General features: G+C 47.4%; 50 protein-coding genes and 2 riboswitches (2 of these 52 only partly in view). Of the genes, 39 read left to right on the top strand and 11 right to left on the bottom strand.

Features of this window, described 5'->3' with window-relative positions; genetic code table 11:
- Positions 1-185 carry the beginning of a PepSY domain-containing protein gene (locus tag SPSPH_RS13730; protein WP_075756626.1) on the bottom strand. The gene continues 304 nt to the left of window position 1, outside the view, so only the first 185 of its 489 coding nucleotides appear in the window; it begins with the start codon at positions 183-185; the stop codon falls past the left edge of the window.
- A 138-nt stretch (positions 186-323) separates the two neighbouring features.
- Between SPSPH_RS13730 and SPSPH_RS13725 the strand changes: the two genes are divergently transcribed.
- The 8 genes from SPSPH_RS13725 to SPSPH_RS13690 all read left to right on the top strand — a co-directional run bounded on the left by SPSPH_RS13725 (position 324) and on the right by SPSPH_RS13690 (position 9,763).
- Complete coding sequence (locus SPSPH_RS13725) at positions 324-998, top strand: response regulator transcription factor (protein WP_075756627.1); 675 nt, start codon at positions 324-326, stop codon at positions 996-998.
- Positions 995-2,365, top strand: coding sequence for a sensor histidine kinase (locus SPSPH_RS13720; protein WP_075756628.1), 1,371 nt, complete (start codon positions 995-997; stop codon positions 2,363-2,365). The genes SPSPH_RS13725 and SPSPH_RS13720 overlap by 4 nt, the downstream gene beginning before the upstream one ends.
- Positions 2,366-2,580: 215 nt before the next feature.
- Positions 2,581-4,548, top strand: coding sequence for a methyl-accepting chemotaxis protein (locus SPSPH_RS13715; protein ID WP_075756629.1), 1,968 nt, complete (start codon positions 2,581-2,583; stop codon positions 4,546-4,548).
- 185 nt (positions 4,549-4,733) lie between these two features.
- On the top strand, positions 4,734-6,446 hold the full coding sequence (locus SPSPH_RS13710) for a glutamine--tRNA ligase/YqeY domain fusion protein (protein WP_109298183.1): 1,713 nt from the start codon (positions 4,734-4,736) through the stop codon (positions 6,444-6,446).
- Between the two features lie 78 nt (positions 6,447-6,524).
- Entirely contained in the window at positions 6,525-7,277 is a 753-nt protein-coding gene (locus tag SPSPH_RS13705; protein WP_075756630.1) for a YdcF family protein, read from the top strand.
- A 26-nt stretch (positions 7,278-7,303) separates the two neighbouring features.
- Positions 7,304-8,575, top strand: coding sequence for a phosphoribosylamine--glycine ligase (gene purD / locus SPSPH_RS13700; protein ID WP_075756631.1), 1,272 nt, complete (start codon positions 7,304-7,306; stop codon positions 8,573-8,575).
- 68 nt (positions 8,576-8,643) lie between these two features.
- Entirely contained in the window at positions 8,644-9,156 is a 513-nt protein-coding gene (locus SPSPH_RS13695) for a DUF456 domain-containing protein (protein WP_075756632.1), read from the top strand.
- A 16-nt stretch (positions 9,157-9,172) separates the two neighbouring features.
- Complete coding sequence (locus tag SPSPH_RS13690) at positions 9,173-9,763, top strand: TetR/AcrR family transcriptional regulator (protein ID WP_075756633.1); 591 nt, start codon at positions 9,173-9,175, stop codon at positions 9,761-9,763.
- Between the two features lie 46 nt (positions 9,764-9,809).
- Here SPSPH_RS13690 and SPSPH_RS13685 read toward each other — a convergent pair whose 3' ends face one another.
- The gene (locus SPSPH_RS13685) at positions 9,810-10,631 is read right to left on the bottom strand and encodes a MetQ/NlpA family ABC transporter substrate-binding protein (protein WP_075756634.1); all 822 of its coding nucleotides are present in this window, start codon (positions 10,629-10,631) and stop codon (positions 9,810-9,812) included.
- A gap of 138 nt (positions 10,632-10,769) precedes the next feature.
- Positions 10,770-10,874, bottom strand: a riboswitch (SAM riboswitch).
- Between the two features lie 189 nt (positions 10,875-11,063).
- Here SPSPH_RS13685 and SPSPH_RS13680 point away from each other — a divergent pair.
- From SPSPH_RS13680 to SPSPH_RS13670, 3 genes are read left to right on the top strand one after another with little or no spacing between them, the layout of a single operon-like run.
- The gene (locus SPSPH_RS13680; RefSeq protein WP_075756635.1) at positions 11,064-11,360 is read left to right on the top strand and encodes a YerC/YecD family TrpR-related protein; all 297 of its coding nucleotides are present in this window, start codon (positions 11,064-11,066) and stop codon (positions 11,358-11,360) included.
- A 24-nt stretch (positions 11,361-11,384) separates the two neighbouring features.
- A complete protein-coding gene (hisZ, locus tag SPSPH_RS13675) occupies positions 11,385-12,566 on the top strand; it encodes an ATP phosphoribosyltransferase regulatory subunit (RefSeq protein WP_075756636.1) in 1,182 nt (393 codons plus the stop codon).
- Positions 12,559-13,086, top strand: a complete 528-nt coding sequence (locus SPSPH_RS13670; RefSeq protein ID WP_075756637.1) for an HDOD domain-containing protein — start codon at positions 12,559-12,561, stop codon at positions 13,084-13,086. The genes hisZ and SPSPH_RS13670 overlap by 8 nt, the downstream gene beginning before the upstream one ends.
- 12 nt (positions 13,087-13,098) lie before the next feature.
- Here the strand turns inward: SPSPH_RS13670 and SPSPH_RS13665 are convergent, their stop codons facing one another.
- Positions 13,099-14,055: a D-2-hydroxyacid dehydrogenase gene (locus SPSPH_RS13665; protein ID WP_075756638.1), complete on the bottom strand. Its 957-nt coding sequence runs from the start codon at positions 14,053-14,055 to the stop codon at positions 13,099-13,101.
- A 209-nt stretch (positions 14,056-14,264) separates the two neighbouring features.
- On the opposite strand from SPSPH_RS13665, the gene hisG reads away from it, so the two are divergent.
- From hisG to SPSPH_RS13605, 12 genes are all read left to right on the top strand, one after another.
- The gene (hisG, locus tag SPSPH_RS13660; RefSeq protein WP_075756639.1) at positions 14,265-14,930 is read left to right on the top strand and encodes an ATP phosphoribosyltransferase; all 666 of its coding nucleotides are present in this window, start codon (positions 14,265-14,267) and stop codon (positions 14,928-14,930) included.
- Positions 14,927-16,267, top strand: coding sequence for a histidinol dehydrogenase (gene hisD / locus SPSPH_RS13655; RefSeq protein WP_075756640.1), 1,341 nt, complete (start codon positions 14,927-14,929; stop codon positions 16,265-16,267). Before hisG ends, hisD begins: the two co-directional genes overlap by 4 nt.
- 1 nt (position 16,268) lies before the next feature.
- Positions 16,269-17,312: a histidinol-phosphate transaminase gene (gene hisC, locus SPSPH_RS13650; RefSeq protein WP_075756641.1), complete on the top strand. Its 1,044-nt coding sequence runs from the start codon at positions 16,269-16,271 to the stop codon at positions 17,310-17,312.
- Positions 17,309-17,896 (top strand): imidazoleglycerol-phosphate dehydratase HisB, encoded by a 588-nt coding sequence (gene hisB / locus SPSPH_RS13645; RefSeq protein ID WP_075756642.1) that lies wholly within the window; start codon positions 17,309-17,311, stop codon positions 17,894-17,896. The genes hisC and hisB overlap by 4 nt, the downstream gene beginning before the upstream one ends.
- Before the next feature lie 14 nt (positions 17,897-17,910).
- Positions 17,911-18,543: an imidazole glycerol phosphate synthase subunit HisH gene (gene hisH / locus SPSPH_RS13640; RefSeq protein WP_075756643.1), complete on the top strand. Its 633-nt coding sequence runs from the start codon at positions 17,911-17,913 to the stop codon at positions 18,541-18,543.
- A gap of 4 nt (positions 18,544-18,547) precedes the next feature.
- Positions 18,548-19,285 carry a 1-(5-phosphoribosyl)-5-[(5-phosphoribosylamino)methylideneamino]imidazole-4-carboxamide isomerase gene (hisA, locus tag SPSPH_RS13635; RefSeq protein ID WP_075756644.1) on the top strand — a complete coding sequence of 246 codons (738 nt, stop codon included), beginning with the start codon at positions 18,548-18,550 and terminating at the stop codon, positions 19,283-19,285.
- Complete coding sequence (hisF, locus tag SPSPH_RS13630; protein ID WP_075756645.1) at positions 19,285-20,043, top strand: imidazole glycerol phosphate synthase subunit HisF; 759 nt, start codon at positions 19,285-19,287, stop codon at positions 20,041-20,043. The genes hisA and hisF overlap by 1 nt, the downstream gene beginning before the upstream one ends.
- Complete coding sequence (gene hisIE / locus SPSPH_RS13625; RefSeq protein WP_075756646.1) at positions 20,040-20,693, top strand: bifunctional phosphoribosyl-AMP cyclohydrolase/phosphoribosyl-ATP diphosphatase HisIE; 654 nt, start codon at positions 20,040-20,042, stop codon at positions 20,691-20,693. Before hisF ends, hisIE begins: the two co-directional genes overlap by 4 nt.
- 193 nt (positions 20,694-20,886) lie before the next feature.
- Positions 20,887-20,968, top strand: a riboswitch (cyclic di-GMP riboswitch).
- A 91-nt stretch (positions 20,969-21,059) separates the two neighbouring features.
- Positions 21,060-22,757 (top strand): ShlB/FhaC/HecB family hemolysin secretion/activation protein, encoded by a 1,698-nt coding sequence (locus tag SPSPH_RS13620; protein ID WP_075756647.1) that lies wholly within the window; start codon positions 21,060-21,062, stop codon positions 22,755-22,757.
- 37 nt (positions 22,758-22,794) lie between these two features.
- The gene (locus SPSPH_RS13615) at positions 22,795-30,339 is read left to right on the top strand and encodes a hemagglutinin repeat-containing protein (RefSeq protein WP_075756648.1); all 7,545 of its coding nucleotides are present in this window, start codon (positions 22,795-22,797) and stop codon (positions 30,337-30,339) included.
- Positions 30,340-30,357: 18 nt separating this feature from the next.
- Positions 30,358-30,891, top strand: a complete 534-nt coding sequence (locus tag SPSPH_RS13610; protein ID WP_075756649.1) for an imm11 family protein — start codon at positions 30,358-30,360, stop codon at positions 30,889-30,891.
- Positions 30,892-32,403: 1,512 nt separating this feature from the next.
- Positions 32,404-32,790: a hypothetical protein gene (locus SPSPH_RS13605; protein WP_075756650.1), complete on the top strand. Its 387-nt coding sequence runs from the start codon at positions 32,404-32,406 to the stop codon at positions 32,788-32,790.
- Between the two features lie 274 nt (positions 32,791-33,064).
- Here SPSPH_RS13605 and SPSPH_RS13600 read toward each other — a convergent pair whose 3' ends face one another.
- Both SPSPH_RS13600 and SPSPH_RS13595 read right to left on the bottom strand, forming a co-directional pair.
- Positions 33,065-33,955, bottom strand: a complete 891-nt coding sequence (locus SPSPH_RS13600) for a LysR family transcriptional regulator (protein ID WP_075756651.1) — start codon at positions 33,953-33,955, stop codon at positions 33,065-33,067.
- Between the two features lie 208 nt (positions 33,956-34,163).
- Entirely contained in the window at positions 34,164-35,126 is a 963-nt protein-coding gene (locus SPSPH_RS13595; RefSeq protein WP_075756652.1) for a 2-hydroxyacid dehydrogenase, read from the bottom strand.
- Between the two features lie 346 nt (positions 35,127-35,472).
- Here SPSPH_RS13595 and SPSPH_RS13590 point away from each other — a divergent pair, with 346 nt between their 5' ends.
- Positions 35,473-37,149 (top strand): L-lactate permease, encoded by a 1,677-nt coding sequence (locus SPSPH_RS13590; protein WP_075756653.1) that lies wholly within the window; start codon positions 35,473-35,475, stop codon positions 37,147-37,149.
- Between the two features lie 465 nt (positions 37,150-37,614).
- The gene (locus tag SPSPH_RS13585; protein ID WP_075756654.1) at positions 37,615-38,460 is read left to right on the top strand and encodes a methyl-accepting chemotaxis protein; all 846 of its coding nucleotides are present in this window, start codon (positions 37,615-37,617) and stop codon (positions 38,458-38,460) included.
- Positions 38,461-38,475: 15 nt separating this feature from the next.
- On the opposite strand, the gene SPSPH_RS13580 is transcribed toward SPSPH_RS13585, so the two are convergent.
- Both SPSPH_RS13580 and SPSPH_RS13575 read right to left on the bottom strand, forming a co-directional pair.
- Entirely contained in the window at positions 38,476-38,967 is a 492-nt protein-coding gene (locus SPSPH_RS13580) for a YbaK/EbsC family protein (protein ID WP_075756655.1), read from the bottom strand.
- Positions 38,968-39,116: 149 nt separating this feature from the next.
- The gene (locus SPSPH_RS13575; protein ID WP_075756656.1) at positions 39,117-39,512 is read right to left on the bottom strand and encodes a pyridoxamine 5'-phosphate oxidase family protein; all 396 of its coding nucleotides are present in this window, start codon (positions 39,510-39,512) and stop codon (positions 39,117-39,119) included.
- Positions 39,513-39,780: 268 nt separating this feature from the next.
- Here SPSPH_RS13575 and SPSPH_RS13570 point away from each other — a divergent pair, with 268 nt between their 5' ends.
- The 4 genes from SPSPH_RS13570 (at position 39,781) to SPSPH_RS13555 (ending at position 44,417) form a co-directional block, all read left to right on the top strand.
- On the top strand, positions 39,781-41,022 hold the full coding sequence (locus SPSPH_RS13570; protein ID WP_075756657.1) for an MFS transporter: 1,242 nt from the start codon (positions 39,781-39,783) through the stop codon (positions 41,020-41,022).
- A gap of 258 nt (positions 41,023-41,280) precedes the next feature.
- A complete protein-coding gene (locus tag SPSPH_RS13565) occupies positions 41,281-41,577 on the top strand; it encodes a hypothetical protein (protein ID WP_143559009.1) in 297 nt (98 codons plus the stop codon).
- 354 nt (positions 41,578-41,931) lie between these two features.
- Positions 41,932-43,464 carry a glycosyltransferase family 39 protein gene (locus tag SPSPH_RS13560; protein WP_143559010.1) on the top strand — a complete coding sequence of 511 codons (1,533 nt, stop codon included), beginning with the start codon at positions 41,932-41,934 and terminating at the stop codon, positions 43,462-43,464.
- Between the two features lie 20 nt (positions 43,465-43,484).
- Positions 43,485-44,417 (top strand): glycosyltransferase family 2 protein, encoded by a 933-nt coding sequence (locus SPSPH_RS13555; RefSeq protein ID WP_075756660.1) that lies wholly within the window; start codon positions 43,485-43,487, stop codon positions 44,415-44,417.
- 86 nt (positions 44,418-44,503) lie between these two features.
- On the opposite strand, the gene SPSPH_RS13550 is transcribed toward SPSPH_RS13555, so the two are convergent.
- Complete coding sequence (locus tag SPSPH_RS13550) at positions 44,504-45,031, bottom strand: ferredoxin domain-containing protein (protein WP_075756661.1); 528 nt, start codon at positions 45,029-45,031, stop codon at positions 44,504-44,506.
- Positions 45,032-45,218: 187 nt separating this feature from the next.
- On the opposite strand from SPSPH_RS13550, the gene SPSPH_RS13545 reads away from it, so the two are divergent.
- Positions 45,219-45,587, top strand: a complete 369-nt coding sequence (locus SPSPH_RS13545) for a winged helix-turn-helix transcriptional regulator (protein WP_075756662.1) — start codon at positions 45,219-45,221, stop codon at positions 45,585-45,587.
- A 207-nt stretch (positions 45,588-45,794) separates the two neighbouring features.
- Here the strand turns inward: SPSPH_RS13545 and SPSPH_RS13540 are convergent, their stop codons facing one another.
- From SPSPH_RS13540 to SPSPH_RS13530, 3 genes are all read right to left on the bottom strand, one after another.
- On the bottom strand, positions 45,795-46,667 hold the full coding sequence (locus tag SPSPH_RS13540; protein WP_075756663.1) for a hypothetical protein: 873 nt from the start codon (positions 46,665-46,667) through the stop codon (positions 45,795-45,797).
- A gap of 14 nt (positions 46,668-46,681) precedes the next feature.
- Positions 46,682-47,047 carry a response regulator gene (locus tag SPSPH_RS13535; protein WP_233139083.1) on the bottom strand — a complete coding sequence of 122 codons (366 nt, stop codon included), beginning with the start codon at positions 47,045-47,047 and terminating at the stop codon, positions 46,682-46,684.
- 334 nt (positions 47,048-47,381) lie between these two features.
- Entirely contained in the window at positions 47,382-47,621 is a 240-nt protein-coding gene (locus tag SPSPH_RS13530) for a DUF2164 domain-containing protein (RefSeq protein WP_075756664.1), read from the bottom strand.
- 195 nt (positions 47,622-47,816) lie between these two features.
- On the opposite strand from SPSPH_RS13530, the gene SPSPH_RS13525 reads away from it, so the two are divergent.
- The 9 genes from SPSPH_RS13525 to SPSPH_RS13485 all read left to right on the top strand — a co-directional run.
- Positions 47,817-48,545, top strand: coding sequence for a GntR family transcriptional regulator (locus SPSPH_RS13525; protein ID WP_075756665.1), 729 nt, complete (start codon positions 47,817-47,819; stop codon positions 48,543-48,545).
- A gap of 3 nt (positions 48,546-48,548) precedes the next feature.
- Positions 48,549-49,196, top strand: coding sequence for a cobalamin B12-binding domain-containing protein (locus SPSPH_RS13520; protein WP_075756666.1), 648 nt, complete (start codon positions 48,549-48,551; stop codon positions 49,194-49,196).
- A 26-nt stretch (positions 49,197-49,222) separates the two neighbouring features.
- A complete protein-coding gene (locus SPSPH_RS13515; RefSeq protein WP_075756667.1) occupies positions 49,223-49,921 on the top strand; it encodes a DUF1638 domain-containing protein in 699 nt (232 codons plus the stop codon).
- 379 nt (positions 49,922-50,300) lie between these two features.
- A complete protein-coding gene (locus SPSPH_RS13510) occupies positions 50,301-51,113 on the top strand; it encodes a methyl-accepting chemotaxis protein (RefSeq protein WP_075756668.1) in 813 nt (270 codons plus the stop codon).
- Between the two features lie 30 nt (positions 51,114-51,143).
- Positions 51,144-52,277 (top strand): uroporphyrinogen decarboxylase family protein, encoded by a 1,134-nt coding sequence (locus SPSPH_RS13505; RefSeq protein WP_075756669.1) that lies wholly within the window; start codon positions 51,144-51,146, stop codon positions 52,275-52,277.
- 126 nt (positions 52,278-52,403) lie between these two features.
- Positions 52,404-53,828, top strand: coding sequence for a sigma-54 interaction domain-containing protein (locus SPSPH_RS13500; protein WP_233139092.1), 1,425 nt, complete (start codon positions 52,404-52,406; stop codon positions 53,826-53,828).
- Between the two features lie 309 nt (positions 53,829-54,137).
- Positions 54,138-55,712 carry an acyl CoA:acetate/3-ketoacid CoA transferase gene (locus tag SPSPH_RS13495; protein WP_075756670.1) on the top strand — a complete coding sequence of 525 codons (1,575 nt, stop codon included), beginning with the start codon at positions 54,138-54,140 and terminating at the stop codon, positions 55,710-55,712.
- A gap of 5 nt (positions 55,713-55,717) precedes the next feature.
- Complete coding sequence (locus SPSPH_RS13490) at positions 55,718-56,860, top strand: acyl-CoA dehydrogenase family protein (RefSeq protein ID WP_075756907.1); 1,143 nt, start codon at positions 55,718-55,720, stop codon at positions 56,858-56,860.
- 32 nt (positions 56,861-56,892) lie between these two features.
- On the top strand, positions 56,893-57,671 hold the 5' portion of the coding sequence (locus SPSPH_RS13485; RefSeq protein WP_075756671.1) for an acyl-CoA dehydrogenase family protein. It continues 361 nt past the right edge of the window; the window shows 779 of its 1,140 coding nt (coding positions 1-779); its start codon is at positions 56,893-56,895; the stop codon falls past the right edge of the window.

Here is a 57,671-nt window from a genome sequence, read left to right as displayed (position 1 = left end):
GTTACCTCATAGGCAGTAACGTCATCTTCGGTGAGGACATGGACGGCGCCTGCCGGGATCCATTTTTTTGCTATTTCCTGTGCCGAATCAGCCGTGACCGCTGCTAAAGCCGTGGTTGCGGTGCCAAATGAAATCAGTGATGCAAGCATAACGCCCAGTATTTTTTTCTTGTTTGTTTTCATCATATATAACCCCTCCATGTTTTGATTTATATTAAATATAATTGATGAACATTAAAGTAAGATTAATTTTTAAACGCCAATCTGAATTTTATTGTTAAAAATTATGGTATAATTTTAGCAGAATTTACTAGGGAGATTGTTATGCGTATTTTACTGGTAGAAGACGAGAGTGATTTACAGCAACTGCTCAAAAAGCGGCTGGCACAGTCGGGTTATGCTGTCGACGCTGTTGCGGATGGGTGGGAAGCACAAGATTATTTGGCAGCGATGCAATATGATCTTATTATCCTGGACTGGATGCTGCCCGGACTTGACGGGATTTCCTTGCTGGCCAAGTTCCGCCGAACAGACCTGATAACCCCTGTTCTTTTACTTACTGCCAAAGATAATATTGAGGACCGGGTAACAGGACTTGACGCCGGTGCGGATGATTACTTGATAAAACCGTTTGCTTTTGACGAATTGCTGGCCCGGATTCGGGCTCTTATGCGCCGGCCGGGCAATGTTCGTGCAGACACGATATGTGTGGCCGATTTAACGGTAAATTTCAGCAGCCGCACAGTAACAAGAGGGGAGAAACAAATTTCCTTATCAAGCAAGGAATTTGCCGTACTGGAGTATTTAATCCGCAATCAGGGCATTGTTTTATCGAAGGAAAAGATTGAGGAACATATCTGGAATTATGATTTTTCCGGCTCTTCCAATGTCATCAACGTTTATATCCGGTATTTGCGTAAAAAGATTGACGACGACTTTGACCTTAAATTGATTCATACCGTCCGGGGGGCCGGTTATGTGCTGCAGGAGAGATTATGAAACCACTATCAATAAAAGTAAAGATTACGTGCTGGTACACCGGACTGATTATTTTTATTCTCGCTGTTATTATGGCGGGAATTGTTTTTGGTACCGACAAGGTCCTGGTGCAGGGAGTGCAGCGTGAGTTGCAGGACGAAGTTTATGATGTGGCAGAGGATATCAATTATACAAATGGCTCGATAGATGTAAATGATGTTGATTTTTTTGATGATGGGGTACTCATTTCCTTGTACACTAAAGAACAAACCCTTTTTGCCGGACAGTTGCCTGCCGGACTGCCGGCGGCGGTGCCTTTTCAATCCGAGCAAGTGCAGACAGTTAAGGTGGACGGGAGTCAATGGCTGGTTTACGACCTGTATATAACAGCCAAAGGCGAGGAAGGTATATGGGTTCGCGGTGCGGTATCGTTAAGTCCGGCCTATGAGACACGCAACCAGATTCTCTTTGTCTGTATGGTATTGTTTCCTTTTTTAGTGTTGCTTGCCGGGTACGGAGGCTGGTTGATTACCCAAAATGCTTTCCAGCCTGTCACTCTGATCCAAAGAACAGCGGCAGAAATTGAAAGCAGCGGCGATTTATCCAGGCGTATTCACCTGACAGGAAGCCAGGATGAAATTTATCAGCTTGCGCAAACGTTTGATCATATGCTGGACCAACTGGAAATGTCATTTAAAGCGGAACAGCAGTTTACCGCAGATGCGTCGCATGAGCTGAGAACGCCTGTTACTGTCATGATGACGCACGCTGAATATGCACTGGCGCAAAAAGATAATTGGCAGGAGGCGGCTGAAGCCATACAGGTGATTTTGCAGCAGGCGGAAAAAATGAATTCATTGATTTCTGCTTTGCTTTTATTGGCACGAGCTGACCATCGTACGGACAATCTCGAATTTGAAATGATTAACCTCAGCGAAGTGGCTGAAATGGTGGTCGAGGAAATGGAAATAGCAGCCCGCAAGCGGAATATTACTATTTGCACCGATATTGAGCCAGACCTTATGTTAATGGCTGATCAAACTTCTATGATGCGGCTGCTGTTAAATCTCTGCCAGAATGCCATTCGTTATGGCCGCGATAACGGCTGGGTCCGGCTTACGCTAAAGCGGGAAGACGGTGGGATTCAGGGGAGTGTTGCAGACAACGGCATTGGCATTGCTCCGGCAGAGCAGGAAAAAATATGGAAGCGATTTTATCAGGTAGACCCGGCGCGGCATAAAAGAGAAGACAGCGGAACCGGCCTGGGACTGCCGATTGTAAAGTGGATTGTTGAGCGGCACGGCGGCAGCATTGCGATAGATAGCTGTCTGAACGGCGGTACGACTGTGCGGTTTTGCTTGCCGGTAAATAGACAAAGCAAGCTGTAAAAAATGTGCAACAACAGCTTGGCTTTTGCCTGAATAATTTCCCAAACAGGGAAAAAAGCAGCAGTAGTAATAAACTACGAAACCCAACAAAATTCTACAGTAAATTTGTTCAAAATTTAGACAAATGTCAATTGATGAAAATAAAGGCAAAGGTTATAATTAAACTGCCATATGTATATTTGGGAGAGATTATTAACTTAAAGGGGGGCGAATTGTTGATTAGTGCTAATAGTTTAAAAGTCAGATTAATTGTCCTATTTGTTTTGTTTGCCTTTATTCCGGTCTGTATCAGCGGGATCATCAGCGGCTACATAAATGCGCAATCCTTGAAAGAAGTAACAATGGTATCAAATCGCAATACTGCGCAGCAGATAGGCAATGAAATTGCCCGTGTGGTGGACGACGCGAGGATTGTGAATGATATTCTGGCCGAGTCTCCTACCGCCAAATCAATGGATCCTGTGGCTGTTAAAGAATTGATATTAGCGGCGCAGAAACAGAATCCAAACTATGAACTCATCGTCGTTATGGATAAGACAGGCATGCAAATCGCCAGAACCTCGGGAACCCTGGCCAATCGTGGTGACAGGCTTTATTTTAAAGAAGCCATGCGAGGCATCACTTTTATTACCGATTCGTACATTTCCGTTTTTACCAATGCACCCTGTATTACCGTTTCTTCACCGGTTAAAAATAGTGCCGGACAGATTATCGGGGTGGTAGCTACCGACGTCAGCCTCAAGTCCATCTGGGACATTGCTGACAAAGTGCAGATTGGTCATACCGGTTATGTGGATGTTGTCGATAATAAGGGAACCATTATTGCCCATCCTGACAAGGAGCGGGTTCTGAAAAAAGAATCCTTTGCTACTTATGATTATGTTGCCAAGGTGATTGACGGACAAAATGGCGCTCTGGAAGCCACTTCCACCCGCGGGGAAGAGTCCATTACTGTTTTTTCACCAATTGCCCAGAATAAATGGGGCGTTATTGTTCATGAGCCCATCAAAGAAGTAATGGCAGTCGTGTACAAATCGGCGGCGGCAACTGCTGCAGTTGTTTTGCTTGCCATTCTTATCGCGCTCATTGCTTCATACTATGTGGCTCGCAGTATTGCCAATCCGCTGGAAAAGCTCGGTATTGCCGCAGAATTGGTGGCTGAAGGCGATCTGGCTCACACCATCGAGGTTAGAGGTGTGACCGAAATCAACAAACTTACCGATACCTTCAATATAATGATAGCCGCGCTGCGGACCCTTGCTGCCAAAACCTCGTCTACCGCTGAAACGGTTGCTGCCTCTTCCCAGGAATTGGCTGCCTCTTCCGGTGAAGTGGGCAAAGCTGCCGAGGAAGTTGCCATCACCATTCAAAGTGTGGCTGAAGGTGCAAATAACCAGGTAACGCTGGCCGATAACTCAGCCCATATTATCAAGGATATGGTTGAGGCCATTGTTACTACCAGCAAAGCCGCTCACTCGGTGGCAGCCGCCTCTGAGCAAAGCGAACGGGCTGCGGAAACCGGTACCGAACAAATCGGTATGGCTGTAACTAAAATGAATGAAATTCAGCATGATGTGAGCCAGGCAACCCAGAAGATTCATGCTTTGGGTGAAAAGTCCCGGCAAATTGGACAAATTGTCGACGTTATTACCGGTATTGCCGGTCAAACTAACTTACTGGCGCTTAATGCCGCCATTGAGGCCGCCCGGGCGGGTGAGCAGGGACGCGGTTTTGCCGTAGTTGCCGATGAAGTGCGTAAGCTGGCCGAACAGTCTGACGCAGCTGCCCGCGAGATTGCCGGTATTATTCAGGCCATTCAGGCCGATACGGTGGAAACCGTTACCGCCATTGACAAAAGTGGCCGTGAAGTCGCTGCCGGTGTACAGGTTGTGGAAAGTTCCGGCATTGCCTTTAAAGAAATCTACACAGCCGTGAAAAATGTCCGGGACGAAGTGGTGCGGATTGTGGCGCTGACAGAAGAACAGCAACGGCGCAGTACTCAGGTGGAAAATGCCATCCATGGTATCGCCGATGCAGCGCGCCTTAATGCTGCCGGTGCCGGACAGGTGGCGTCAGCCAGCCAGGAACAAAATGCCAGTGTTGAGGAAATTGCCGCCGCATCTGCCGGCCTGGCCCAGATGGCGTCCGAACTCCAGCAGGCTGTATTTAAATTCAAGATTTAAGTATATTTTGACGGCAAAAATCCCTAACCTGTTGCGGTTAGGGATTTTTGCTTAATAAATTACTCAAAATACCTATAAGAAACTGCAAAAAATCTCATTGTTGGCCCTTTGTCGCTTTTGGAAAGGCCGGGAATGTTGTATAATGTAAGGATATAGAATGGTGGACAACCCTAAGGAGGATCTGCATGAATAACGAAAGTAAAGATATGGACAAAGAAACTGCTGCTAATGCTGCTATGCCTGCTAATTTCATTGAAGTTATCATCAATGAAGATAATAAGACAGGTAAATACGGCAACCGGGTACATACGCGCTTTCCCCCGGAGCCCAATGGCTATCTGCATATTGGACATGCCAAATCAATCTGTTTGAATTTTGGTTTGGCGCTTAAATATGGTGGTAAATGCAATCTGCGTTTTGACGACACCAACCCGACAAAAGAGGATGTTGAGTACGTAGACTCCATCCAGGAAGACGTAAGATGGCTGGGTTTTGACTGGGATGACCGCAAATTTTACGCTTCCGACTATTTTGAGAAGATTTATGAATTAACCCTTGAGCTTATTAAAAAAGGCAAAGCCTATGTTTGTGATTTGTCTGCCGGGGAAATGAGAGAGTATCGCGGCACCCTGACAGAGCCGGGCAAAGAAAGTCCGTACCGCAACCGCAGTGTGGCAGAGAATCTTTCCTTATTTGAAAAAATGCGTTTGGGCGAATTTCCGGAAGGGAGCCGGGTGCTGCGGGCCAAGATTGATATGTCCTCTCCCAATCTTAATATGCGTGATCCGGTGCTTTACCGCATTATCCGCGCACCTCATCACCGGACCGGCGATACATGGTGTATCTACCCCATGTACGACTATGCCCATCCAATCTCCGATTCGCTGGAAGGCGTGACCCATTCCATTTGTACGCTTGAGTTTGCCGACCACCGGCCGCTGTATGACTGGACCCTGGAGGCGCTGGAAATCTATAAATGCCAGCAAATTGAATTTGCCCGGCTGAATCTGACCAATACGATTATGAGCAAGCGCTATCTGCGCCGTCTGGTGGAAGAAAACTATGTCAGCGGCTGGGATGATCCGCGCATGCCGACAATCTCGGGCCTAAGGCGGCGAGGCTATACGCCGGAAGCCATCCGGGATTTCTGCGACCGGATTGGTGTGGCTAAGAGCAACAGTACGGTGGATATTGCTTTGCTGGAGCATTGCATTCGTGAAGATCTCAACACCAAAGCGCCGCGTGTTATGGCAGTGCTTAAACCACTTAAAATTATTATTGATAATTATCCGGACGGACAAGTGGAAGAAATGACAGCCGAGAACAATCCGGAAAATCCTGAGATGGGCTCGCGGACACTGCCTTTTACCCGGGAACTGTATATTGAGCAGGACGATTTTATGGAGAACCCGCCGAAAAAATATTTCCGCTTGACACCCGGGGCGGAAGTAAGGCTCAAACATGCCTATATAATTAAATGCGAGCATGTGATCAAAGATGAGCAAACCGGCGAGATTGTGGAAGTCCATTGTACGTATGACCCGGATACCAAGAGCGGCAGCGGTACGGTAAACCGCAAGGTTAAGGGTGTGCTGCACTGGGTATCGGCAGCTCATGCCGCAAAAGCCGAGGTTCGTCTGTATGATTACCTGTTGACTGCTCAGCAGGATCAGGAAGAAGAGGCTAAGGATTTCGTCGATACGCTAAACCCTGATTCCCTGGAAGTTTTGACAGCTTGCTTAGTGGAACCAAGTATCAAAACAGCTCAGCCAGGCAGTCGTTTTCAGTTTATGCGGCAGGGATATTTTGTCGTTGATCGTGATTCAACCGCCGACCTTCCCGTATTTAGCCGTATTGTCTCCCTGAAAGATTCCTGGGCCAAGCTGGAGAAGAAATAATAGCAGGAAAGACTTTTGCCAGGCACGGATGCCGGCAAAAGTCTTTCTGATGCCAGATGCTAGAAACGAGGTATTCCGGTGTTGGTTTTGATAAAGTTCCTATACATAACTTTTCTGCTGCCACCAGGCCTGTTTATTGCTGCGCTGGCTTTTGTCTGTGGCCGGATGTATTACCGGCACCAGCGGGGAGCAGGGCTGCTGGCACTGATAACAGTGCTTTTGTACCTGATATCCACGCCGTTAGTGGGAGATATCTTAATCCGGTCCTTAGAGAGCCGTTACCAGCCGCCGGCAGCAATAACCGGTGATGTTATTGTCACGCTGGGAGGCGGGGCTACGGCCGATACGCCGAATGTTCATGGTCAGGGACATCTTATGGGGTCTGCTGCCAACCGGCTGTTAACGGCAGCGCAGTTACACCGGCTTACCGGCAAGCCGGTCATCGTTTCCGGGGGGCAGGTATTTGCCAATACCGGTAAGGAAGCCGAGATTGCCCGGCATATCCTGCAAGGCTTGGGTGTCGCCGATGATAATATCATTGTGGAGGGGCAGAGCCTCAATACTACCGATAACGCTAAATTTACGCAAAAAATTATAGCGGAGCGTGGTTTTACCAGTCCGGTGCTGGTGACTTCGGCTTTTCACATGGAGCGGTCTGTACAGCAGTTTGCTAAATATAATATGGAAGTGACGCCATACCCGACCGACTATCAGACAAATACCCGCTTTATTTTTGAATGGCATTTGTTATGGCCCCGGGCGGACGCTTTCTATAACACACAGTTGGCCGTCAAAGAATATCTCGGCCTGATGGCAGTACGCTGGTTTTAATGTTATATATGAGGAGTAGTGATATCTTGAAAATTTTACTTATCGGCGGTGGCGGACGCGAACATGCTCTGGCCTGGAAACTGGCGCAAAGCCCCCGGGTGGAGAAAATCTATTGCGCTCCGGGCAACCCCGGCATTGCGGCTGTGGCCGAATGTGTCAATATTGATGTAAGCGACAATGCCGCTTTAGGCCAATTTGCTTTAGACCATGCTGTCGATTTAACCGTGGTTGGCCCGGAACTGCCGCTTACCAACGGTCTTGTCGATCATTTTGCCACATTACAGCTCAAGGCTTTTGGACCGTCCCGGCAGGCGGCCCAGCTGGAAGGCTCGAAGGCTTTTGCCAAAGAAATTATGCACAAATATAATATTCCCACCGCCGCTTCCGCGGCCTTTACCGATGCGGACAAAGCTATCGCCTATATAAAGGAGCAGGGGGCTCCCATTGTTGTTAAGGCAGACGGTTTGGCAGCCGGCAAGGGTGTCGTGGTAGCCATGACAGTGGAGGAAGCGGTTGCCGCCGTCGAGATGATGATGCGGGATAAGGCTTTCGGCAGCGCCGGTAATTTGATCGTTATCGAGGAATATTTAGAGGGTGAGGAAGCCTCCCTGCTGGCCTTTACCGACGGCTTTACGGTAGCTCCCATGGTGGCGGCTCAGGACCATAAACGGATTTTTGACAATGATCAGGGTCCCAATACCGGTGGTATGGGAACCTATGCCCCGGCGCCGGTGGTAACTCAGGCTGTGCGGGAGCAGGTGACGCGCGAGGTGCTGCAGCCGGTGGTTGACGGACTGCGTCAGGAAGGCATTATCTATAAAGGCTGTTTATACGCCGGCTTGATGATTACGGCCCAGGGGCCCAAGGTCATTGAGTTTAACGCCAGGTTTGGCGACCCTGAAACACAGGTGGTATTGCCGCTGCTGGATAGTGATTTGGTGGACATCATGGAGGCCTGTGTCGGGGAGCGGCTGGCTGATGTAACCATCAATTGGCGGCAGGAAGCAGCCGTTTGCGTTGTGCTGGCGGCAGCCGGTTATCCGGGCGATTATACCAAGGGGAATGAAATTACCGGTATCGATCAGGCGGAACAGCAGGGCGCAATGGTTTTTCATGCCGGTACCGGCAGCAAGGACAACCATATTGTTACCGCCGGCGGCCGGGTGCTGGGCGTGACTGCCGTAGCCGGTGATATTCGTGCGGCGGTAGAGAAGGTATATCAGGCTGTACCTGAAATCAAATTTGCGGGAATGCAGTACCGCAAAGATATAGCCCACCGGGCGTTTAACCGCAAATAAGCTAAGAGGGAGATTGCCACGCGTATTAGGCAGATCGCTGGCAACCCGCTCGCAAAGGAGTGCATGGTTTGGATGCAGGGTTAATAGCCATTAATCTACTGGTTATAGCGATCATCGCTGTTGGTATTGGTATGACGGCAATTGGCTTGCCTGGCAACTGGCTCATATTTTTTACGGCGCTGGGGTATGGCTATACAGAAGGCTTTGTGCATATGAGCAGTACCGCGCTCTTGCTGCTTTTGGGCGCATTATTGCTGGGCGAACTGGCTGAATTTATAGCAGGAGCGCTGGGGGCCACCAAAGAAAATGCATCCCGTATGGCTATCGGGTTTGCCTTCGTTGGCGGCATTGCCGGCGGTATTGCCGGCACAGGCATTATGCCGGGACTTGGCTCGATTGCGGGGGCCATCACCGGCTCATTTGTCGCCGGTTACCTGGCGGAGTATGCCGCTACCGGCAACCGGGAGAAAGCGGGGCGGGTTGCCAAGAGTATCATGATTGGTCAGGCATTGGGATTGATTTTCAAATTAGCCATGGCTATCGGCATGGTGGTTTTGATCCTTTCCAAACTGGCTTGGTAAGGACAGGAGGAAACTTATGAAACGCCGGCAAATACTTGATGCTGCCTATACTGTTTTTTCCCGCAAAGGCTATCATCGCGCCACGGTTGATGAGATTATTGCCTTAGCCGATACCGGTAAAGGCACAGTATATAACTATTTTGTTAATAAGGAACAACTTTTTTATACCTTGATTAAGGAACGCAGTGCCGGTTTTGAGGCTGAGCTTGATACCATTGCCGCTCTTGCCGAACCGGCGCTGGATAAAACCAAGAAAGCCATTCGGGTTTTTCTGGAGTTTTATGTGCAAAATGCGGACTTGTGGCGGGTGCTTATGCATGAGATGCGCGGGTTAGGCCGTGAGGAACCGTCAAGCTTTACCGAGGCGGAGCGGGAAAAATACCGGGAAAGGTTTGTTCACACTATCGGGATATTGCAGCGGATCTTACAGGAAGGAATTGATCAAGGTACTATCCGCCATTGTGATGTGCACAAAGCCGCCCATGGTTTGTTCAGTGTTATTGTGATGATGGTGTTTCAGGGGTTTGTTGGCGGAGAGCAGGATTCTATTGATAGTACGGCCAACAGCATTGCCGATATTTTTATGTACGGGATAGTTAACCGTTAATCAAAAAATGAGTCCGGGGATTTCCCCAGACTCATTTTTTACTTCATTAAAATGCCGGTACAATAGCACCTTGGTACTTTTCATTGATAAATTTCTTAACTTCTTCGGAAGTTAAGGCTTTGGTTAATTTTTGGATTTCCGGGCGGTTTTCATCGCCTTTGCGGACGGTAAGGATATTCACATAAGGGGAGTCTTTTTGTTCAATAAACAAGGCGTCTTTACCGGGAACCAGCTTAGCTTCCAGCGCGTAGTTGGTGTTAATGACAGCTAAGGTCAGGTCATCCAGGGAACGCGGCAATTGGGCAGCTTCCAGTTCGCGGACTTTTACATTTTTGGGGTTGGCGGTAATGTCGCTGATGGTAGCGGTAACGCCTGCGCCGTCTTTGAGCTTAATAATGCCGGCCTTCTCCAAGAGTGCCAAAGCGCGGCCGCCATTGGTGGGATCGTTCGGGATGCCAATTTCTGCGCCGTTTTGCAGGTCATTCAGGTTTTTAACTTTTTTAGAATAAATCCCCATAGGTTCGATATGTACGGCAGCAGTATAGGTTAGATCCAGTTTGCGCTCAGCGCTGAACTTGGTCAGGTAGGGAATGTGCTGGAAGAAGTTAGCATCAAGCTCTTTTTCCGCAACAGCCATGTTAGGACGGACATAATCGCTCATTTCTACCACAACCAGATTGATGCCTTCTTTTTCCAGAATGGGTTTGATGACAGCAAGAATTTCAGCATGGGGCAGAGGGGTTGCGCCTACTTTGATAGTCTTTTTCTCAGTTGCTGAAGGGGCAGGCGTTTCTTTGCCGCCGCACCCGGCAAGGAGAGTGGAGAACGCCAATAAAGCGGCAAGCAATAATAAGGTAATCTTTTTCATGACATATTCCTCCTAATAGTAGTTACTTTACTAATGGCACCAAGGTAAGACAATGTTTTGGCTAAAAAAGCAGGTCAGCCTCCTTCCGTAAAAATAGTGAAAGCCATTTCGGCAGTCCGAAATGGCTTGTTGTCCAGTTCTTCATCTGCCAGGAAAGTATCCTGTGGAATTGGCACCGTTCGCAAATTGCGATGGTTGCCGCAGCGTCATCGGGCCATTCCCTCAGCCAGCTCTTGATGAACAATATGAATTTATGAAATTTATATTAGCACCGATAGGTATGTCTGTCAATAAAAATATAATTAAATTAGTAAAAATGAGTAAAATAGTAAAAAGTTTTAATTCAATAAAGATAGAAAGTGATAAAGAAGGAAAAAACAGGTGTGTAGCGAATAGATAGTGTAAGCAAGTATTTACAGGAGGCGTAATAGTATGACCGCAAATCCCAAATTGAAAGATGCACTTATCGACCAGCTGTTCCGGGGGATTTTATCGCTTAGCAGCGAGGAAGAGTGTTACCAGTTTTTTGAGGATGTATGCACAATCGGTGAACTTAAGGCGATGGCGCAGCGGCTGGAAGTGGCGCGGCTGTTAAAGGCAGGCGTCATTTATGACGATATTGTTGCCGCTACCGGTGCCAGTACCGCAACCATCAGCCGGGTTAAGCGCTGCCTCTATTATGGAGCAGACGGTTATAAAGCAGTGTTGGCCCATCTGGAGGAAAAATAGTGCCGAGTAGAATGGAGTGTTAATATGAATAAAAATTTTGTGCCGCAAATTCCGTATGGGACGCGGGACTTGCTGCCCCGGGAAGCCAAGCAGAAACGGATTGTCGAGGGGGCGCTGGCTCAAGTTTTTTCCTGCTGGGGCTATGACGAAATAGTGACACCGACCTTTGAATATATGGAGACACTGGCAGTTGGTACAGGCAGCAACATTCAGCAGCATGTATTTAAATTTTTTGATAAAAACAACCGGATTCTGGCGCTTAGACCGGATATGACAACCCCGATTGCCCGAGTGGCGGCGACCAGACTGAAGGAAATGCCGCTGCCGCTCAGGTTGTTTTATCTTACCAATGTCTTTCGCCATGAGCAGGCGCAGGCCGGCAGACAATGCGAGTTTTATCAGGCCGGGGTGGAACTGTTAGGTGCGCCCGGTCCGGCAGCCGATGCCGAAGTTGTGGCCCTGGCGGTAGAAGCTATGCTGGAAGCCGGGCTGACCAATTTTCAAATCGGCTTAGGCCAGGTGGATTTTATTAACGGCCTGATGGCGGAAAGCCAGTTAAGCCCCGAGCGCCAGCAACAGATCAAATCCGCCATGGTTACCCGCGATTTGGTTGGGCTTGGCGAACTGCTTTCACAGAGCGGACTTAAGCAGGCAGCGCAAGAACTGCTTAAGCAAATTCCGCTTTTGCATGGACGGGAGGATATGTTAAGCAGAGCCTACCGGTTGGTCAGCAATGACCTCAGCCGGGCGGCGCTGGATAACCTGGCCGATATTCACAAGCTGCTTGCAGGCTATGGTGTCGATCAGTATGTTAATTTTGACCTTGGCATAATTCGTGACTTTGATTACTATACCGGCATGGTATTTGAGGGCTATACGCCGGGACTGGGCTTCCCGCTGTGCGGGGGCGGGCGTTATGATACGATGCTGGCTTCACTGGGGGTTGCCAACCCGGCGACAGGTTTCGCCATGGGAATAGAACGGATGCTATTAGCCCTGGAGCGCCAGGGGATTGGCGTCAGCGTGCAGGGTAAAGATGTATATATTGCCTGGACGGAAGGTAAGCTGGCGCAGGCCATTGAAGCGGCTAACCAATGCCGGCGGCAAAGACGCCGGGCAGAACTGGCGCTTGCTGCCGAGCCGCGGGCGGTGGCGGAAGCAGTGGTTCGCACCCGGGGCTATGAGGAATTGATATATATTGAGTAAACGGATAAAACAGGTTGTAGCGGCGGTCACTGCCCGGATTAGCGAAACAGACAGGCAGTTTGTGGAGCGGTATTTAGACCCGGCGGCAGCCGCCTTCTTTTGGCAGATGAACCTACCTGACCAGCGGCATGCTTTGAATGTAGCCTACACAGCCGGGGAACTTGCCGCTAAGGAAAAGGATGTTGACCAAGAATTACTGCTAACATGCGCGCTGCTTCATGATATCGGCAAGATAAAAGGGGATGTCAGCGTTGCCGATAAAATCATTACCGTAATTTTGGATACCCTTGTGCCGCGCTGGGCCAAAAGCTGGCAGCGACTGGGGCGGGGTGGCAAGGTAGCCAATCTCCGGCATGCTATGTATATCTATTATCATCATGCCGCCCGGGGAGCAGCTATGCTCGAGGCGGCCGGGCTTGACAGGCGGATAACCGGGATCGTGGCCAGGCATCATGAAGCGCCGGCAGACGGCGAACCGGTAGAGCTTACACTGCTCAGAGCGGCTGACAGCCTGAATTAGTCCCTCAAGGTACTAATAGCCTTTGACTTTGTCAACCACATTCAGCATTTCACGCCCCTGGATAAAGCGGGTAAGATTATCGGCAAACAGCTTAACGGAGCGGTCAAGATAGGCCGGTGACAGGGCGGCAACATGCGGTGTAATGATAACATTGGGCATGCTCCATAACGGACTGCTCTCAGGCAGCGGTTCACAGGCAAAGACATCCAGCCCGGCACCGGCAATGAGGTTTTGCTCCAAAGCGGTGACCAAATCATTTTCATTGACAATAGCCCCTCTGGCGATATTGAAGAAATAAGCCGAAGGCTTCATTGCCGTAAAATGCTGCAGTCTAATCCGGTTTTGTGTGCTTTCGGTCAGCGGCAGGGCGGTAACCGTGAAATCGGCCTTGGCCAGCATTTCCAGCAGACTATCATCATCCGGCGGATACAGCTTATCTACAAATAATTCTGTGGTGACCTCCTGCTTGCTGGCAAGTACCGTCATCCCCAGCGCCTTGGCCTTTTTCGCAATCTCGCGGCCGATAGAGCCTAAACCGACAATGGCGAGGGTACTCCCGTGCAACTCACCGGTAGGAATGCGTTTCCACTGCCGGGTTTCCTGCTGGCGGAGACTGACGGTAAGCCCCCGGCTGAAAGCCAGCATCATGGCCAGCACATGTTCAGATACCGGGATGCCATGGATGCCTTTCGCGTTGGTCAGGATGGTGTCTGCTGCCTGAATTTCAGGAAACAGCAACTTTTCCACTCCGGCGCTTAGGGCATGAATCCATTCCAGGTGAGGAGCAGCCTGGTATAAATGACGGGTTTCCATCCAACCCCAGGTGACTAAGATATGGCAGGAGGGCATATGCTCGAGAGCATTTGCTTCATCGGTAACAAGTATAGTAACATTTGGCTCGGCAGCCAGAATAAGCTCCCTATGGCGGTCGGCAAGCGGGTTGAGCACGACAATATTCAGCGCAGACATAAAGAACCTCCTTATTGCGTTACGCTTGGTACGGTTAGTATCCTGCCAAATACTTCTACATATGCAGGCGGTTTTCCTACCTCACCCGGAAAGATTGCCGGATATCGGGAAATAAAATATGGGAGCTATTGACCTTTATAATATATCGTGTTAGCATATTATCTAATTAATACTTTAATATGATAGAGAAGGAAAATAGGAGGCATGACATGACCTCAAATGATATGGATTATCTGACAATTGCCTTGCCCAAAGGCAAGTTATTTGACCTCTCGGCCAATATGCTGGCCAAAATCGGCTATACGGCCGAAGGTCTCAGTGAGAGCTCGCGCAAACTGGTCATTACCAATGAAGCGGAAAAAATCCGGTTTATTATCACTAAGACAGCTGATTTACCCACCTATGTGGAATATGGCGCCGCCGATATTGGCATTATTGGCAAAGACGTGCTGCTGGAAGAGAACAAGGATGTTTACGAGCTGCTGGATTTAAAGTTTGGCTTTTGCCGGATGATGGTGGCGGTGCCGCAGGCGCTCAAACAGGAGAAACTGAGCGATTACGCCCATATGCGGGTGGCCACCAAATATCCGCGGGTGGCGGAAAGCTTTTTTCATAGTATTGGCATTCAGATGGAGATTATCAAGCTGAACGGTTCGATAGAATTAGCACCCATGGTAGGCTTGGCTGAGATTATTGTGGATTTGGTGGAAACCGGCCGGACGCTGAAAGAGAATAATTTGGTGGAAGTTGCGCAGATTCAGCCGGCAACCGCCAGATTTATTGCCAACCGGGTGAGCTTTAAAATGAAATTTGACCGGATCAATAAAATGGTGGAAGGATTAAAAGAACTGGTAGAGAGTGAGGCCAAAGCATGAAAACAATATTCAGCAGTTTTTTAAGTAAAGAGGAAATGGCGGAAATATTGGAAAAACCGTCTTTTGACAAAGTAGTTTTGGGTACAGGAGCCCAAAACAGAATAAAAGAACTCTTCGGCGAAGCTCTCTCAGCCAGCCAGGTGGTGGAACGCATTGTTGAAGAGGTGCGCAGCCAGGGGGATGAAGCGGTATTAAAGTACACCAAAGTTTTTGATGGTGCCGATTTTACTGCCGATGCCCTGGAAGTAACCGCAGACGAGCTGGAGAGCGCGATGGCCGGCATTGACGGCGAGGTGCTGGCTGCATTGGAGGCGGCGGCTGTTAATATCAGAAAGTTTCATACCGAGCAATTGCCCAAATCCTGGTTTACCGAACGTGAATATGGCTCAATACTGGGGCAAAAGTGTACACCGCTTGACCGGGTGGGCATTTATGTTCCCGGTGGTACTGCCGCCTATCCTTCCTCTGTGCTGATGAACGCAGTACCGGCCGCTGTGGCCGGGGTAAAAGAAATTATCATGGTTGTGCCGCCAGGCAGGGACGGGCGGGTAAATCCCTATGTGCTGGCAGCTGCCAAGCTGGCCGGAGTAACAAGAATATTCAAAGCCGGTGGTGCGCAGGCAGTGGCGGCACTGGCTTTTGGCACAAGCACCATTCCCAGGGTTGACAAGATTACCGGTCCTGGCAATATTTTTGTTACTTTGGCCAAAAAAGCGGTTTATGGTCATGTGGATATTGATATGCTGGCAGGTCCGAGTGAGATTCTTATTGTGGCTGACAGCACGGCAGACCCCCGCTATGTGGCGGCAGATATGCTGAGCCAGGCTGAGCATGATGTCCTGGCTTCCAGTATTCTTGTCACCGACAGCGCTGAATTAGCGAAAGCGGTAAGTAAAGAAGTGGACAAACAACTGGCCGCCCTGCCGCGCCAGGAGATTGCCGCCCAAGCCATCGAGGATAACGGCTTGATTATTGTTACGCCGACAATCCTGGAAGCCGTTGAACTGGCCAATCTTTCCGCACCCGAACACCTGGAACTCCTGACAGCAGAGCCGTGGAAACTGCTCCCCTATATCCGCCATGCCGGTGCTATTTTTATGGGAGCCTACTCACCCGAGCCGCTGGGGGACTACTTTGCCGGTCCCAACCATGTCTTGCCTACCGGCGGGACGGCCCGGTTTTACTCTGTGCTTAATGTGGAAACCTTTATGAAAAAAACCAGTATTATTGCCTATACCCAAGAAGCGCTGGCCGCTGTCAGCAGCCAGGTCATCAAGCTGGCAGAAGCCGAGGGACTGGATGCGCATGCCAATGCGGTTAGGCTGAGGGGGAATTAAGATGTTTACACCGCGTTTAGGGCTGGAAACCCTGAAAGCCTATTCTGTAGAAGAGAGTAACTGGCGTATCAGACTGGATGCCAATGAACGGCCCGCTGACCTGCCGCCGGCCGTTAAGGCCAAAATCCTGGAAAAACTGGCAGCCCTGCCGTTTAACCGGTATCCCGAACTAAGTGCCCAGTCGTTAAAAACCACAATTGGCACTGATTTTGGCTTAGCTGCCGCTAACGTGGTTATCGGCAATGGTTCCAGTGAAATTCTGGAGGCCGTATGTTATGCTTTCGGCGGCGCCGGCCGCAGTATTGTCTATCCCAGTCCCTCATTTTCCATGTATGGCATTTATGCCAAACTGGCAGACAGCCGGCCTGTACCTGTTGAGCTGACTGCCGATTACACCGTAGACGCCGATAAGCTGCTGGCAGCTGCCCGTGAAAACGCAGCCGGCATTATTCTGCTCTGCAATCCGAACAATCCTACCGGGACCGTTATGCCGCCGGAACAAGTGGAGTACATTGTGAAAAGTACGCAAAGCCTGGTGGTTGTCGATGAAGCCTATCACGAATTTTACGGCAAAAGCTCAGTGAACTTGCTGAACAAATATACTAATCTTGCTATTGCCCGCACTTTCTCCAAGGCCTATGGGCTGGCGGCAGCCCGGGCTGGCTACCTGCTGGCTGACGAAGCCATTGTCAGGACCATTGGCAAGGTATTATTGCCCTACAATGTAAATGCCTTAACCCTGACGGCAGCTGAAACGGTATTCGGCATGCGCGGGGCTTTTGCCGACAGCCTGGCGGAAAACCGCCGCGAGCGGGAGCGCCTGACAGCCGTGCTTAGCGCTGTTCCCGGTATAACGGTATATCCCTCGCAAACCAACTTCCTGCTCATTAAGAGTGAACAGGCGGCAGTGCTGGCTGACCGGCTCAGCGCCCGGGGCATCGGCATCCGCGATTTCAGCAAAGTTCCCGGCCTGCTTGGCTGTATCCGCATTACTGTGGGCACACCGGCCGAAAATGATGCGGTACTGGAGGCTGTAAGCTTATGAGCCGTACTGCCAGTATGGAACGGGTAACCGGTGAAACCGCCATCAAAGCGGCTTTGACGCTTGATGGCAGCGGCCAGACAGCGGTGGCTACAGGCATTGGCTTCTTCGACCATATGCTCATCTTATTTGGCAAACATGGTCTGTTTGACCTAACCGTTACGGCCAACGGTGATTTACAGGTTGACGGCCACCATACGGTAGAAGACACCGGCATTGTCCTCGGGCAGGCCCTGGCTAAAGCGTTGGGCGACAAAACCGGCATTAAGCGTTATGGCACAGCCTTTGTGCCGATGGATGAAGCTCTGGCCATGGTATCACTGGATATCAGCGGCCGCCCCTATCTAGTATTTGATGCCGTACTGCCCGGTGAACGGGTGGGGCAGTTTGACAGTGAGCTTACGGAGGAATTTTTGCGGGCATTCAGCCTCCATGCCGGACTTACACTGCATGTGCGGCTGTTATCAGGCAGGAATACCCATCATATAATTGAAGCCATTTTTAAAGCGCTGGGGCGGGCACTGGATGAGGCTACGCGCCGGGATGACAGGATACAAGGTGTCATGTCAACTAAGGGAACGATATAGGGGGAGGCTCAGCGATGGCGCTCAAAACCTTAGCAATTATCGATTATGGTATGGGCAATCTTCACAGTGTGTCCAAAGCATTTGCCAAACTAAACGCCGAAAATGGCAGTGAGTATGCCATCGTAGTTACCAGCGACCCGGCAGTGATTCGCAGTGCCGGCAAAGTGGTGCTGCCCGGCGTGGGGGCATTTGGGGACTGTATGGCTAACCTTACCAGTTATGGTCTTATTGATAGTATTAAAGCTGTGGCCGGGAGCGGGACACCCTTTATGGGGATTTGCCTGGGGCTGCAGTTATTATTTGACGGCAGTGAGGAAGCTCCCGGCGTGCCGGGACTCGGAATTTTGCCGGGAATGGTGCGAAAGCTGGTCGCCCCGGGACTCAAAATCCCCCATATGGGCTGGAACAATCTGGAGCTTAAGGCCGCCAGCCCGCTCTTTGCCAAGCTGCCGCCGGCCCCTTATGTTTATTTCGTCCACAGTTACCATGCTGTGCCTGACAATCCGGCAGTGGTTACCGCGGTGACTATGTATGGCGGTGCGGTGACGGCAGCCGTAGGCAGCGGCAATGTGCAGGCAGTGCAATTTCATCCCGAAAAATCAAGTGCAATCGGCTTGGCAATTTTGGCTAACTTTTTAAGGAGTTGAAATTATGATCATTTATCCGGCAATTGATATTCGGGGCGGGCGGTGTGTCCGGCTGACCGAAGGACGTTTTGATAAAGAGACAGTATTTGCCGATAACCCGGTTGATATGGCGCGCCAATGGGCAGCCGCCGGTGCTGAATACCTGCATGTGGTGGATTTGGACGGCGCCTTAGCCGGTAAACCGGTTAATCTGGAAATCGTCAGTGCGATAGCCAAAGCAGTGCCTGTTCCGGTACAACTGGGTGGCGGCATTCGCACCCTGGAAAATATTGAACAAGTACTGGCAGCCGGTGTCAGCCGGGTAATATTAGGCTCTGCTGCTGTCCGCAGCCCGGAGCTGGTGCGGGAAGCCTGCCGGCAGTTTGCCAGCCGGATTGTTGTGGGTATTGATGCCCGGGACGGCCAGGCGGCCGTTGACGGCTGGGAAGTGTCCGGCGGGGTAGGGGCCGAAGAACTGGCCAGGAAAATGGCTGCTGCCGGTGTTGCCCGGATTATTTATACCGATATCTCCCGCGACGGTACCCTGCAGGGCGTCAATGTGGCGGCAACCGCCGCGCTGGCGAAGGCGGCAGGCATTCCGGTGATTGCCTCCGGCGGCGTTAAGAGTCTTGAGGATATTACGGCGCTAAAAGCAGCCAACTTTGGCGGCGGCATTGAGGGTGTAATTGTGGGTAAAGCCATTTACACCGGGGCGCTTGACTTAGCGGCGGCGATTGCTCTTGCCAGGGAGGGGATGGAGTAGTGTATACCAAACGCATTATTCCCTGTCTTGATGTGAAAGACGGACGGGTGGTAAAAGGCACTAACTTTGTTGGCCTGAGAGATGCCGGTGACCCGGTGGAACTGGCTAAGGTCTATGATGTTAAACTAGCTGACGAACTGGTTTTCCTTGACATTACGGCCTCCTCTGATGAACGCAGGACCATGGTGGATGTAGTGGAACAGGTGGCGGCCGAAGTATTTATTCCCTTCACCGTCGGCGGCGGCATTCGTACGGTAGCGGATATCCGGACAATGCTCAAAGCCGGGGCGGACAAGGTTTCTTTGAACACGGCAGCCGTGAAAAATCCGGAGCTGTTAACCGAAGGCGCCAAACGCTTTGGCCGTCAGTGCATTGTGCTGGCCGTGGATGCCCGCCGGTCAGGACCGGACCAATGGGAAGTATATATTAACGGCGGACGGACGCCGACCGGTATGGATGTGCTGGCATGGGTTACCCGTGCCACTGCGCTCGGGGCCGGGGAAATTCTCTTAACAAGCATGGACAAAGACGGCACCAAGGACGGCTATGATATCCCCCTGACACGGGCGGTATCGGAAGCCGTCAAGGTGCCGGTCATTGCTTCAGGTGGCGCCGGTGAGCTGGAACACTTCTATGAGGTGTTAACAGCAGGCAAGGCCGATGCCGTGCTGGCGGCGTCAGTGTTTCACTACGGCCAGTTTACCGTAGGCCAGGTAAAAGACTATCTTAGATCCCGTGGAGTAGAGGTGAGACTATGAATATAGATAAGATAAAATACAATGCTGACGGCTTAGTGCCGGCCATCGTGCAGGATGAGGCTTCCGGAACGGTGCTGATGCTGGCCTATATGAATGCCGAAGCCTTGCGCAAAACGCTGGAAACCGGTGTAACCTGGTTCTACAGCCGCAGCCGCCGCTCACTTTGGCAGAAAGGTGAAACCTCCGGCCATGTGCAAACCGTAAAAGAGATGTATTATGATTGTGATGCCGATACCATCTTAGTTAAAGTAAACCAAACCGGCGCAGCCTGCCACGAGGGCACCTTCTCCTGCTTCAGCCGCAGACTGGACGCTGAAACTGCCCAGGCGGAAACCCTGGTTGATCCCGGCAAAATCTACAAAGAGCCGCTGGCCAATGTGATCTATGAACTATACCATGTCATCAATGACCGCAAACATAACCCCAAAGAGGGTTCGTACACCAACTACCTGTTTGAAAAAGGCCAGGACAAAATCCTGAAAAAAGTCGGTGAAGAAGCGGCTGAGACCATCATCGGGTCGAAGAATAATGACAAAGCCGAGATATTGTATGAAATGGCCGATCTTTGGTACCACTGCCTGGTGCTCCTGGCAAACCATGAGATCGCGCCAAGCGAATTAATGGCAGAATTGCAGAGCCGCAGGAAGTAATGAGAGGGAGTAGAGCGAAACGCTCTGCTCCTTTTAACTTCAATCCTTACTCGCGTATAATGTAAAAATTTGTATTCCTTTTAAAGAATTGATAGCAGGAATTTACTGATATATGACGAATAATTCCAAAATCATGTAAAATAGTTAAATTATAAAAATGCTTACATCATTTGCTATGTAAATATAGTGTGTTAAATAATGAAAGTGATGAACCTTAGCCTGTATCTGGACACTTGGGTTAAGGGGAGCTGCTAGTGTAACCGGCTTTATTTTTTAGCTGACCGGTTTTTTATCGGTCATTTTTTATTTTATAAAATTGTCAATAAAGCAAGCGTACAAAAATCAAAGTAGGAGACTATAGCGCACATGGATAAGCCCAAATATTCAAAAATAATCAAGCTTTGCGCACTCATCTTGCTCATCTATTTTACCGGTATGAATCTGGCTTGGGCGGCACCAACACGCACCGATACAGAAGAACAAAATCGCAAAGCCCGCCAGGCTGAACAGGAGCGCAGCCAGCGTCAACAAGGGAACGATGTTTTCCTGCAAAAAGAAAAACGGGGTAGTGAATCCATCGTGCTGCCTGCTGAAACCCCCAGCTTCCCCATCAGTACCATCAACATAGCCGGTGATGAAGCAGGGCGTTTTCCCTGGGTACATGACATCACCAGCAAGTACCAGGGCCAGAAGATCGGCTGGCAAGGAATTAACCTCATCGTTAAAACACTTACCAACGCCTTTATCGACCGCGGCTATGTGACAACCAGAGTGCTCATTCCCCAGCAGGACATAGCAACCGGTGTGCTTACCCTGCAAGTTGTTCCCGGTACCATTAAAGACATTCAATTATCTGACCCTGCCGGCAGCGTCGACTGGAAAAGCGCCTTTCCCGCAAGACCGGGCGATATTCTTAACCTGCGCGACCTTGAGCAGGGACTGGAACAAATGAAACGCGTCCCTTCCCAGGATGCTGAGCTGCAGCTGCTGCCCGGGGACAAGCCCGGTGAATCCATCGTACAAATTACCGTTACCCGGACAAAACCCTGGAAAGTCATCCTGTCGTTAGACGACTCCGGCAGCAAAGCTACCGGTAAGCTGCAAGCGTCGGAAACCCTCTCGGTGGATAACCTGTTTGGTATCAATGACCTGTTCCACATCTCCTTTAACAAGGATGCCGAAAAAAATGGTTATCGCTATGGAACCCGGGGAGACAGCTTCAGCTATTCCGCTCCCCACGGCTACTGGACCTATTCCCTGTCCAGCTCGGTATATAAATACCATCAGACCATTGATAATTACGGCACAGCGTTTGTTGCCTCAGGACAGACCCGCAACCTTGAAGTAAAAGCAGAAAAATTAGTGTATCGTGACCAGACACGTAAAACCAGCCTGGCCTTCAGTGTCACCAAAGCTGCCAGCAAATCCTATATTGATGACACCGAAATTGAAATCCAGCGGCGTAAAACCACCGCCGCCAAACTGGCACTAAACCACAGGCAATACAACGGCCAGACCGTTGTTGACTATACCCTGGCCTACAAGCGGGGCGTACCCTGGTTTGGGGCCCAGGATGACCCGGCCGACAGTGCGCCCGGTGAGCCTACCACTCACTATAACCTCTGGACACTGGACGCCAGTCTCATAACCCCTGTCAGCCTCGGCAAGACCAAAGCCAGCTACAATGTTGCCTTACACGGGCAATATACCAAAAATCTGCTGTACGCCTCAGAATTTCTCAGTATCGGTAACCGTTATACCGTACGGGGCTTTGACGGCGAACAGACCCTGGCTGCTGAAAATGGCTGGTACCTGCGCAACGAACTCAGCATACCCCTCCAAGACTCTGGTTCCGAAGTCTACCTGGCGGTAGACGCCGGTCAGGTTAGCGGCGCCTCAGCCGACCAAACCCTTGGCAAAAGCTTAATAGGTTCGGCGTTAGGCCTGCGGGGCAACCTGGGCGGTGCCCTGTATGACGTATTTATCGGTACACCCATCAAACGGCCGTCCGGGATGAAAGTGCCGGAGCAAGTGCTAGGGTTCCAGCTGCTGTATCAAATCTAAAGACCTGTTTGGCATGATATTTCAAGGAGGAAATAGAATGAAGTTTTTTTCTTCAGGGAAGAGCAAACCTAAAACGCTGGTGGCATGGCTTACGCTGGTGCTGTTTAGTTTACAGCCGGCTTTGACAGCAGCCCAGGTAATCGTCGACGCCAACGCACCCAACGCTCACCGGCCGACAATAGATACGGCCCAAAACGGGACAACCGTCGTGCAAATTGCCAAACCGTCGGCGGCAGGCGTATCCCGTAACCTCTATCAGCAGTTTGATATCACCCAGAACGGCCTTATTCTTAATAACTCCTATAAACTATCCAAGACCCAACTGGCAGGCTACATACAGGGCAATGCCAACCTCGCGGGCGGTTCTGCCCGCATCATCCTCAACGAAGTAACCGGCCATCAGATCAGCCACCTGCGTGGCTACCTCGAAGTAGCCGGTCAGCGGGCCGATGTCATCATCGCCAACCGCAACGGCATTGTCGGCAACGGCTTTGGCTTCATCAACACCAACCGGGGTGTGCTCACCACCGGTACACCTGTATTTGGCGGCGGCGGCAGCCTGGAAGCCTTTCGCGTAACCGGTGGCCACATCAGTGTCGAAGGAGACGGCGTCAACGCCAGCGAGGCTGACCGCGTGGATCTCATCAGCCGGGCTGTCACCGTCAACGCCGGTATCTGGGCCCAGGAACTCAACGCTATCACCGGCAGCAACCAAGTCGACTACAACACCTTACACACCCACACCATCACCGGTGAAGATACCCAGCCCCTGGTGGCTCTGGACGTTAGTGCCTTAGGCGGTATGTATGCCAACAAAATTAAACTGGTAGGGACCGAACAAGGCGTCGGTGTCAACAGCCAGGGAACTCTGTCTGCCAATAGCGGCAGCCTTACCTTAACTAATGAAGGTAAAATCACTCTGGCAGGAACTACGTCTGCCTCCGGTTCTGTCCAGATATACACTGGGGAATCGCTAATAAATACCGGAATTCTATATGCACAAAATAACATGAAAATTACCGGTGGCGATATTATCGAAAACAGCGGCACCATGGCTGCCGCTAGAAATACAGACCTCACTGCCCAACGTGTCTCTTCTTCCGGTACGCTGGGGGCAGGTGTAGATAATAGGGGAACAGTTACAAATACCGGTAATCTGAACATTTCTGCCAGTAACACCTTACAGGCAAATGGCCAAAACATCGCAGGTGGAAACATAGTTATGAACGCTTCCGATATTGATCTTTCCAGTGCTAAGACATATGCCGGAAACAGAGCTGATCTTACTGCTGTTTTGGATAATATTAACAATATCGGCGGTACGCTGCAAGTAGCCGATACCTTAACCATTACTGCCAATGGAGCAGTCACAAATGATAAAAGTGCAAGTAACACAGCTAGTGAAATCAATGCCGGTCAATTGATAGTTCTAGCCGACAGTATTAGCAATAAAGGCGGTAAGCTAACCCAATATGGAGTAGATGCGACTACGATAAAAACGGTAAATGGTATTGACAATACAGGTGGGAATCTCGCTACAAATGGTAGCTCATTGACCATAAATGCCAATAGCCTGACAAATCGTGAGCAGGGAAGCATTACGGCTGATGGCGCTATGTCTATTACCGTTTCAGGAAATATTGACAACAATCAGGGTATAGTGGAAACTAGAAAAGGATTAACTGTTAATACTCAGTTTCTTGCCAACCAAGGAGGAACAATCGCTAACTTAGATAGCAGCGGCTTAACACTAACCGTTACAGGCGATGTCCAAAATGATGATGGATATATTGGTGGCAATGGCCAGGTTGGTGTAAATGCTAATAAGCTATCCAACGTTTCTGGTAAAGTTACGGCAAAAAGTGATCTCACGATAACGACTTCAGAAGGAATTGACAACACACTAGGGAATCTGTCTGCAGAACAGGATGTAATTGTTACTCAGAGTGCATCGCCCATGAATAACCGTCAAGGCATTGTAGGAGCCGGTCATACTTTGTCAGTTGTAGCATCAGAAGTCGATAACACCAGCGGAACAATGAGTTCCGGAGAAAATGCAACTTTAGCTGTGGATAAAATCAGCGGTGCCGGCGAAGTTATGGCTGGCCAGAATTTAACAATTCATGCGACTGGTGGTTTTACCAACGAAGCAGGAAATCAGCTTAAAGCCAATCGAGATATTTCGGTAACCGCTATTGGGGAAATCTCCAACCAAGGTACGCTAGAAGCCGTACGTAATTTAACTATATCAGGCAGCAAGATTATCAATGATGCTGGCGCAGCCATGATTGCGAATCATGCACTAACGCTTAATGCCACAGGGGATATTCAAAACCGTGGCGATATAATTGGTAACAAGGTCACTCTTACAGGAAACCGCATTGCTAATGATGGAAATAAAGCTTTGATTGTTGCAGTAGATCTTAACGGTGCGGATATCGACCCATTAAAAAAAGCCGAATTAAATCTGTATGCTGCCACTAGTCTGGAGAACAAAGATGACGCATCCATTTACAGCCAGGGTAACCTTAATATTGCGGGCAGTGCTGAAAAAGACGGCAATGGGCAATTTGCCATTAAAACCAGCAATGTGCTTAACCAATCAGCGAATATTGAAGCTGATGGAGATATTATTATTAGCGCTAATGAGTTGAGGAATAAATTAAAGTCTGTTACTTGGGAAGAGAGAACGATTTCAGAAACGAAGTATGACCAGAAGGGTATCCATACTGATTCTAGATATCCTAATCTATATGGTATTTCTTTAGGTTTAGAAGAAAAGCTAACAACTGCTAAGCGGTTGACTCCTGGTTTCCCTTCAGTTTGGCTTTTGTCTGAGACAGTATCTGAGAAGATAGTAAAGGCGGATTCCTCAATTAGTAGATTAGTCAGTGGTCAGAATATATTTTTGGATACTCTACTGATCAATAACGAATATAGCGTTATTGTTGCTGCTAAAGAGCTAAATACAGTCATTGGCGCTACTGTTAATAACACAGCATTAGGTAATCAACGAATGTTGAGAAGGCAATTGGTATATGCAGATGTAAGGGCCTATTTATCTGATAGAGAATTTAGAATAACAGATGATCGTTACAGGAGCCTTGGAATGGGGTGGTTTCGTAGTCCGGCCTTTTGGCATAACGGCGTAATTGGACAAGGCTATACAGACACAATCACCGAACAACTTCCAGGTGGTATTGCGGCTGTTTTCAGCGGCAATCAAAAAATCACTATCCAAGGCAGCGTTAATAACAGTGTTGTAGCTCCAGGAAGTGTGAATGGTACAAACCATCATGCTTTACTTCCCTCTGCTTCGACCGGGCCTATTTCCAATCCTCAGACGAATCATAGTGGAACGATAGTCTTGCCACAGAACGGTATGTATACAGTTCAGACTGAGCCTACGGCCCGCTATCTTGTGGAAACCAATCCCCGATTTGCTTCTTATAAAAACTTCATCACCAGTGACTATATGCTGCAACAGTTGAATATTGACCCTGCTACAACGATGAAGCGGTTAGGTGATGGTTACTATGAGCAAAAATTAGTTCGTGAACAAATAACCAGCCTTACGGGCCGGGTGTATTTGCCAGGTTATGATAACGCCGAAGCGCAATATAAAGCTCTGCTAGAAAACGGCGCTACTTATGCCAAAGCCTTCAATCTACAAGTTGGTATTGCACTGACAGCAGTGCAGATGGCTCAGCTTACATCCGATATCGTTTGGCTGGTTGAACAGGAAGTAAACGGTCAGAAAGTTCTAGTGCCTGTTGTATATTTGACGCAGGCTAACGCTACTAGCCTGCATGCTGATGGAGCCATAATCACCGGCGACCGTGTAATCATTACCGGTGATACGGTAAATAATAGCGGCACAATTAAAGCGATTCAGAGTGCAACCATTGATGCTCATAATGTAAATAATATCGGTGGTACCATTAACGGCGGTCAGGACACTACAATTAGCGCAACTGAGGATATTACAAACATAAGCGGTGTGATTGCCGGTAATAATATTAACTTAAATGCTGACCGGGATATCAAGAGCGAAACCTTTACTTCCACAACAGAACTCCCCTTCCTGCTCCGGACTTCGGCTGGCAATACGGCATCTATTATCGCCGGAGAAAACCTTATTATGGAAGCTGGCCGCGATATAGCTGTCAATGGCACAAACTTAAAGGCTGGTTCAGATATAGCCGCTGATGCTGGCCGTGATCTTACTATTGGCACTATTCAAACGCAAGAGCGTATGACGACTGGCAGTCGCTATCTTGAGGATACTATCACTAACGTGGTGAGCAATATTGAAGCTGGTAACAACATAACTATGACAAGCCAGCAAGATGCCACCCTAAGCGGGGCTCAGGTAAATGCAGGTGAAGACCTTACCCTAACTTCCTTAGCCGGCAATATTAACATTAGCGCAGTTAAAGATGAGGAATTGCTGGATAAAAAGGTTGGAACCAGCCGGAACTGGAAGCGAACCCGCACTGACGATGAAACCGTCATTGGCAGCACCCTGCAGGCAGGCGGCAACGTCAATATTACCGCGGTTAACCCGGAGACTCCTACCGCTAACGGCGGCAATATCACAATTGCCGGCAGCCATATTTACAGTGACAACGGAAAAATCTCCATCGAAGCCGATCAAGATGTAACCATTCAGGAAGTTAAGGAAAAACATGAGTCGCTCGTCCAGACTCATCGGAAAAAGAAAGGAACCTTCTCATCTAAAACCACAGATACTCTTGACTATGCCTTAGTCAACGAAGTACAAGGCAGCACCCTTTCCGGTGACTCGGTAACTATTAATTCCGGTAAAGACCTCACCGTTAAAGGCAGTAACGTCATTGGCACCAACGATATTATCCTTCATGCCGATGACAACATAACCCTGACTTCCGCTCAGGAAACCGGCAAAGAAGAACACTACAAACGCGTGAAAAAATCCGGCCTCTTCAGCGGCGGCGGACTCGGCTTCACCATCGGTAAGCAGACCCAGACGACAACCCTGAACGAGCAAGTCAAAGCCGAAGTCGGCAGCACTGTCGGCTCCCTGGCCGGTAATGTTACCGTCACGGCAGGCAACGATGTAAACAGTGCAGGCACCCTGATTGCCAGCGGCAACGACACTAATATCACCGGCAAAAACGTGACCATTGACAACACCACTAATACCTACGACAGCCAATACAAGTATGAATTTAAGCAGAGCGGCTTGTCTGTATCCCTGGGGGGAACTGTCGTAGACCTGGGTACAAACCTCGCCCATGACATAAACCGTGCAGGCGATGTCCAGGATAATCGCCTCCAGGCCCTCTATGGTTTCAAAGCCCAGCAGGACTTAAAGAAACTCGGAGATAAACTGGAAGGCAACTTCAAAGATGACCTGTCCATCAACGTCAGCATTGGCACAAGTAAAACCAAGTTCGAGCAAAACACCCATGTTGAGACCGTAAACACCTCCAACATAACTGCCGGCGGCGACGTCACCATTACAGGTACTGCAGGCGATGTCAATCTTAAGGCAACCAATATTAATGCCCATGATGTAACCCTTGATGCAGCGAAAAACCTTAATATCGGATCTGCCCAAAATGTTTCGCAAACCGACACCAAGACAAGCTCCTCCTCGGCTTCCCTTGGCGCTTCCTTTGGCTTGTCAGGAACCTTCAACGGTATCACCGGCAGTGTCGGCGCCAGCAAGGGCAAAGAAAATCAGTCAACCACGACCAATACCGAAAGCGTAATCAATGCCGACGGTACTGCGACCTTAAAGTCTGGAGACGATACCAATATAATCGGTTCTCAGATTACAGGCGAAAAAGTGGTTGCTAATGTTGGCGGCAATCTAACTATTATTAGTAAGCAGGATAGCGAGACCTACACCGAGAAAACTAAAGGCGGAAATATTGGCTTTGGTACAGGCAAAATTAGCGGTACTCATGGTTCTATCGGTACCGGTAAAATTAACTCTGATTACAATAGTGTTATTGATCAGGCAGGTATTTTTGCAGGTGAAGACGGATTTGATATCCATGTTGGTAAAAACACCGACCTGAAAGGCTCGGTTATTAGCAGTGAGGCTACACCGGATAAGAATAAGATTAGTACCGATACGCTGACATGGATGGATTTGCACAATAAGGCCAAATATAGCTCCAGTAGCATGGGCGTCGGCTATGCAGCAGGAAAAGATGCCAACGGAAAAGACATAGAAAAGAAAAACAAAGGGTTAACTCCCAATATTGGTGTAACGGCAAGCGGGGAAGCAGAGAGTACGACACAATCTGCTATTTCACCGGGGACCATTGAAGTACGGAGTAATCCAAATCAGGATTTGAGCGGATTAAGTCGTGATACCAGTAATACGCTAAATGCCTTGGGAAAAATCTTTGATAAACAAACAGTGCAAGAACAGCAGGAATTAGCAGGCTTATTTGGTGAAGAAGTATTTAAAGCAATTGGTAATCTGGGATTGCCGGAGGGTAGTCTTGAAAAAATCACACTGGACGCATTTGCCGGCGGTTTAATGGCCAAACTCGGTGGCGGTAGTTTTGCCTCAGGTGCTGCCGGGGCAGCTTTTAACCAAATCGTCATAAATGAATTGGCGAACATTAAAGATCCGGCACTCATGCAATGGGCCAGCGCGGTTCTGGGTGCTGCTGCGGCAAAAGTCGTGGGTGGTAGTGCTCAAACCGGGGCCAGTACAGCAGTTAGTGAGACAAAGAATAACTATCTATCGCATTGGCAGAAAGAGGAAAGAGCTAAACAGCTTGCGGCTTGCGAGAAAATTGAAGATCCTGAAGAAAGACAGAAAGCAAAAGAAAACATTGAAAAATACTGGACAGCAGTAGACTATGCGCAAGATGAAATAATGGATCCACTAGGTATAAGTGAAAGTACATTAAAAAAGATGGATCCGAAAGAACGAGATAGAATAGAGCAATTCATAGCTTCTAAAGCACAAGAAATGCTAACGAGCTCAAGCTCAGATGAGGTTTTAAATCTGCGCAAAATTAAGACATGGATAGCTTCTGTTCTTCCGGGATTTGGTACAGCTATAGCTTATAGTGAAGGAGATCTAGCTGGCGCTGGATGGTCCTTTGTTGGCGACATTGTTCCTGGAGAAAAAGTCGCGACTAAGCTTTTATCTGATGGTACAGCAATTGTCATGCATCTTGCGGATGATGGTGGTAAATTAGTAGTCAAAGAGGTCGAAAAAATTACATCTGCTTCATCGAGAAAATTAGGCGATAATCTAGTGGCGGCAGGCGTAGAACGACCAGATTATGCAAGTGCAGCCCATCATATAGTCGCAGGTAATTCTGTGAAAGCAAATGAAGCAAGGGCAATATTGCAGAAATATGGAATAGATATCGATGATGCTGCTAATGGGGTATTTTTACCTACAGTAAAAGATGTAAGTAATTCAGCATATCATCCTAGCCTGCATACTAATGCTTATTATGAAAAAGTTACAAACTTACTGCAAGATGTAACAACTAAAGAAGAAGCACTCGATATTTTAAACAAAATTTCGAACCAGTTAAAAAATGGGACATTCATGAATTAGAAAGGAGTTAAAATAAGTGTGAAGATATGGCATTTGATTGCGGATGTTGACAATTTCGAAAACTTAACGACACTAAAACAAGAGGATTGGGAAAAATTAAGGTTTGATGGAAAAAAACTTATTGACACTTGGACTCCTTTAGCTGTACGCGTAATAAAAGATAGTAAGAAAAGTGATACTCCTGGTCTATCAAGTGGTGCTCCTGTTTTAAGTCTAAAAGCAATATCGATTTTAAAAGATTTAATTGATGATGTCGTAGAGGTGTTACCTTTAGTATGTAGTGGTGGTGAGTATTATATTATTAATGTTCTTGATGTTGTAGATTGTATTGATTATGAAAGGGCGGATTTTGAAAGGTACAAGAGTTCAGGAAGAATTATGTTATTTAACAGGTATGCATTTAAACCAGAATGCGTGAAGGGTAAGCATCTTTTTAAGATTGTTGATGAGCCAGTACGCAGGCCTTTTGTTTCGGATGAATTTCGGAATAGGGTGATTGAAAGTGGCTTAGAAGGATTTAAATTTGAGCAAGTATGGGATTCTGAATTTTAATATATTCAAAGGTCAGTGGACGTAAAATCCACTGACCTCTCGATTGTTCGCCCGACATGGGCGGTTGCTATAGGGTGAAAATCCCGAACGGGCTTGGTAGTAGTAAGGGCAAAAGGGGACGTCAGACTGTGCGAAAACAAATTCCCATAATTTCCATTCACCACTTAGATATTAAAAACAGGCACTAACATTGAATTTAGAAGGACAAAGGGACGCCAGAGCGTGCGAAAATGCTATATCTTCAGTCTAAATGCCTACCAAAATGCTGATTTCATATAAAAATAGCGGCAATCATCAAATAGAAGTTAGGGACAAAGTAGGACAAAGGGACGCTCCTTTTTTGTCACGTATAGGATAGTGATGAATTATTAAGGTCCTTTATAGAGGAAACCGGCAGGACAAATATAAGCGAAGAAGAAATACATGAAGAATAATGCAGTAATACAGGCGGGCGGGAAATTCACGAAGTAGTAAGCTGGCCTAAAATAGAACGAGATTACGTAATTCGTCAGTTAAAAGAACAAGAAGGTTTATCTATTCGTCAAATTGAGCGGGCAACAGGAATATCACGCGGCGTAATAGAAAAAGTTGTCAAATAAGGAACGTCCCTTGATGTCCCTTTATAAGGTCCTTTATAGAGGAAACCGGCAGGACAAATATAAGCGAAGAAGAAATACGATGAAGAATAATGCAGTAATACAGGCGGGCGGGAAATTCACGCAATAATAAGCTGGTCTAAAATAGAACGAGATTACGTAATTCTTCAGTTAAAAGAAAAAGAAGTTTATCTATTCGTTAAATTGAGCGGGCAACAGGAATATCGCGGCGTAATAGAAAAAGTTGTCAAATAAGGAACGTCCCTTGATGTCATTTCAGGAACGTCCCTTGATGTCATTTCTTGATGTCATTTTGGTATTGAGTAACGAAACCCCATTGACTTACAGTCTAGACTGTCAACAAAGACATCAATAATTCGAACTGGATTATCATCACTAACCATTTCAGCCAGTGATGAAGGTATTAGGTTAATTTGATTTCTGTCCGTATGACTAGCAATGTATCGCGACACTCAATTCACCTCGGAATCTGATTTCTATACTCTTATTATATCATAGAAGCCTTGATTCCTCTTGCCTGTTGGGCTGTTTGCTAATCTGTTATTTTCGCACACTCTGACGCTCCTTTTGTCACGCATATGATAAGATACGTGTGATAAATATAGTAAGATTCTTTTAGCGGAAGCCGGCAGGACAAATATAAGCGAAGAAGAAATACGATGAAAAATAATGCAGTATACAGGCGGGCGGGAAATTCACACAATAATAAGCTGGTCTAAAATAGAACGAGATTACGTAATTCTTCAGTTAAAAGAAAAAGAAGTTTATCTATTGAGCGGGCAACAGGAATATCACGCGGCGTAATAGCAAAAGTTGTCAAATAAGGAACGTTCTTTGATACCTTTGATTGTCCCCAATACTCCCGTAATTAATGCTGTAGAGTGAGGTAAATATTGTGGAATATGATGTGTTAGTAAAGGGTTTAAATCCATGCGTTGAAGAAGAAGTTATAATTGAGGCAGATGGAATTGTCCTAACTTGTTTTGCTCCTTGGGGGTTTCCTGCTATAGAGGTAGGGAAAAAATATAAAGCAAATATTGGAGTTACTATTTTGGACAATTTGGGCATGAAAGAAACAGCGGATTCTTCAAATAGCTTTAAGCAAATTGGAAGTACTTTTGCATATTGCATTCGAGGAAAGTTTGATTTAGATTCTCGCATTCTAGATGCGGGGATTCAGATACGATTTGACGAGGATGAAGTAGATTTGCATGACTATGGATATTTAGATGGTAGATATGTGGAAATAAAAGTTGATAGGATAGATATAGAATTTGAATGACAGAGCTAAGTTGGCGCGTACTTTTTTCTCAACAGTATCAATAGAAGAGGTCAGTCTGACGTCCCTTTGTTCCTTATCTCTGACAGCCATCCATATTAAGATGATTCTGATTGCTTGCAATTGGTCAATTGATCAGCCGGTTAGGGTAGTTCCGAAATCACTTTGACTGGCTTTTCTTTATTGATGCGAGGGCAATGGCGGTTATATAGAAAAACAACCTTTAAAGACTTGCAACGCAAGGCTTTAAAGGTTGTGAAAAAGTGAAACTAACAGATCAGGCTGCTGACAAAAGCTTGGAGACGAATTGCAGCCATTGACGGGCCGCAAATGATAGATAGCGGTCTTTGTGCCAGATAATTGAAAGCTGTAAAAGAATCTGGGGATCATTAAAGGGTATTGATACGATTGTTTTTGGGTCAAATTGGTCGCATATTTTTCCGGGGAGCAGGGCAACGCCAAGGTTGGCTGCCACCATTTGGGTCATAAATTCACGCTGAGAAGTCTCACAAATGATTTTAGGTTGAAATCCAGCCAGCTTGCAACGGTTATGGATGTGGTCGTAGAGGCTAAAGTCTTCTCTGTAAAGGACAAAAGATTCATCTCTTAAATCAGCAAAATCAATCTGCTTGTTATTAGCCAACGGGTGCTCGGGATGGATGATTACTTTAAGCGGATCTTCGATAAATGAAAGGAATTCAAAAGTATCAGTTTTTGTAGGCGTGGTGCAGACAATGCCAATATCCAGCGTACCGTCATAAACACCTAATTCTACTTTTTTGGAACCGTATTCAACGAGTTGTAACTCAATATTGGAGTAGTTCTTTTTAAATTCGCCGAGGATGGGTGGAAGAATGCTGGACGCGGCGATGGGCGGAACGCCGAGGCGGATTTTACCTTTCTTAAGCTGGATGACATCGTCAAGTTTTACAGTCAAATTCTGAACTAGAGTTACAATTTGTTGAGCCTGTTCGACGATTGCTTGCCCGGCGTCTGTAAGCTCAAGCGGCTTCACGTTCCGGTTAATTAATACGACCCCCAACTCGTCTTCCAAATTTTGGATCATTTTGCTAATCGAGGGTTGGGTTATGTACAAAGTAGAGGCAGCTTTGCTGAAACTACCTTGGCGAATCACTTCGAGGAAGTATTCCAGATGATGAATATTCAATTCTTTTCACCTTCTTTACGTTCATTTTAGTATAGTTAAAAGCAATATACAACATTAAAAAAATAAAATTTATCTATAGTAGAACGATTGAAGGCATCTTTTCACAGTTTTGTTTCTTTATTTTATGTTAAAACCCCCTAAAGTAGCCGCTCTATTTTACCGCAACTACTTTAGGGGGTACTTTGCTGTCTCTAAGTGATTCTTGCCGTTAATTTACGATATTCACAGGCTTCCCTTGGGAAAACGCGGTAATATTGACGGCAACCAGATTGAACAGGCGCTGGCGTGATTCAAAACGCCTCCAGCCGATGTGAGGGGTCATGATGACGTTATCCAAATGGAATAAGGGATTGTCCGGAGTCGCCGGCTCGACTTCCTGAACGTCAAGTGCGGCACCGGCAAGTTTTCCTGTCTTAAGAGCTTCGACCAAATCAGCCTCATTGACCAGCGGTCCGCGTGAAGTATTGACGAGATAGGCAGAAGGCTTGACAAGGTTCAGTGTTTCTTTATTGATGATATGTTTCGTCGACGGCATCAGCGGGCAGTGGAGGGAAATAAAATCACTATTTTTGAGTAACTCCTCTAACTGAACATACTGGACAGCGGCGTCGCCCCAGGGCTGCGGAAACGGATCACAAATAAGTACATTCATACCTAGTGCCAGCCCGGCTTTTATTGTTTGCCTGCCGATGGCACCGCCGCCAATTACCCCGAGGTTTTTGCCAAGCACCTCATAATGGGGTACCTGCAGGTACTTTGAAAAGTTATCGTAATTGCCTTTGTCCAGCATCTTTTGCTGGAGGTGCAACGACGCACTTAACATTAATACAAATGTGATCGCCAGATGGCCAACAGATTCGGTACTGTATGAAGGTACATTACAAACGGCGATGTTCTTTTGCTTGGCAGCGTCAAGGTCGATGTTGTTAAAGCCTGTTCCTGCTTCGCATATAAGCTTTACCGATGCCGGGAATTTCAGAATGAGATCCCTGCCGATAGACATTTCCTTGGTAATAACAACTTCTTGCCCTTGAACCCGTTCCAGAATTTGTTCGTCGGTGACGGTATCATCGTATTTCGTGAATTCGGTTGCTTCCTCAAATTTTGAATAATCTAGTTTTTGATCAAAATCAACTTTGGCCGAGTTGAGAAAAACGGTTTTCATTTTCATCAGAATACACTCCCTTTGAAATAATATCATATTCTGCGTCCAAAACACCTATTAATATACCATCAAAAGTCAAACCGGTAAAATAGAATATTGGCATAGTCAGTATGCTTTAATACAATAGCCATATCCTCCATCAAACCGGAGGATTTTCGAATTTTCGGGAGAAATTCATTCTTGTAAGAGCTTGATATTTATTTCACAATTTGTCATCGAAAAGGAGGTTGTATTTGACCGAATTTGCTATACAGCAGGGCAAGCAAAAAGATGGTTTCTATTTGCAATTGTTTAGTCATGCTTGCACCTAAATGTACCCCAGTACAAAAAAACAAAGGAAAGGATTGATAATATGCAGTGGCTACATAACTACTCAGCTTTAGGAGACAGCCTCGGCCTCACCGCTATAACAGTATCGATTCCGATTTTTTATCTTTTTTGGGCTCTTGCCGTTAAACGAATGAAAGGACATATTGCCGGCCTAACCACTTTGCTGCTTACCATTGTCGTTGTAGTTGTTGTTTACGGTATGCCGGTAAATGTCGCTATTTCCGCCTCGGTACTTGGAATGCTCAACGGGCTTTTTCCGATTGGCTGGATCATTCTTACTGCGGTATTTTTATACAATTTGACCGTGGAAACAGGACAATTCGACATTATAAAAAGCTCTATTTCTTCTTTGTCACCTGACCGGAGAATTCAAGCCTTGCTGGTTGCTTTCTGCTTTTCCGCATTTATGGAAGGTGTTGCCGGTCAGGGTGCGCCGGTGGCTGTTGCTGCAGCAATGTTAATCGGTTTAGGCTTTCCCGCGCTGCCTGCCGCAGCTATCTGCCTTGTCGGCAACACGCCCCCTGTTCCTTTTGGTCCTGTGGGTACGCCGACCATTATGATGGCTACCGTTACTGAACTCCCCAACTCGATTGTCGGGAGGGCTATCGGCTTGGATATGACGATTTTAGCTCTTGTTATCCCGATTTTTATGCTGGTGGTTGTAGCCGGACGGAAGAACGTCATGGGAGCTTTGCCGGCGGCTCTGGTCGCCGGCATCAGTTACGCAGTCACTAACCATCTGGTAAGTCAGAACTTTGGCCCAGAGCTCCCGGCTATTTTTTCATCCTTCGTGTCCATGATCTGCTTAGTAGTCTTTCTCAAGTTCTGGAAGCCCGCTACGATCTGGCGTTTTCCCAACGATTCGGACATTGCGGAAGATTCTACCCATCGATATAGTGCCGGACAAATCATCAAGGCCTGGTCGCCGTTTATCATCCTTATGATTGTTATGGGCATCTGGGGAACGCCTGCGTTCAAAGCCTGGGTCGCCCAAGAGCTTAAGTGGTTCATTACAATTCCCTCCTGGCCTGGTCTGGACGGAATCGTATATCGTGCGGCACCCATTGTGGCTGTGCCGTCAAAATACGCAGCCAGCTACCGGATGGACTTTTTCTCTGCCGCCGGGACGGCAATGCTGATTTCTGCTATACTCTCCATGGTTGTGCTGGGTCTCAGCCCGGCTGCAGGTGTAAGAGTATTCAAAAAAACCTTTAACCAACTCATGTATTCCCTGATTACTCTGACTGCGGTTCTTGGCGTTGGTTTTTTGGCTAACTATTCCGGTATGTCGTACACCCTCGGCCTTGCTTTCGCCACCTATACCGGCATGTTCTTCCCGATTTTCTCCCCGGTCATCGGTTATCTCGGGGTGTTCCTGACCGGCTCGGTCACTTCTTCTGCCGCCCTGTTCGGAAAGCTGCAGCAAGTAACAGCCTCCCATCTGGGTCTTAATCCCCTGTTGACCATATCTGCAAACCTGTTCGGCGCCGTTATCGGTAAACTTATTTCCCCTCAGTCGATAGCTGTGGCCTGCGCTGCTACTGGCCTTGTCGGACGGGAAACTGATATTTTCCGGCTGACGGTGAAATATTCGATCTATCTCCTGCTGTTCGTTATTGTTATCATTTTACTGCAAGCTTGGGCATTCCCGAATATATTGCCAAAGATTGCAGCGGTCATGCTTACCCAATACTCATGATAGTTGCTGCAGTTAAGCGTTACCCCAGGAAAATCTGACAGAGGGGAATCCGCACAAAAAAGAAAAGACAGTAAAAGTCTTGAAAAATTAGTATATACTCTCTAGGCAGACCGAGTTTAAAATCTCATAAAGAACCATAAATACCTCAACGATAGAAGTGTTTATGGTTCTTTACTATTAGAGTTTGTTGCAAAAGGGTCTGCGGCTAATTTCCGAAATTGCCGGTGCAGTCTTCACAGGCTCATATATAAGCCAATCGCTCGGAAGGTGGCTCATATGTGAGTCTGCGGGAAGGTGCGGTTCTCTGCGGAACGGCTGCTGAAAAAGGCGGCGCAGCCCGATAACACGCCAAAACCCCGGAACCGGCTTTTCAATACCGGGTCTTTCCCTGCTTATTGGCATAAAAAATGCATAAATTATTGCAATCTTAACTACTATCATGCCAATTTAAGGGGGAGGACAAATATGCAGCAAAATTTCGATCAAGATATTCTTGATGCAGTTTTACGGGCCTATCCTATCTTTCTGCAGTCTCTGCCATACAACATTGGAGTAACAATCACAGACAGGGAAAAATACCTGGTATACAAACCGGCAGACCGGTTGCAGTTAAACCTGCCCGTAGGTCAGCCAATCCGGGAAGGCAGCCTTGTCGATAAAGCCATGAAAGAAGAGCGGAAGATCTTCTTGAAAGTTGACAAGTCGGCCCGCGGCTTGCCCTATATCGGCTGTGCTCAGCCAATCCGGGACGAAGGCGGCCGGGTAGTGGGCGCTTTCGCCACTTCCATGCCTGTCGACACCTATGAAAAAACCAAAGATATGGCCTGCAATTTAAATAATCAGGTCAAAACCCTTGCCGAGACATGTGAAACGATATCCGGTCAGACTGAAGAAATTACGGCAATCATCAATATGCTGCTGCAAACGGCGAAAGATTCCCAGCAACAAGCCAAAGAAACGGAACAAGTGCTGTTATTGCTGAAGGGAATTGTTTCGCAGACAAACCTGCTTGGCCTGAACGCCAGTATCGAAGCGGCAAGGGCAGGAACATCGGGTCGGGGCTTTCAGGTAGTGGCCGAGGAAATCCGGAAATTGGCTACAACCGGATCGTTGTCTGTTAAAAACGTTGTGGACATTGTCAGTATTATCCAGTCAAACAGTATCAGAGTCACGGAGGAAGTTACTTCAGTTGAACAGGCAGTGGTTAATATCGCGAACGCTATGCTGAGCCTAACGGCGATCACGCAGGATGTCAGCGTTTTGGCTGGGGAACTGGATAATGTGGCTAACGAACTTTGTGAGCAACTCTGACATGTATCTTCTTAATCAATCATTGTATTCCGGCTGCCAGCTCTTACAGACGTCCACCCATTCGAGGGCCTGCGCATACCGGTAGAGTTCGTCACAATTGAGTTCTATAGCTGAGCTGCTGCTGCCGCAGGCGGGGAAAACCGTGGCAAAACGCTTAAGGGAAATATCCAGGCAGGTTTTAACACCGGCCGGGTTGGCAAAAGGGCATACCCCGCCGACAGCATGGCCGGTCAACTGGGCAACTTCATCCGGAGTGAGCATCTTGGGCTTTAAACCAAAATGCCGTTTGAATTTGCCGTTATCCACCTTGGCGTCGCCGGCAGCGACTACCAGAATACAATTGCCGTCGGTATTGTTTTGAAAGGAAAGTGTTTTGGCGATACGGGCCGGCTCTACATTCAGTGCTTGGGCCGCCAGGTCCACTGTAGCGCTGGAAACGGCAAATTCCCGCACATCCTGAGCCCTGCCCAGAGCGGCAAAATACATTTTAACTGTTTCTAATGACATAAAGCATGTCTCCTTTACAAAAAAAATAAAAACAAGCCGTAATTACTGTTAAATCATATACTAGCTTAATTTTTACAAAATGGCAAATCCACTCCCGGGTAAAACAGTAAAACCCCGCCTCCAACAGAGGCGGGGCACAGGGATGGCTTTTACAGCTTGATGGTCCGCGAGCCGCCTTTCATGTCACTGAAGGTTGCTTCCGCATCTTCAATGTAAAACAGTTCAAACAGGGAATCGTCCACGCTGTACATGTTTTTAAGCATCGGCATGGCATCAAGGGCAGCCTGTTTGGTTTGTCTGGTGGTATTAAACACGGCCTTGCCTTTTAAACGCAGCCATTCGTTCGTTTTTGAAGTTGTGCATACTTCAAAATTAGGATTGGCTTTAAGCTGCCGGAAGACAGGCTTTTGGTTGCTGGTGCAGAAATACAGTTTGCCTTCAAAGTTCATGGCAAAGCCGAAAGGCCGCACCTTGGGAATATTGCCCTCCACCGTAGCCAGGTAAAACACGGGATTGTCTTTCAGAAATGCTAGCACTTCATCCATGAATCAACACTCCTTACTTTAATTTTATTTATGGTAATATTATACAATAACGATACCAAGAATCAAGTGGTTTATGAGTATCACTGCTAAAGACAGGAAAGAGCCATTGGAACAAGGTATGCGGAGAATATGTGGTAGTTATGTTATATTGGAATAATAAATACCCAGAGAGCCGCATTTTTCTGCAGGCTCACATGTGAGTCTATTTCTATGTGAAAATAATAGATGCAATTTGATAAGTGAAAAATTATAAAGGATGGTAATTACAATGGAAGAAAAGAAAGGACCGCTGGGTATTCCCAGACGTATTTGGATTCAATTGTTTTTTCTGGCTTTGGGCTATGCGTTTTATTCTGCAAACAGACTGGCCTTCGGCGTCGGTCTTAAGTCCATCGCAGCCCAGTTCGCCTTGACCGCCATGCAGGTAGGTATGCTGGGTACTATCTTTACCCTTGGACAAGCGCTTATTGATATTCCTGCCGGTTATTTGTCCGACCGTTTGGGCCGCAAAAGAATGCTGCTGCTCGGCATGTTCGGTATTGGTTTTGCGACGATGGCCGTTACTACTGCCAACAGCTTCCTGGCTGCAGCTACCTGGAGATTTTTGTTTGGAGCTGCTGAAGGCATCTGGAACATCGTAATGTATTCAGTCGCAGGTTCTATATTCCCGGCCAGTCGTGCAATGATTAACGGCTTAATGATGACTTTTTACTCGGTAGGGGCCTATGTTGGACCCAGCTATTATGGGTGGACGCTGGAAATGAACCCCGGCAATTGGGGAGCAGGCCTGCTCAGTATGGGTGCTACGACGGTTTTATTTGCCTGTGTTCTTATTTGGGGACTTAAAGCTAAAGACACCGACGTTTCCAAGGATATTAAAACCATGCATATTACTGAAGCACTGCGGACTGTTGGTACTAATCGTGGCGTCTGGCTTGCCGTTCTTGTCCAAATTTTAAATGTTGTGCCGTATTGGGGCTTTGCTGCTATGGGTCCATACCTCTTCATGTCCTTCAAGGGTTTCTCGGCTACGATGGCGGGACAATTTTTTGGTATTATCTATGGTATCGGTGGCTTGAGTTCGGTGGTATTAGGACACTTTGCCGATAAGTTTGGCCGCAAGCCTGTTATTTTGACAATGGCAATTTTAAACGTCATTTGCGGCTATCTTATTTTCCATGTTATTCCCAACGACAACCTGCCTGTTTTGTATCTGGTTGGCGGTATGATGGGAATAGGCCTGCATGCCCTGTACATTCTAGGTTACACCATTGGACAGGATGCGGTGGATGCCCGTCAGGTAGGTCTGGCAACCGGCCTTGTTGGTGCGTGCATGTATTTTGCTTCCTTTTTCTCCGGCCCGGCGATGGGATATCTCAGCAAGGCATATGGCTACATGGCTGCTCTTGACATAATTGTAATAGGCTTTGAAGTTGCGCTGGTCGTAGTGGCTCTGCTCATGCGGGAGACGAAGCAGAAAGTGTTACTAACTATTGACTCGATAAAGTGAAGGACTTACCTTTGATCTCCCGCAGGAAGCAGCACTGAGGAGTAGAGCAAATGCTCTGCTCTTTTTAGTTTGTCCCCATTTCCTGCGTACAACGCAGCAGCAAAGATGTTTATTTTTGCTTCTTAAATCAAATTGTGATAAGATAATCTAAAACCTAAGGGATAATATGGAATGATGTGCGGTGCAAACAGCAATTGCGGTTTATTTAGCTTGTTTCAGCATATATTATAGTGACATTATGTTTAGGCGGGAGATTGTATGCAGAGATACCGTTCAACAGGGCAGTACCAGGAAGCGGATTCAGTAATAGAAGTTCAGCAGAGGCTTAGCTGCTGCTTTACGAACGACACAGCAAATTCTGTACAACTAAGAAGCCCGGTTGTCGGCAATGAATTGCAGCAGCTTGCAGAAACGTTTCAGCTGATTTGCAAAAAGATAGGCGCTCTTGACAGCACCACGCCGGAAGTCATACAGATTGTCGGGCAGATAACTTCTATCGCAAAAGAAATACATGAGCTGACAGGATACGAAGTCCCGACAATGAAAAAACCATAATTCTTTTGTCCTAAAGCCAGCATGTCTGGCCGGCTATTTGCAGCATTGGTCTGGCTGGCCGAAGCAATAAATTTTATATAAAAGCCAGGAAAATGCACTTTGGATAGCAGGTGCATTTTTTTATTTGGCAATATGCCAAATAAATTGATAACAATGCCACAGCATTCCGTATATAGTGAAACCATATTTCCGGCCTTAGGGTTTAGAGGGTTAATTTTTTAAACTGGGAGGGCTTTAAAGCCGGAATGGAGAATTATGCTTAATGCCAATTAACGTTATCTCCGTTATTCGTCAGGGGCAGGAGGCTGACAGTAACGGTAATGTTATTGGCAGGAAAGGGTGTTAGCAAAGTTTATGCACAATTATCGAAGCTTTACATTAACAGACAGATTGGACCGGTACTGGCAGTTAGGCTATGCAGGGCTACTCTTTGCCGGGCTTTTATTTTTCGTCTCATGTGCCTTTTATAAGGAAATGTGGTTTGATGAGGCGTATACCGTAGCTATGGTCAGACATGATTTTTTTAGAATTTGCGAAATCACAGCCCGTGATGTTCATCCACCTTTGTACTATATGCTGGCCAAGCTGGCGTCCTTGGTCTGGGGGCAGGATATTGTGGTTTACCGGCTGGTGTCGGTAACCGGGATGCTGCTGTTTGTGCTGCTGGGCGTTAGCCATATCCGCCGGCTGTGCGGTGACCGGGCGGGTCTCTATTTTACCTTTTTTGCCGTATTTTTACCGGTGATGCTGGAGTATTCAGGGGAAGCCAGAATGTATTCGTGGGCCATGTTTTTTACAACCGGTGCCGGGATATATGCTTATCTGGCCTACCGGCAAAATCAATGGTACCATTGGGTATTGTTTGCAGCCTTGTCGCTGGGCAGCGCTTATACCCACAATTATGCTCTGCTTGGTGCTTTTTTTATTAATCTTAGCCTGTTGATTGCGGTTTTTACCAGGAACCGATATTTGCTCAAACCCTGTCTGTTGACAATTTTGGCCCAGATAATTCTTTATTTGCCGTGGCTGTTTGTATTAATCAGCCAAATAGTTGCGGTGACCCAGGAATACTGGATTGTCATCAATTATCAGCATCTGCTCAGGGATTTGCTGGTGTTTTATTTTGCTGAAAACCTGCCGTCACTTGCTATCAAGCTGCTGAGTTTTGGCTGGCTGGCGGTATGCGGTTTTGGGTTGTATACGGCTGTTAAAGAGAAGAAGCACTATACGGGAATTGCACTTAACAGCCTGGCTATTTATCTGGCCGTGCTTGGTCTGGCGCTCATTTTGTCCCAGGTAAAGCCTATTTTCATAACCCGGTATTTAATGCCAAACTCGGGATTTTTATTTATTGCCCTGGCCTGCGGGCTGGCTGCTGTCAGGCGGCAAGGTGTGGCTGCTGTTTTATGTACAGTGATTTTCATTGCTTCATCAGCGAATTTTTATTTGCATTATGATAAAATTTACAGTCCTCAAAACAATGCTTTGCGGGCTGATGTCACTTACAGCCTCAAGCCTGACGATATCTTTTTGTACACAGACATTCATCCGGCAGGGATTTATATGGTTGCCTTCCCTCAGCATCAGCATTACATGTTCTTTCCGGGCGGGCAGGAGGAGTCTAAGCCTAATCCCTTCCAGCCGGAGCTTAGATTTATATATGATTTAAATGCCCTGGCAAGCTACCAAGGGCGAATTTGGTTAATCGAAGGTGCCAATTCCCAGCTATTGTACGGTCATTTGGGAAAAAGCGAGCCGGTGTTCAAGGTTATTGATTTTGCCCGTGTTTACGATATGCCCTATTTAAGCCACAAAGGCTTTGTGTTTGTCGGATCACTGCTGCAAAAAGAACCGGGGCCTGTGCCGCCCTTGCCTGCGCAGGAGTAACACAGAAGGAGGTCTGACTGATGAAACCATTAATCTCCATTGTTGTGCCTATGTACAACGAGAGCCAGAATATAGACTGTTTTTATCAAAAAATAGCTGAGGTCATGGGTGCTTTGACGGCATATGACTATGAAATTATCTGTATCAATGACGGCAGCACTGATAATACATTGGAGAAAATTGAATTGCTGGCAGATAAAGATAAAAAGGTCAAAATAATTGAACTGTCCCGGAATTTCGGCAAGGAAATTGCTCTGACTGCAGGTATTTTTGAAGCCAAGGGCGATGCCGTCATCCCCATTGATGCCGATTTGCAGGACCCGCCGGAACTCATCCCGGCGTTAATCGAAAAATGGCAGGAAGGCTATGATGTTGTTTACGCTACCAGGCTGGTGCGGGAAGGGGAAAGCAGTTTAAAGAAAGTGACCGCCTTCCTATTTTATCGGGTTATGCGCCGTCTTGCCAAAGTGAATATACCCCCCGATACCGGCGATTTCCGGCTTATGACCAGGCAGGTGGTGGAGGCGGTCAACCAGTGCACCGAATCCCACCGGTTTATGAAAGGGCTGTTTAGCTGGGTAGGCTTCAGGCAGACCAGCATTCCTTACCTCCGCAACCGCCGCCACAAGGGCATAACCAGTTTCAACTACTGGAAGCTTTGGAATTTTGCTTTGGAGGGGATTACCTCCTTTTCCTTTGTGCCGCTGCAGCTGGCAACCTATGTGGGGTTTCTGACAGCTTTGTTTTCCGGCGTATATATCGCCTATATTATTGTGAAAACCTGGCTGTACGGCGATCCGGTGGCAGGTTATCCTTCCATGATGGTAGCCATCTTCTTCTTTGGCGGCGCTCAGTTGATGACCCTGGGGGTCATCGGCGAGTATATCGGCAGGATTTATAATGAGTCCAAACGCCGGCCGCTGTATTTTATCAGAAAAAAGACTAATTTTTGATACAAGATGACGGTTTGTAGGACGAAGGGGGCGTTTTGCGCTTTATGAAAAAGTGCAAAGCGCCCCACTGGCTTCATATGTATTTACTACCGGTCAAAGAACGGGCTTTTGCCGGTTATACTAAGCGGAATTCCATAAGCTATTTTGACTTCTTCTGCAAACAGGCCAATATTGATGGCGGCTTTACCTATGCTGAACATAATCCGGTTATCGGCATGATGCAAAGCAGCGGTATTAGCTGCTGAGCTCAGGGCTATTCCCAGATCTCCGGTGCTGATAGCACACATCCCTGTACCTTGTGCACACTCTGCACAGTTAGCATAACCACAATAGCCACAGGGCTTGGTTCCTAATGGTTTCACTTTTTGTCCTAGCAATACAACTACCGGTGACTTATCAAGGCAATTGGCATCACGTTCGAAAAATTGTGCGCCTGATTCTTGAGCAATACGCCGCATTTCTGCTGATAGCTGTTCTTTTTCTTGCCCGTTTACAACCAAAGTTACCAGATCATCAATTCCCCGCGCTTTGGGGGCTGTTCTTGCCGCAACGCACATCAGACAGGCAATCTGCTCAACTGCGCGTTTCTCAGCCTCTTGACTACTAATAATCATCACAAATCCTCCATTCTTTCTGCAAAGTACAGATAAACAAATTAGCAATTCCTTTTCATAACAGGTCTTCTCTGATATAATAGTAAACCATAGGATATATTTGAGCAACTACGCACTTAATTGTATCATAGTATCTTTTGTATACTGTACATTGTAATTATAACTAAAACTATTGGAGTGACCGCACATGATTACCTTCAAAAATGTCCAATATCAGTGTTCGATGGAACTAACACTAGACCTTATTGGCGGCAAATGGAAAGCTTTGATTCTCTGGCATTTAGGGGAAAACACCCTGCGATTTAGTGAGTTAAAAAAGACCTTGCCCAAAATAACGCAAAAAATGTTGACCCAACAACTGCGGGAATTGGAAGCCAGCGGACTGGTGAAACGATTCATATATACACAAATTCCGCCGAAAGTAGAATATTCTCTTACGCCAGCAGGTAAAAGTCTCTTGCCGATATTAGATACTTTGTGTCAATGGGGTCTTACCTATGCTAATACAGCAGAACCGATAGCGCCCCAAAAGCACAATGCTTCCTGCAAGCGGTAGTCAGCTAATTTCTTTTATGTGTTGGCCGCAGCTAGAGGCACTGGCGCCTGACAAATTTTCTTGCTGCGGTACATACTGGATACGATACCGTATTGGGGATAGTTTACAACAAAAAAATGGCAACCGGCAATTTTGATATGCCGGTTGCCATTTTTTGTTGTTGCACGGAACTTTTAGAGCGACAGCCCCTTGCTCTGGTTTGCCGGCTTAGGTGATGGAGAGTACGAGTTCAATCGAGCCGGAGGTGAGAGTAATAGGAATCCGGTAGCCACTCACGCTGGCGGAACAGACCTGAGCAGTCTGAGGTTTAAGGTCGAGTTCTAAACCTCTGTCCGACATATTGATTAAGAAAATACCGTTATGCAGATTCAAAAACTCGGCCACACTGTCTTTCGCCAAATCGTCAACCTGGGATATTTCTTCCTGGCTAAAACGGGTGGCAAGGTCAATTAGTGATGAATCGCTGAGCACTAAGGCCGTAGAGAGGGTATGATCACCAACAGCTTGCTGGGATATAATCCAGCCTTCCGGCTGCTTGGGCAGCGGCACAGGGCGGGACAGCAGCGGCCGGTCGTTAAGGAACCGGACGATATTTTTTAATAACAGGGCCACATAGTCATAATGCAATCGGCCTATTTCATCTTGCGAAAAGTCGAGGAATAAGGGCACGATTTGGTCAATATCGGCGCTTTGTAAGGCCTGCAATTGCCCTTGTGACAGTCCGGTGTCCTGTTTAAAGTTTTCGAGAGCGGTTTCCAACTGACTGAGTGTAAGACAGTTTCTATCAAGAATAGCCTGATTTAAGCCTAAATGGCGGCTGTTTTGCTGACTAAGCAGGTTGTCAAGCTGTGGTTGGGTAAGGTAGCCTTTGCTTAAAGCAATTTCGCCGAAACGGCGGTCCATGGTTCGCTGCAGCTCATGCACCTCTTCAATTTGAGCCGCTGTCATTAGCCCCGAGTTGAGAGCCAATACGCCAAGCTTTACATGGGTGGATTGTTCATAAGACAGCAAATCACAAAGCTGATCGGCTGAAAGAATGCCTTTATTGAAAAGATATTGGCCAAAATATTGCGTAAACATGCTTGTCTCCTTTACTATTCAGAATAGCCGATAGCCTTGGCAATCTGGTCTCTGGTATAGGGCTTTTGAATAAAATCAGTTGCGCCGTGTTTCAGTGCCTCCAATACCTTGGTTGAGGTGCCGGTGGATGACAGCATGATAACTTTAGCGCATTTATCAAGTGTTTTAATTTGTTTAAGTGCTGCCAAACCGTCTAATTCAGGCATAACAATATCCATAAAAACTGTGCCTGGTTGATGATTTTTAAATAATTCTACACATTCGGCCCCGTCTTTAGCTTCATACACCTGGCAGTGCATTTCTTCCAGCAAATCACGAAGTTTTTTGCGAACAAGCATGGAATCATCACAAATTAACACCTTGGAAATACAAGAATTCACCAGAAAAACTCCTTTCATTACAATGTAATCTTTAACATATATTCTAAAGATTTCCGGCAAATCCTGCAGTTCATTTATTTTAATATGCTAGATATTCCGCGTTTTGCTCCTTAATGAAATTGTGTAAAATAAATAAAAAATAGGAGAGATAATATGTAAAAATGGTCAAGAAACCGAGAAATATGGCTATGCAGCGGCAGATATCGCCAGGCTGGAAGCGGCCGGTGCTGTTAAATGCTTTCAGGGTGAACTGTAAATTATCAATTGATATACAATATAGCGGCCGGCGGAAAAATCCGCCGGCCTTCTTGCAGCTTATCCCTATGTCTTCGCATTATTTACTTGCAGGAGACTTCTCCAAAGTAAACAGTTCATCAATTTTTTCGCCCATAAAGCTGTGGGCGTCTGTTAGTGCCTGATTGTAGATATGCGGCCCAATGTTTTTTACGATGAAGTCAAGCAGCAGTGTGGCAGCTAATTCTGTAATTTCCTCCTCTCGCTCATTAAAGTAGTAACTTTTTATAGCTTCAATAGATTCTTTCTGCTGCTCTTTGGTGAGTTGCAGGGGTTTCATAATTTACCTCCGTATTATAATTTAATATTGGCCGTCCGGCATACCGGTAACAGGCAGATATACTTTTCGGACCGTTTTCTATCCGCAGTAACTAAAATCAATAAATAAATTGACAGAATAGTAAGTGCTCGTATAAAATCTATATATAGATGTATATACTGTGGTTTTACCCAGTATTCCGAAGGAAGGTTTATTATGAGAAGTCGTGAAAATCTAATTCCTGTATATTATCGTTTGGCCGAAGATGTAAAAAAACAGATTGAATCCGGTGAATTAAAGGACGGAGACCTTTTGCCAACAGAGGCGCAACTGGGGGAAAAATACGCCATCAGCCGGATGACAGTGCGGCAGGGGCTTGCTTTGCTGGCGGAAGCGGGACTCATTGATACCGTTAAGGGCAAAGGCAGTTTTGTGACCCGGCCCCGCCTAAATCAGCTGGTTATTGATCTTAAACATAGTGCAGCCAACAATGGGCAGCTGCGCCCCAAACTCCTGGCCGTTAATCTAATCCGCAACAATCCGGAATTAGCCAATGACTTGGGGTTTACCGGAGAATCCAATGTGATAACAGTAAAACAGCTTTTATTTAATGAGAGCATGCCGGTGGCTATTGAAGAAAAATTTTTGCGGTACCAAAAAGGCAAGCCCTTATTGGAAACTCAGCTGGAGTACGCTGATTTTCCGGAACTGATTGCCAAACATCAGGAAAGTGTGCCGGTTCGCAATGATATGGTGATATCGGTGGCAGCGTTGTCAGCCGAACAGGCGAAACTGCTGGAGGCGGACGAAGCATTGCCGGCGCTGGTAATCAAGCAGGTTATTTACTCGAAAGACGACATCCCGCTGGGGGTCTCTGTCACGCTTTGCCATAAAGACCGGTTTGAATTAAAGGCGACTTCCTATCCACTTTCAGGGAGGTTATAAATTATGCTGAAAATCCAGAAGATGCTAGTTGGTGCCATGGCCAGACTGGATGAAGCCATGGTAATGAACCTGGTGACGCAAGGCCTTAAGATGGGAATCAATCCTTATGTGCTGCTGGAAGAAATCCGGCAGGGCACTGACAGGGTGGGTGAGCTGTACAGCAAGGGCGAGTACTTTTTGTCAGATCTCATTATGGCTTCCGAAATATTTAAGGATGTGCTGGCACTGGTAAATCAGGATAGGGTTGTTAACGCCCGCAAGATTTATCCTACTGTTATTTTTGGTACGGTGGAAGATGATATTCACGATATTGGCAAAAATATTACAACAGGTATTATGCAGTATAATGGTTTTGGCATCTGTGATTTGGGCGTAGATGTGCCTGCCAGGAAATTTGTTGAGGCCGTCACCTTGCATAACAGCCGGGTTGTATGTTTAACCGGGCTTATTACTGACGCTTATGACTCTATGCGTGATACGGTAGTGTGTCTGGAAGAGGCGGGGCTTCGTCCAATGACTACTGTTATTATCGGCGGCCTGGTAAATGAAAGTGTGAGAAAATATACAGGTGCTGACTATTGGGCGACTGATTGTGCCAAGGTCGCGGAACTTTGCCGTAATATCCTGGTTGCCGATAAGCAGATTGTGTAATTGTTATATAAAGGAAGTGGCAGAGGATGGGGACGGCGATACTGGCATGCCAGACACTCAGAGATGAGCTTAAACTGACCATTAAAGAAACCGGCGTAAGTTTTCCTACCATTTATGTTGAATCAGGGCTGCATAATACCCCTGAATTATTACACAAAAGAATTCAGGAAGAAATCAATAGAATTGATAATATTGATGTAATATTACTATTATTTGGATACTGTGGCAATAGTTTGCTGGGTATTAAATCAGATAAAGCCAAACTCGTAATTCCTAAGGTTGATGATTGTATTCCGCTGCTCTTAGGTTCCTGCGAAGCCAGAAAAAATATATCCAAGGAAATGGGAACATATTTTTTGACAAAAGGCTGGCTTGATTATGAGAATAATTTATTGCGCGAATATGACCGTTGTATTGAGCGGTATGGGCAGGTTAGAACCTCAAAGATAATGAAAATAATGCTTGGCCATTATAAGCGGTTTATGTTGATAGATACCGGAGCATATCCGGTAGAGGAAGTACTGCCCCGAACACAAGCATTTGCCGAACGTCTTACCATGCAGCATGAGGTGGCGCAAGGCTCCCTGCGTTTATTCCATAAGCTGCTGACAGGTCCCTGGGATGAGGAGTTTTTGGTGCTGGAACCGGGAAATGCCGTTACTATGAGCGATATATGCGGCAGTAGTGACGGACAGTCTCAAGTTAATCTTCCGAAATCTCTATAATTACCAATGACAAATACAAACAGAGCAGAAAAATATACTTTTGTGGTTACCTGGGAGGTAGCCTTTTTATTTTGCCATCTCTTATCCTTGCGGTGAGGTGTGACGCAACAATGTTATCCAAAAGGGACAGGTGATCAACTATGGCTATTGTTTAAAATTAAAAGAAAAGTCAAAAAAATATTGACAAGTCAAGTGTCACAGATTATTATATAGATGTATATACAAGATAACCGGACATAGTTACAACTACTTGTTTTATGGTATTCATTCTATAGTGGATGAGCGTACTTAAGTCTGCTTTAGCTGGTACCCATAATGGCACTGCAATTGCATTGGGGTAAGGATATTCGGGAACATCTAAGTCAAAGGAGTGCAGGGTATGAAACTTGAGGATGTTATAGAAGCTGCCGATATTTTTCGTGAACTTAATGTGTTTGATTGCTCCGTTATGGTATGTGATACTGAGGGACGCATCCTTCATTATTCGCCGGCAGAAACATTTTACGCTGAGGTCAAAATTGGTGAAATTGCCAAAGGCGGGGCTATGCTGGAATGTATCAAGACCCGTAAGAAAGTAGTGGCTTCGCTGCCTAAGGCGATATACGGAATTCCATGCAAAGCCATTGTCAGGCCCATATTTGATGAAAATCAGCAGTTTATTGGCATAGTCGGCGCGGCTATAAGCATGCACACCCATGAAATTCTGCAAAATGCCGCGCAAACGATTGCGGCAACTTCTCAGCAATTGAGCGCAACAGTTGAAAATCTTACAACAACAGCCGGCCAGCTTTCCGGGGATCTTGCCCAGGTTCGCCTGGACGGAGAGAAAGTTCTGGCAGACATTCATAAAACAACCGATATTTTACGGTTTGTCAGCGACATTGCCGCCAACTCTAACCTGTTGGGGCTTAATGCTGCGATTGAAGCAGCAAGAGCGGGCGAACATGGCCGCGGCTTTGCCGTTGTCGCGGAGGAAATTAGGAAAATGGCTGTTAACAGTGGAAATTCGGTCAAAGATATAGCTGCCATACTTAGCACCATACAGCAGGATACTACCAATGTAGTGGAGGTTTTAGTGAAAACTGCGGCATTGGGCAGCACACAAGCCGTTTCTACAGGTGAAATCTCGGCATCCATGCAGCAGCTGGCCGCGACTGCGGCTGATATACAGAAGGTTGCAGACTCTGTGTAAGATAATTAAACATTTGGGGAGTGGGATGAAATGAAAGATGTAATGACTGCAGAAGAGAGACTGGTGGCCTCAATTAATCTTCAACCGGTGGACAGGGTAGTCTGTGCACCTATTATTGAGCAGTATGCGGGACAACATGTGGGGTTAACCAACAAAGAATTCCTCTGGAACTGGGACAAAGCCCAGGCGGCTATCCACAAGGTATGGGAGGATTACCCGGTATGGGATAGCAATGCCTACATGCTGCACGGAAGAATTGGGCCGGTAGCTACGAAATGCGGCCCGGGCCAATTCAGAATGCCTGGCAAAGAACTGGAGGAAAACGCCCAATATCAAATCCATGAATATGAGGCAATGACCCGTGAGGATTACCCTCTGCTGAAAGAAAAAGGCTGGGCCGAGTATCGTATGACTTTTCTTGAAAGAATTCATAACGTAAGTCGTGAGGAAGTGCTTGCCGGTCAGCAGGAAATGGCAAAACTGCGGCAAGATGAGATCGATCGCAGCCTGGCACGCGGTCAGAGCTTAACCTGGGGAGCCATCATGGGTACGGTGCCGTTTGATGCCTTATCTATTGTACGCTCCATGGAACGTTTTTATAAAGATATGTATCAAATCGGGGATCAGGTGGAAGAACTGCTATGGATTATTAATGATGCTGTGATTGCCGGCAGTGAGGCGGCAGCCAAGGCAACCGGGATAAACCGCATATTTGTCGGCGGGGTAAGAGGCGCCGGCCAGTTCATTAATAAGAAAAACTTTGAACGTTTTGTCTGGCCGCAATTGAAGGTTATGGTTGAACGGCTGGTGGAAAAGGATATTGTTCCTGTTCTTCATTTTGATGCTGACTGGACCAAGAATTTAGAATACTTCCTTGACCTGCCTAAAGCTAAATTTATCCTGGAATTGGACAGTGCGACAGATATCTTTAAAGCCCACGAGATACTTAAGGGGCATTGCGCCATCAAGGGGGACGTAAGCCCGGCATTATTTACCGTTGCTGCTCCCAGTGAGCTGGACGAATACGCGAAAAAATTAATTAACACCTTCCGCAATGGTGAAGGGTTGATTTATTCATCAGGCTGCAATCTGCCGATGAATGCCAAACGGGCCAATGTGGATGCCTTCTTTGCCGCAGTGGAGAAATACGGCCGTTATAATTAACCTGTATTTTGCAAAACAGTTTCACCATGCGTGGAACTGTTTTGCCCTGTTTCGGGGTTATTTTTCTTTACAGGAATATTGTCGTAATATGCCGAATATTCCGAAGTACTGAAAGGAGGTGGTTCTGTGCCGCGCGTTGCAAAAAAGACGAGGCGTAATTATCAACTGGCAAAACAGAATTTGGATCAAATATTTGCTAATCTGCCTGATCCGATATTTGTTACTGACCGGTATGGTAATGTGTTGTTGTCCAATTCAACGACTGCCTTGACGCTGGATATGTCACTGGATCAACTGTTAAAGTCCAATGTGCGCGATCTGGTTGATAAGGAGTACTATAATAAATCGTACGCAGTAGAGGCTGCTGCCCAAAAATGCGTGGTAAAGGGCGAACTGACAACTAAACTCGGCATTAAACAGCTGTCCACCAGTACGCCGATTATGGATGAGGAAGGAAACGTTATTCTGGTATTGACTACAGGCAGGCCGGCAGAGTCTACGGAGAAAAACACGGGGGTGGAGGAACGGGAGTGCAGCAATCGGCGTAAACGGGAAATGGAATACCTGCGAAGCTATGTGCTGGATAAAGAAACAATTGTAGCTGAGAGCAAAGTTATGAAGCAGCTCTTGCTGAAGGTGCATGCCGTTGCCCAGACAGACAGCACGGTGGTGTTAAACGGCGAGTCGGGAACAGGTAAGGAAATTTTGGCAAAATATCTGCACCGTCACAGTAAACGTTCCGGCGAAGCCTTCATTGCCGTAAACTGCGCCACACTGCCTGATCATCTGGTGGAATCGGAATTATTTGGCTATGAAAGAGGAGCTTTCACCGGTGCAAGCACGGAGGGGAAAATCGGCTTATTTGAAGCCGCTCACCGGGGTACGCTATTTTTAGACGAAATTGCTGAATTGCCGCTGCCGCTCCAGTCCAAACTTCTCCGGGTACTGGAAACCCGCGAAGTAAGACGGTTAGGCAGCCATATTGACCGGAAGCTGGATTTCCGGTTAATTGTTGCTACTCACAAGGATTTGCACAAAATGACCCAGGAAGGAAGCTTTCGTACCGATTTATTTTATCGGCTGAATGTCATACCTGTGCAGATACCGCCGCTCAGGGAGCGGCCGGAAGATATGATCGCACTGGCTTTAAAGTTTTTTGATTACTTCAAGAAGAAATACGATTTGGATGTCCAGCTGGACCCGGATACCATTCAATCCCTGTATAAACACAACTGGCCGGGCAATGTCCGTGAACTGAGAAATGTTATTGAACGTCTGGTGATTAACAGTTTGCAAAATTATTCCGCGGAGTTTCTGGAACTTGAGCAGCGTATGGCGGGCTTTAAGCAGGAAAATGGTTATTTGCAGGCAGCCGGACTTAACGGGACCTTAAAGGAAGTTATGAAGTCTTTGGAAAAGCAGTATATTTACCAGGTGTTGAACCAATGTGGCGGCAGAATCGGTGAGACGGCTGAAAAACTGGGGATTTACCGTACTGTTTTATACCGGAAGCTCAGAGCGTTTGAGCAGGATGATGAAAAAAACAAATAGCGCAGCATAGTCGTGTAATACGATTACGCAATAGCGGCTGAATGGTATGGTCTTACTGTACCTTCAGTTTTTTTTTTGCAAAAGCGGATGGTGCTGTAACAATCCGCTTTTGATGTACCTGTTTAGGTACATCAATTTTTTGAATTTTGGTAAATGTCGCAATATTGGTACCTAACCTAACACAAGCAGTAAATGGCAGGCCTTACTATGCCTGAATGTACTGAGGTTTACGGTTTTTTTTGCAGTTGGCATTAATTTTGCAATATATTGTAGCGCAATCAGTTTTTAGAATAGAAAGGAGTACATCTTATGTCAAAAATTATAACAGCCGAGCAGGCAGCCAGCTTGATTCAAGATGGCGCCACCGTAGCGGCAACCGGGTTTGGGCTTGCCGCCTGGGCAGAAGAGATTGCACAGGCAATCGAAAAAAGATTTGTGGAAACCGGTCATCCCAGGAATATAACCCTGACACATGCGTCAGCTATTGGTGACTGGAAAGAACGCGGGACAACCCGCCTGGGCAAGGAAGGTCTTGTCAAGCGATGGATTGGCGCCCATATTGGTTCATCGGCCGGTATGTCCAAATTACTGGCAGAAAATAAAATAGAAGCCTATTGTTTGCCACAAGGGGTTATCGTCCAGTTATTCCGCGAAATTGCCGCCAAACGCCCGGGGCTGATTACCAAAGTAGGGATGGGAACCTTTGTCGACCCGCGGGTTGACGGCGCGAAAATGAATACCGCCACTACCGAAGATATTGTAAAAGTGGTCGAGTTTGAAGGGGAGGAATGGCTTTTCTATAAAACCTTCCCCATTAATGTGGCTCTCATCCGGGGAACAACGGTAGATGAACACGGCAACCTTACCATGGAAAATGAGGGCGTGCTGATGGAAGCCCTGCCGCTGGCCCAGGCTGCGAAAAACTCCGGTGGCATTGTTATTGTTCAGGCTGAATATCTGGCGAAAGCCGGCTCGCTTCATCCTAAGCAGGTAAGAGTTCCGGGAATTCTCGTGGATCATATTGTGATCGCAACCAAACAGGAATGCTGCTGGCAAACAGAAGGCTTGTATTTTAATCCTGCCTTTTCCGGTGATATTAAAGTGCCGCTTAACAGTATCCCCGAATTGGCGCTTGACGAACGCAAAATCATAGCCCGCCGCGCCGCTATGGAATTGGCCCCCAATACCATTGTCAACTTAGGGGTGGGCATTCCCAGTGATGTGGCTGCCATTGCCGCCGAGGAAAATGCCACAGAGCTGCTGACCCTGACCACCGAGGCCGGCGGCATTGGCGGTGTACCGGCAAGTCTTCCCCATTTTGGCCAGGCCTATAACGCGCAGGCCATTGTCGAGCATCATTCGCAATTTGACTATTATGACGGCGGCGGGATTGATGTAGCCTTCCTGGGGCTTGCCCAGACAGACAAAGAAGGAAACGTGAATGTCAGCAAATTTAAAGGCCGGCCGATGGGCTGCGGCGGCTTTATCAATATTACGCAAAGCTCTAAGAAAGTGGTGTATTGCGGCTCCTTTACCGCCGGGGGGCTTGAGGTTGCGGGGCAGGACGGCAAGCTGGTCATCATTAAAGAAGGAAAAAATAAAAAGTTCATTGAGCGTGTCGAGCAGATTACTTTCAGCGGTAAATATGCCGCCCGGGTAAACCAACCGGTGGTCTATGTAACCGAGCGTGCCGTATTTGTCCTGGAAAACGGCCAGGTAACACTTACTGAGATTGCCCCCGGCATTGATTTGGAACAAGACGTATTAGCGCTTATGGACTTTAAACCGGTTATTTCTCCTAACCTGACAACCATGCCGAGCGAAATTTTCCAGGCCAAATGGGGCCAGCTCAAGCAGATTATTGAAGCCAACACGAAAGGTTGATGATTATGGTTGATATGTCGCTTACCCCTGAACAACAAAGAATACAACAATTAGCCCGGGAATTTACGGCACAGCACATCCTGCCGGTAGACCGGGAGTGGGATGAAAAAGGTGAATTTCATGAATTCATCCTGGAAGAAGTGAAAAAAGCCGGACTGAACTGCATGGCCGTCCCCCAGGAATACGGCGGTCCCGGCTATGACGCCGTTACGCAGTCCTTGGTAGCCGAAGAATGGGGCTATGGCTGCGCGGCCTTTGCCACAACGCTTGGCGGCAACGGCCTGAGCTCTTACCCCCTGGCGATAGCCGGTACAGATGAACAAAAGCGGCTGTATTACGGCCGGCTGGTAAACGGCGGTATGGGCGGTTTTGCCCTTACCGAGCCGGGGGCGGGCTCTGATGCCGGGGCTTGCGCCACGATTGCCAAACTTGATGGAGACGAATGGATTATTAATGGGACGAAGTGCTTTGCCACTACCTGCGGTTATGCCGATATCATGGTGATCTTCGCTTCCACCGACCCCAGCAAAGGGGTTAAAGGCTTAAGCGCCTTTATTGTTGAGAAAGAGCGCGAAGGCGTCGTTGTTGGTGCGGTGGAGCACAAAATGGGAATTCGCAGCTCAAATACGGTGGAATTGCTGTTAAAGAATGTAAGGGTGCCAAAGTCCCACCTGCTGGGAAAAGAAGGCGAAGGCATGAAGCTGGCCATGAAAACACTGGATATGGCGCGTCCTATCGTGGCTTCGCTTGCTGTCGGCGTTGGCCGGCGGGCACTTGATGAAGCCGTTAAATACGCCAAAGAGTATCTTGACATTAATGGCAAGCCTATTGGCCAGCATCAGGCAGTGGCTTTTAAACTGGCCGATATGGCTACACGGGTGGAAGCCGCGAGACAACTGGTACGCAACGCGCTGCGGCTGAAAGATGCCGGCGTGCCGTATACCAAAGAAGCCGCCATGGCCAAAACCTTTGCCACCGATGCCGCCATGCGGGTGACCGCCGATGCGGTGGAACTTATGGGACAGTACGGCTATTCCAGGGATTCTGTCGTGGAAAAGCTCATGCGGGATGCCAAGGTTACGCAAATATATGAAGGCACCAATCAGGTTCAACGGATTGTAATATCCGGCATTTTGCTTAATTCTTAGATTGAGCGGCATAAGGAAAAGGAGGGTAACGCATGGGTTATCTATTAACGGAAGAACAACAGCTTATTCAGCAGAATGCCCGGGAATTTGCCCAGGAGTATATAGCGCCGGCAGCTGCTGAAATTGATCATACAGGCGCACATCCGGCCGATATTGTAGCGAAAATGGTGGAACAGGATTTTCTCGGCATTTTTATGCCGGCAGAATTTGGCGGTGCTGAGGCCGGCTATCTCAGTTACTCACTAATTATTGAGGAAATTTCCCGGGTCAGCGGAGCAGTGGCTGCCATTCTTGTCAATCATGCCTCGCTGGCGGCCTACAGTATTAGCCGCTGGGGTTCCGGCGAGCAAAAGAGAACCTATCTGGCGGCGCTTTGTCAGGGAGAAAAACTGGGTGCCTTTGCGCTGGCGGAGCCGGGTGCGGCTCCCGGTGCCGGCCAGCAAAAAGTGGTGGCACACAAAGACGGCGATGACTATGTGTTACATGGCCGCAAATGCTATGTCGCCAATGGCGGTGCCGCCGGAGTCTATATTGTAGTTGCCCAGACCAAGCCGGAGGCCGGTGCACAGGGAATGAGCGCGTTTATTGTGGACAGCGGCACAGCAGGGTTGTCGGTAGTGCGGACAATTGGCAAAATGGGCTTGCGCGGCTGCCAGTCGGCCGAACTGGAGTTTAACAATGTAAAAATACCAGCCGCCAATCTTTTAGGTGCGGAAGGCACCGGGCTGGCCATTGCCGCAGAAGCACAGGCGGCGGCAGCAATCGCCGAGGGGGCCATGATGGTGGGTATTGCCCAGGCGGCTATGGAAGA

This window comes from Sporomusa sphaeroides DSM 2875 (assembly GCF_001941975.2).
GTDB lineage: Bacteria > Bacillota > Negativicutes > Sporomusales > Sporomusaceae > Sporomusa > Sporomusa sphaeroides.
This window is presented reverse-complemented; position numbering and strand designations above follow the sequence as displayed.

Coding starts and splice junctions, on each gene's coding strand:
- SPSPH_RS13725 (WP_075756627.1), top strand. CDS start 324: ATGCGTATTTTACTGGTAGAAGACGAGAGTGATTTACAGCAACTGCTC.
- SPSPH_RS13720 (WP_075756628.1), top strand. CDS start 995: ATGAAACCACTATCAATAAAAGTAAAGATTACGTGCTGGTACACCGGA.
- SPSPH_RS13710 (WP_109298183.1), top strand. CDS start 4,734: ATGAATAACGAAAGTAAAGATATGGACAAAGAAACTGCTGCTAATGCT.
- SPSPH_RS13690 (WP_075756633.1), top strand. CDS start 9,173: ATGAAACGCCGGCAAATACTTGATGCTGCCTATACTGTTTTTTCCCGC.
- SPSPH_RS13685 (WP_075756634.1), bottom strand. CDS start 10,631: ATGAAAAAGATTACCTTATTATTGCTTGCCGCTTTATTGGCGTTCTCC.
- SPSPH_RS13680 (WP_075756635.1), top strand. CDS start 11,064: ATGACCGCAAATCCCAAATTGAAAGATGCACTTATCGACCAGCTGTTC.
- hisZ (WP_075756636.1), top strand. CDS start 11,385: ATGAATAAAAATTTTGTGCCGCAAATTCCGTATGGGACGCGGGACTTG.
- SPSPH_RS13665 (WP_075756638.1), bottom strand. CDS start 14,055: ATGTCTGCGCTGAATATTGTCGTGCTCAACCCGCTTGCCGACCGCCAT.
- hisG (WP_075756639.1), top strand. CDS start 14,265: ATGACCTCAAATGATATGGATTATCTGACAATTGCCTTGCCCAAAGGC.
- hisD (WP_075756640.1), top strand. CDS start 14,927: ATGAAAACAATATTCAGCAGTTTTTTAAGTAAAGAGGAAATGGCGGAA.
- hisC (WP_075756641.1), top strand. CDS start 16,269: ATGTTTACACCGCGTTTAGGGCTGGAAACCCTGAAAGCCTATTCTGTA.
- hisB (WP_075756642.1), top strand. CDS start 17,309: ATGAGCCGTACTGCCAGTATGGAACGGGTAACCGGTGAAACCGCCATC.
- hisH (WP_075756643.1), top strand. CDS start 17,911: ATGGCGCTCAAAACCTTAGCAATTATCGATTATGGTATGGGCAATCTT.
- hisA (WP_075756644.1), top strand. CDS start 18,548: ATGATCATTTATCCGGCAATTGATATTCGGGGCGGGCGGTGTGTCCGG.
- hisIE (WP_075756646.1), top strand. CDS start 20,040: ATGAATATAGATAAGATAAAATACAATGCTGACGGCTTAGTGCCGGCC.
- SPSPH_RS13620 (WP_075756647.1), top strand. CDS start 21,060: ATGGATAAGCCCAAATATTCAAAAATAATCAAGCTTTGCGCACTCATC.
- SPSPH_RS13615 (WP_075756648.1), top strand. CDS start 22,795: ATGAAGTTTTTTTCTTCAGGGAAGAGCAAACCTAAAACGCTGGTGGCA.
- SPSPH_RS13595 (WP_075756652.1), bottom strand. CDS start 35,126: ATGAAAATGAAAACCGTTTTTCTCAACTCGGCCAAAGTTGATTTTGAT.
- SPSPH_RS13590 (WP_075756653.1), top strand. CDS start 35,473: ATGCAGTGGCTACATAACTACTCAGCTTTAGGAGACAGCCTCGGCCTC.
- SPSPH_RS13585 (WP_075756654.1), top strand. CDS start 37,615: ATGCAGCAAAATTTCGATCAAGATATTCTTGATGCAGTTTTACGGGCC.
- SPSPH_RS13580 (WP_075756655.1), bottom strand. CDS start 38,967: ATGTCATTAGAAACAGTTAAAATGTATTTTGCCGCTCTGGGCAGGGCT.
- SPSPH_RS13575 (WP_075756656.1), bottom strand. CDS start 39,512: ATGGATGAAGTGCTAGCATTTCTGAAAGACAATCCCGTGTTTTACCTG.
- SPSPH_RS13570 (WP_075756657.1), top strand. CDS start 39,781: ATGGAAGAAAAGAAAGGACCGCTGGGTATTCCCAGACGTATTTGGATT.
- SPSPH_RS13565 (WP_143559009.1), top strand. CDS start 41,281: ATGCAGAGATACCGTTCAACAGGGCAGTACCAGGAAGCGGATTCAGTA.
- SPSPH_RS13560 (WP_143559010.1), top strand. CDS start 41,932: ATGCACAATTATCGAAGCTTTACATTAACAGACAGATTGGACCGGTAC.
- SPSPH_RS13555 (WP_075756660.1), top strand. CDS start 43,485: ATGAAACCATTAATCTCCATTGTTGTGCCTATGTACAACGAGAGCCAG.
- SPSPH_RS13550 (WP_075756661.1), bottom strand. CDS start 45,031: ATGATTATTAGTAGTCAAGAGGCTGAGAAACGCGCAGTTGAGCAGATT.
- SPSPH_RS13545 (WP_075756662.1), top strand. CDS start 45,219: ATGATTACCTTCAAAAATGTCCAATATCAGTGTTCGATGGAACTAACA.
- SPSPH_RS13540 (WP_075756663.1), bottom strand. CDS start 46,667: ATGTTTACGCAATATTTTGGCCAATATCTTTTCAATAAAGGCATTCTT.
- SPSPH_RS13530 (WP_075756664.1), bottom strand. CDS start 47,621: ATGAAACCCCTGCAACTCACCAAAGAGCAGCAGAAAGAATCTATTGAA.
- SPSPH_RS13525 (WP_075756665.1), top strand. CDS start 47,817: ATGAGAAGTCGTGAAAATCTAATTCCTGTATATTATCGTTTGGCCGAA.
- SPSPH_RS13520 (WP_075756666.1), top strand. CDS start 48,549: ATGCTGAAAATCCAGAAGATGCTAGTTGGTGCCATGGCCAGACTGGAT.
- SPSPH_RS13515 (WP_075756667.1), top strand. CDS start 49,223: ATGGGGACGGCGATACTGGCATGCCAGACACTCAGAGATGAGCTTAAA.
- SPSPH_RS13510 (WP_075756668.1), top strand. CDS start 50,301: ATGAAACTTGAGGATGTTATAGAAGCTGCCGATATTTTTCGTGAACTT.
- SPSPH_RS13505 (WP_075756669.1), top strand. CDS start 51,144: ATGAAAGATGTAATGACTGCAGAAGAGAGACTGGTGGCCTCAATTAAT.
- SPSPH_RS13495 (WP_075756670.1), top strand. CDS start 54,138: ATGTCAAAAATTATAACAGCCGAGCAGGCAGCCAGCTTGATTCAAGAT.
- SPSPH_RS13490 (WP_075756907.1), top strand. CDS start 55,718: ATGGTTGATATGTCGCTTACCCCTGAACAACAAAGAATACAACAATTA.